Consider the following 57,671-nt stretch of genomic DNA (forward strand, 5'->3'; position numbering starts at 1 on the left):
TTCCGACAAAAATCATGGTCACATATATAATGCCGCCATTAAAATATGCACAGATTCTCCATATATAGAAGGAAACTGGGATAAAGGAAGCGGGTTGATCCCCTTGCCCAACTCTATTGTATAGGCCTCTTTCCTGAATTCTTGAATGAACCAATCTTTATAGCCTGCATGACTGTCAACATATTGAACGGCACGGTACCCGCTTCTCGCTTCAAACTCTTTAGCGATTTCCTCACTTTGCTTAGGCTCCCATCCTTCATACCCCCAGTAAAACTCTTTGCCTTGCGTATGGAGTGCCAAGACTCTGCTAAAGTTCCGCTTCTCTGCCAATTCTTTCATGGCAATTGCTTCCGGCTCCGACAAACACACCTCACCGGGAAAATCCCTCGGTGCAGGTGCCTGTGGTACTTTTCTTTGTTTTTCTATCTCCCACTTGGCAGGGTATTGATTGTTCAAATCAACCCCGCGTATATTTGCCTTCCAGGCATAAAAAGCAGGGTTGCCATTATTCATTTCGAGCACATCTACGCACCCCTCCGCCGCTTCCTCCCCCTTAAGTACAAGGTCTACGCCATCAGGGTTGACCATAGGAACGACCGAAATGGTCACTTCCTGAAAAAAAGGCAAGCATGCTATGCCGCATATGCGATCATCGTTGCTTAGGGCGAGAAGCAAATCATTAAGCCATTTCATTAAAATGGCCGAGGTGATCCATTCATTTGCATGAAATGAACCATTAAAATGGATGACTTTTTCACCTTGGCCGATTCTTACTTCCAACAGCTCTTTGCCTAACACACTCTTTCCAATCGACTCCACCTTGATAAATGGGTAATGTACGGTTAAAGCCTCCAAATCATCCAGAAGTGACTGATAATCATAGAACTTGACCGGATTAAGCAGAGGGCCCATGATTCGAACGGGTACTGAAAAAGGTCCTTGGTTTGACTGATTAACCAGGATCAATGCATCCAGCGGCAAATGATAGTGTTTGGAGATTGTTACCAGATCAAAGTCGTTCCTTGACTCCTTCTGAAGAATAAACCCCGGTATATTCACATAAAGTCCTTCCTGCAGAATGCCTTGGATATCTCTGTTAGCCTCCTCCACCAACACCTGTGGGATTTGAAACAGTTTACTGTAATAGTCCAAACTGTCACCATTCCTACTTATGATTATCATCCACTATCGTCCCCTTTCATTCCTTAATATTTATGAAATGAAAAAGGGAAACATGTAAGAACCTCCCCTTTTAAAGGACCCTTTCTTTTCCATGGACATTGACCGAGCCAAACAATACCTACATTCAGTTCCCGTCACTTCTTTTGCAATATTCCATCTATTCATCATCCACCCATGCCTATATAATCGGTTGAATCATTACAAGTAAGATCATGATGGATTTAACCGATTTTTAATAAGCCAGGAAGCCCCTATGACCCCGGCATCATTTCCAAGGGTTGCTAGATGGATTTTTGTCGATTTGCGAACTCGTTTAAAAGAATAAAGTTCAAATGCCTTACGGACTGGTTCCAGGAGTATATCTCCAGCATTAGAAACCCCTCCGCCGATAACGATTTTTTCAGGATTCATGACATTGCCAACATGAGATAATGCCAGTCCTAAATAATTGCCCACACGGTCCACCACAGATTTAGACAAAGAATCTCCTGCAAGTGCGCATTGAAAAAGCAATTTGGAGGATAGCGGATTTCCCTCTTGTATTCTTTCTTGTAGCAGAGAGGGTTCGTCCGCCATTCCCAATGCTTCTGATGCAAGTCGGACAATTCCAGTTGCCGAAGCAACCGTTTCCAAGCAGCCAACCTTGCCACAGTTACAGGGAGCCCCTCCTTCTGTAACGACGGTCATATGACCAATTTCCCCAGCTGCTCCGCTTATACCATGTACGATTTTGCCATTATGGATGACCCCTCCGCCTACCCCTGTTCCAAGCGTTACACACACAAGGTCTTTAGCTCCTTCTCCAGCGCCTTTCCACATCTCGCCCAATGCCGCCATATTAGCATCATTGTCGATCACGGCCGGAAGAGATGTCTCCACTTCCAATAAATCCTTCAATGGGTAGTCTTTCCAACCGAGATTGACCGCTTCATAAATGGATCCGTTGGTAAAGTTGACGGGGCCCGGGGCACCCATTCCGATACCTAGCATTTTACTTTTCGGTTCATTGAGTTCCTCAAGCTTTGCATCAATCGCCTTTGCAATATTCATGGTGATGTTCTTTCCATTTTCGGAAATGTCAGTCGCAATTTCCCACTTATGAATAATCTCTCCGTAAACATTGATTAAGGCAAGCTTGGTTGTGGTTCCGCCCAAGTCAACCCCTAACAGCACCTTTTCCATCGTATCACCTTTTTTTATCATTTTTTTCTCTTTCAATAGCCAATTGCTGCCTAATCAAGAGTATCGCCATCTGGTAATCCTTCGTGTCCATCATTTGCATTTGGTGGATTTCCCTGATTTCAGATTCCATCATTTCCAACTCAGCCACACGATCACCGAAATAAATGAATGTCCCAAACTTTTTCAAGTATTGTTGTAAATCATAGTATGTTTTCATATTAAACCTCTTTACTATTTTCTCCATACAGCATAATCAATTTGCCATGTGAATCCTCTAATGTTATTTTTCAGTACTTCTTGTCCAGCACCATTCATATGATGAAACAGTGGGTATTTCCATCTAGCATTCCGTTTATTCATTTTTCTTTTTAAATGAACTTGTTTATAGCATACAGCCAAAAACGGAGGCGAAAAATGAAACTACAATTGAAGTATACCGTTTTTTTAATGGTAGCTGCCATCTTTATTATCCTATATTTTTCGGACACACACCAGGTAGAGGAAACGATCATTTATTTCCCAATTGACTCTTCCCTCCAATTTGAACATGCTTCTACTCATTTGGTAGCGAAAGAAACAGGAAAGGACGCCTATTCCCTTACATGGAAAGTTCACTCCTCATTGGATCAGACAGCCTATTTGCGTCAGGACGTTTCACTCCTTTACAAGAATGGGAATCTAGAAGGCACGTTAAAAAACTGGAAACAAAATCGACAAGAGCTCTCACAGTCAGACAAATTCAAGGAAAAAGAAAGTGGGCGTTATGATGCGATAACCTTTCATTATGCCGAATTACACCCTTCTGATACCATTTTCACAAGCGCACAACAATTAAGTAAAGACAAACTATATGCCATATCCACACCTGATTTTCAATCTTTCCATAATCCCCTTTCCGAGGAACAGAAGGAGTGGAAACATGTCCTGGACAGTGTAACCAAGAATATTACCCAAAATAGTTTACAAAAAGCCGAAGAACACTTTGATATTGACCCAAATCAATATAAAGTGATCTCTCTAACCGATTTACCGGCCAGAAAAAATCAGTGGCTTTCAAGCTTTCCTTCATTCCAGCGGGAAGAAATTGTCGGTAAACTTTGGGAAGGCCTTTATAAAAATTATGTAATAAGCATAAAAAAAGAGGACGGTACCACCTTGAGTCCACAAGGCAGCACCATCCCCCTATTGTTAGTAGCCAAAGATAAAAGGGAAGTCCTCGTCTTATTTTCCGGTAAAGACGGCACCCCATATTTGCTAAGGCAAAAATTATAGACTTCCTATTCCAATTCTTCTAGCAATTCCTTATATGATTTTTCCTTTGGAGCAAGCTCAACGGCCTTTTGAGCCTGCTCTTTAGCTTCATCCATCAGGTTGAGCTTGGCATACGCCAAAGCGAGATTGTAATGTGCTTCATGTAACTTAGGGTTTTGTTCAATCGCTTTTTCAAAGTAGTGGCGAGCGTCTTCGAATTCCTCATTATCAAAGGATAGGTTCCCAAGGATGAAATGAGATATCGGTGCATCAGAATTATCCTCCACATAGTCCGCTAACATTTCCTCCGCTTTCGCTTCCTCACCATCTTCAATGTAATCCTGTGCCAACATGGCCATTGTTTCATCATCATTTTTCTGATGAGTATAACCAAATTGCAGCAAAAAGTAAGTCAGTACGGCAGTTCCAACTAAAAAAGCCATCTGACGTAACACCTTTTGCGTCTCTGGTAGGTGGACCACCCCGGCCGCTAGGAAACCACCGATCAAACCACCGATATGTCCTGCATTATCGATTCCCGATACGGTAAAACCATATACCAGGTTAATGACGATGAGAAGAATGACGGTAGAACCCATCGTACGCATAAATAACTTTGGATACACCATTCCAAAATACAACAGGGCCCCAAAACAACCAAAAATAGCTCCGCTGGCTCCTGCTGAAAGGTTTGGAGTCATAATGAAGCTACCTAGAGTTCCTGCAAAACCTGCAAAGATATAGATGAATAGAAACCTAGCATTCCCATATATCCTTTCAACTTCCGCCCCTATCAAGTACAACGAAAATGTATTCATGAGTAAGTGGATAAAACCAATGTGGACAACCATCGGAGTAAAGAACCTCCACCACTCCCCTTGAAGGATGTAAGGCGAGTATTTAGCCCCAAACTCGATTAAAGTCCTGGAATCGGTGCTCCCTCCACTAAACCCCATCAAGATGAATACAGCAACCTGTATCGCTATTAATATATAGGTAAAGAATGGTTTAGCCTGCTGGAATACTTTTTGTTCAGCCTTAGCCTTTTTGACGGAAGCTGAGATGGCTACCTTCTTTAACTCGAGCACTTGCCCTTCATCAATTTCTTCATCCTCCGGTACAGAAATCGAAAGTGGTGTTTTCAGGGTAGCCTCCAAATTTTGTTTGGAAGTCTGAAAAGACTCGCTTGTAAATATAAAGGTGTTCACTTTCGTTTTTTGAAGCATAGCTGGTTGTGCGCTAAATTCAAAATCATCAACAGGAGCAAATTTACTCACATAGATACTTAAAATGCTCATTGGTTTTTTATATAATTTTTTCCTGACTTGTTCGCCGTTTTTCAAGGTCCGGTCTATATCCCTTTTAAGCCAATTTGCCCAATCAAGATCATGACGAATCAATCTTATCACGGGGAAATCCGTGTTTTTTTCGCTTTCTAGCCATATTTCCTCATGATTTTCCGTGACAGTGATCATGCGGTAATCATATTGAACTGACAATAGCCGGACAATCTCCCAAAATAAATACTCCTCTTTATACCCCAAAACATTCCCCACTTTCCAAATCATTTCCTGATAAAATCCTTATATTATCTAATTCAAACTATAGACGAAATGATCAAAAAGGTAAAAAAAAGAAGTGTACCTCCCATAAAAAAAGGAACCCTCTCATTAGGTTCCTTCTACTCACTCATCATTTGGTTTGTGAAAACATACTTTGCATCATTTTATCCCTCAATATCGGCATGTTTAAGGACTTGGTCACTAGATATTTTCTTATCATGCCATTCGATAGGGCTACATTCATCAAACGATACCGATTTTTGAAACCTGCATAAATCACTAAACCAATCAAAAATATTTGTACAATTACTCGTAACATAAAAATCCCTCCTACCATTAGTGTGATACAGGAAAGGATTTTTATGAGTGAAAAATAATAATGGAACCTCTTCTTGCTCTAATGAGCATATGTACGTAAAACTTTCGTGGGAGTAATCAGTTTACCAACGGCGATATCATGCACCTCTATTGGCAAGTCATCCAGTATTTGAACATCGTAGGCAAGCGCTAACGTCTTTCCACTGTAATGAGAAAGGAAACGATCATAATAACCTCCGCCAAATCCTAGACGATATCCTTCATTTGAAAATGCCAAACCCGGGACAACCAAAAGATCCAATTCACGGACGGATGCTTTTTTCGTATCCTCCATTGGTTCAAGAAGACCATAATAAACGGACTCTAACTGATTGAAAGAAGTGATTTTCTTAAAATCCATTGCCTTCTCTTCTGGGTAGCACTTCGGTACGGCAATCGACTTGCCTTCTCTCCATGCTTGTTCAATGATCCTGACCGTTGAAATTTCAGGGTAGATGGAAATGGTAATGCCGATGGTTTTGGCCTGTTTCCACTCGTCAAGTGAAAATAGATTTTCGGCAATCTTATTTGATAGCTCCTCATGCTCTTCATTGCTCATTTCCATTAAATGAGTTCGAATGCGTTGCCTGATTATCTTTTTATTCTCTCTCATCATTTTATACTCCTTTAAGTCTACTACTATCAGTATCTCATAAAATGAACTCATTTACGAAAGCCGAAATAGAAAGTTGTCGAATTTTAGGATTAATGGCTAAAAGGGAAAAAAGCAAAAAAAAAAACAACAGGAAAATCCTGTTGCTTACTTTGTTTCGCGGTGAGTTGTGCTGCGTTTTTCTCTTGAGCAGTATTTTTTAAGCTCAAGACGGTCTGGATTGTTACGTTTATTTTTTTTAGAAATATAGTTACGGTCTCCACATTCAGTGCAAGCTAATGTAATATTTACGCGCATGTGTATTTCCCTCCAAACATATTGACTTTTTCACATAGGACTTTTCTATAATAGCATTATTTATTGTGAAATGCTAGTATGTTTTTCGGGAAAAATTAATTTAACTTTTTTTTTCCTAGTTCTCGCCGTTTTTCATGGTTTGAAGAAGATTGTGATTCAGGAGTTTTGCTTCTTCTTTTGTTTCAGCATGTATGGCCCATGCCACTACTTCCACACATTCCTTTGGCAGGATTTCCGTTTCCAGGGTGAACATACTGGTGACCTCCCCTTTGGCAAGTGGTGAGTAAGCAAGGATCCCTTCTTTCAACGATTTAAAACATCCTTCTTGATAGAGACTCCCTTTACCCTGAATACAGTATTGTGAAATACCTTTCCCCTTCACAACTCCTCCTAATAGGGCAATCGACTGCGTCGCAACATGTAGGATTGCCCGCTCACCCGGACTGTAAAAAGCGACCGCTTGCTTTTCGAAAGCGTTTTCATAATGAAAGAACATCTTTGGATATTTAGGCTCAAAGGACGTATTTCTTATCGTGAACTTTGAAAATGTTATTTTTCCTTGGGTAAACGTTTGTAAAAGCGACCTTATTTCCCCGCCGGGATGACTCATCATATCCTCTTCAGGATACCAATCAAAACTCTCGTCCATCCATAGCCCCGCCTTTAAACCCTTTCGAAATACTTCCCGGTTATCCTGTGGCATATATGCGGATAATGAACTCATAAAAATCATCCCTTTCTCTTTTCGAATTTATATCACACTTAACGATAGGCGCTGGCAGTGACACTCAATCTCTCATGATCCTACACACTAATTTTAAGAAAGGCTTTGCCTTTTTTAAGCAATAAAACTATTTGATTTTTCAGTTTATTTTATTACATTTATGTTAGCATTGAATTCGCCAATGAACAATAAACACATTTTGTCGAAATTTATTTACTTTAGAAATAAAGGGATTTACATCAAAATTATTATCCATATTTATTTTCTTTTTATAAACCGAGTGCAAATTCGACAAATAACGAATGAAAATCCGTCAGATTATGAAAAGAAATGCTATTTTAAAAATATAATAAAAGGAAAATCACCAAATTTTTAATAAATATGTGTAAAATAGATGTAAATGTCGAAAATTTTCTCCCTGAGGTGAAAACATGCAAACCTTAATTATTCTGTTATTCTCATTGGCAATCATCCTTCTTATTATTTCTTTTTTCAAACAAGACAAGGTTGCTAAATTAGAAGAAGATCTAGAACAAATGACTATAACCTATATGCAGGATATCTACCAATTGAAGAAAAAGGTGAAGATTCTTGAAGAGGAATTTGTGATCCAGGACGGGCCAGACCACTCTGAGGCAAACCGTCTCAAAGCAACCACTCCTTCAAATGACAGGGAGTCCATTCATAAAATCTTAAAGAGCCAGGTTCTTTCTTTATACAACCAAGGACTTTCACTGGACCAGATCGCCAAACAATCCTCTTTGACGAAAGAACAAACCCTTTCAGTCATTGAAGAATATGGATTGCGGGGAAAAGAAGATGAATAAAGTGACGCTTCAGGCCTTTTCAGCAGGCCTCATTGTTTCCACAACAATCTTTGCTGGTTTTTATTATATGACGGAGCCCAACGAAGAAACTGGACCGACTGTGGAAGAAGCTAAGAAATTGCTGAATGAAAAAGGCTATCTCGTATCCTTGCAGAAAGACGAAAGGCTAAATTCCGAAAAAGAAGAAAAAAGGATCGACAAGGAGGAGAAGAAACAAGAGAAAGAGGTTCCCAAAAAGAATAATCCTGTTGTTTCCTATACCTTAGAAGTGAAAGCCAATATGACTACACTAGAAATAGCAACGAAACTGGAAAAGGAAAAAATCATCGATGACGCTGCACGTTTTGAGTCATACGTTGAAGATCAGGGCTTCTCCAAGAACATTCAGATTGGCGAATTTGTCGTCACGGATAACATGACCTATCGACAATTGGCCAAGACACTGACACAATAATGATAAAAGAGAGACTTTGAATGGCTGCCGGCCAGGCAAAGTCTCTCTTTTAAAACTGCCTATATTCAATCCCTGCGGCTGATATAACGCCCCCTCACAAGGAAGTATATATTTTCGGCAATATTCGTTGTATGATCAGCCGTTCGTTCTAGATAGCGGGCAATGAAGGAAAGTTGAGTCACCTGTTGTAGGTTCTTTTCATCCGACAATCTTAGGAGACTTCGGATCATATCCCCATAGAAACGATCGACCTCATCATCCATTTCAATGATTTCTCGCGCTAGAGTAATATCTTCCCTCTCAAAGGCATCAATGGAAAGTTCAATCATCTTCAGTGTGATATCATACATCTCTTTCAATGAAGTTATCGGAAGAATGAAAGGCTGATCACCGATTCGTATGGCCGATTTGGCTATATTAACGCCAAAGTCTGCCATTCTCTCCATATCGGATGCAATTTTGATGGCAGCAATGATCCTCCGTAAATCGATGGCAACCGGTTGTTGTTTAGCAATTAGGAGAATGGCGAAGTCGTTAATTTCCTCTTCCAATAAATCTGCTTTCGTATCATCCTCGATGACTCCAAGCGCTTCTTCAAAATTCCTGTTCTCGAGTGCCGTAAATGATTTAGTGATTGCGCCTGATGCCAATTCAGCCAACTCAACGATTTTCCCTTGTAATTCTTTTAACTGAAGTTCGAAATTTTCGCGTACAATCATGCATCTGCCCCCTTTTCTCTCATCCAAACCGACCTGTAATATAATCTTCGGTCCTCTTATCATGCGGGTTCGAGAAGATGGTATCGGTGTCGTCATACTCGATGACTTCTCCATTTAGAAAGAAAGCCGTTTTATCAGAGATTCGGGCCGCTTGCTGCATATTATGGGTAACGATTATAATACTAAAATCTTTTTTTAGCTCTTGGATCAATTCTTCAATTTTTAATGTGGAAATCGGATCGAGCGCTGATGTCGGTTCATCCATTAAAATGACATCAGGTTCAATGGCGAGACACCGAGCGATACAAAGTCGCTGTTGTTGCCCACCTGAGAGTCCATATGCATTTTCTTGAAGACGGTCTTTTACTTCATCCCAGATGGCAGCACCTCTTAAACTTTTTTCCACTATTTCGTCCAAAATCTTTTTATTCTTGATGCCATGAAGTTTCGGTCCATATATCACATTCTCATAGATTGATTTAGGGAAAGGGTTCGGTTTTTGAAAAACCATACCCACCTGCGTTCTCAAATCCTCCACTTTATAAGATTGATCCAGGATATTACGGTTCCGGTATTTAATCTGTCCTGTCGTCCTTACGCCTGGAACAAGTTCGATCATCCGGTTCAACGTTTTGATAAAGGTGGATTTCCCACATCCTGACGGACCGATGATTGCGGTCACCTCATTCTCATGCATATCAAGATCAATATTTTTCAATGCATGGTTTTCCCCATACCATAGATTGAGCCCTGCCGTTTTATATACGGGAGCCCTTGAAGAAACAGGCTTTTTTTCATTTTTAATTAGTGGAACCTCTTGTTTCGCTAAGGTCATGTTCATATTATCTTCTCCCCCCATCAGTATCTTTTCTGAAATTTATTTCGGATTACCACAGCAATTGAATTCATGAAAATGAGCAGAATGAGCAACACGATGATTCCTGCTGCAGCCACCTGTTGAAATTCTTCCTGAGGACGCGATGTCCAGTTATAGATTTGCATAGGGAGCACCGTAAACGTATCCATGACTGATTGCGGTAAAAAGGCAATGAATAATGGAATGCCGACCACCACCAATGGAGCGGTTTCTCCGATTGCCCGGGATAAAGCAAGGATCCCACCTGTTAAAATCCCTGGTATCGCTGCTGGCAGGACGACTTTCCAGATGGTCTGCCATTTGGTGGCACCCATTCCATAAGAAGCATCTCTTAATTCACGAGGTACAGCCCTAATGGCTTCCTGTGCCGCTACAATGATGACTGGCAGGACGAGTAGGCTCATCGTTAGTCCTGCTGCCAAAATGGAGCGATCCAAGGCCAAAGCCCTGACGAAAACCGTCAAACCAAGCAATCCGAATACAATGGAGGGAACTCCCGCCAGGTTAGATATATTAACTTTGATGAATGTGGTGATCCAATTCTTTTTCGCATATTCCTCCAAATAGATGGCCGTCCCAACCCCCAACATAAGAGCAACCGGTGCAACGACGGCCATCAGCCATAATGAACCAATGAGAGCAGCCTTTACCCCAGCTTCTTCAGGTTTTCGGGAAGCGAAGTTCTGGAGGAAATCCCCATTCAAGTGACCAATCCCTTGAGTAAATATCCGATAGAATAAGATGGCTAAGATCAGGAGCCCAAATAAGGTTGCCAAGAAGAATAACCCTTTACAGATTGAGTTAATCGCCAGTCGGACAGGCATTTTCTTTGCTACAAGACCTTTATTTATCAGTTTCATGTCAATATTCCTCCCTGTACCTGCGGGAGATGAACTGCGCCAGCAGATTCATGATTAGCGTAAAAGCGAACAGTGTCATTCCGACCGCATAGATGCTATAGTATATCGTTGTTCCATACCCAGCATCCCCACTACTGACCTGCACGATATAGGCTGTCATCGTTTGAATCGATGAGGTGACGTCCATGCTCACGCTAGGAGTCGAACCACCTGCCACACTCACGATCATCGTCTCTCCTATTGCTCTCGAGATAGCCAGGACGATGGAAGCCACAATGCCGGATACAGCAGCTGGCAGGACCACCTTTATCGTCGTTTCAAGCTTTGTGGCACCTAGAGCATATGCACCCTCACGGATCGACTTCGGTACCGAGATAAGTGCATCTTCCGATAAAGAGGCTATCATCGGCATGATCATGATTCCTACGACGATCCCAGGGCTTAGCGCATTGAACATTTCCAGGAAGGGGAAGAGATCACGCAAAACCGGTGTAACGAAGGTCAAGGCAAAGAATCCGTAAACGATAGTGGGAATCCCCGCTAACACTTCTAGAATCGGCTTTATCACTCTCCGCGTTTTCTCCGATGCATATTCACTCAAGAAAATGGCAGTGGCAAGTCCTACGGGGACCGCAACTAGCGAGGCTATTACCGCTATCTTCAGTGTACCTACAACAAGTGGCATAATTCCATAAGAAGGAGTGGCGGCAAAAGGTAACCACTTACCATTTGTAAAAAATTCAACGATCGATACCTTCTCAAAAAATATAAACGTCTCAAAAATAAGGGTAAAGACAATTCCAATGGTCGTGAAGACCGATATGGCCGCTGTTAGGAACAGCATGACCGGAATCAGCTTTTCCAGATTGAACCTTTTTTTATTTTTTCTCTCCAGGATCATTCGCTGTACAGAATAGGCTTCTGCTTGTTTCAGTTCCAAAATGCATCCTCCATTTCAAACACGCAATATTTGAATGACCATCCGTTCCCCGCTCTGAATTCAGATGAGGAGACGGAAAGGAGTGACATGATTAAACCGTCTATTCCTTTAGTTCTTTCAATTTATCAAGATCCTTTTTATACTCCTCTTCCGGAAGGCTGATGTACCCTACTTCTTCAGATAGTTCTCCCGCATTTTCAATCATGAATTCCGTATAATCCGCTACTTGTTCCTTCTCTGCTACTGATTTGTTCGCTACATAGGTAAATAAGGGACGAGACAAAGGAGCATAGTCCCCACTTTTAATCGTTTCATGGGTTGGCTCAACGGCCCCATTTCCATTATCGATGGAGATGACCTTTAATTTATCCTTATTCTCTGCATAGTACGCGAATCCAAAGAACCCTATGGCATTCTTATCCCCCTCTACTCCTTGAACCAAGACATTATCATCTTCGGAAAGTGTCGCGTTCTCCACCATCGGTTTTTCCTCGAGTATGACTTCATTGAAATAATCGTATGTGCCTGAGTCTGTACCCGGGGAATAAAACTTAATCTCTTCCTTTGGCCATTCCGGACGTATATCAGACCATTTCTTCACGGTTCCATTATCAACCCATAGTTCTTTTAGTTCCTCGACTGTCATGTGTTCAATAAAATCATTATCTTTGTTGACCACTATCGAGATGCCATCAAACGCTAATTTCAATTCTGTATATTCAATACCTTTTTCATCGATCAATTTACTTTCTTCCTCTTTGACAGGTCGGGACGCATTCGTTAAATCCGTTTCACCGGCAATGAATTTTTTAAATCCCCCGCCCGTTCCTGAAGATCCTACAGAAACTTTCACATCCGGTTGTTCAGCCATATATTCTTCCGCAACTGCCTCTACTATGGGAAATACAGTAGAAGAACCATCCATGATGACTTCCCCTGCCAATGAAGATGAGCTAGAGCCTTCCCCTTTTTCACCGCTTGTTTTAGTCGAACCATCCGCACCACAACCAGCCGCAATGGCTATCACTCCACCCATTACTACAGTCATCGCCATCCCCTTGAAATATCTCATGCGTAAGTCCCCCTAATATTTTTTTATGATTAATTTGTCCTACATACAAATCATACGATTACTCTGTAAACCTCGTATAAAGGAATTGTAAATATTCAGTAAATGATTGTTCACCTAGTGTAAAGTTGCTAAGAGAAAAGTGGTTGCACCCTGAACATCCCCATTTGGACATAAAAAAACACGCTTTGGGTTGATCCCAAAAGCGTGTATCTTTTCTTTATTCGTCTTGACTATCTCTTATTTCAGCTTGCTCTTTTTGAATCTCTTTACCGTTCTCAACTTTCAAATCGGTTGATGCATTCGTATCTTTTTTCTCGGTCCGCTCTTTTTTCAGCTTGAAATAAGTATCCATGATTTCCGCACCAATTTCTTTACTCATGGAATGACCTGAATGTCCCTGATATGCCCAAGGAACGACAACAGCAAATGCAACTTCCGGGTTTTCGGCTGGAGCATAACCCACAAGCGTGATATTCATCGTGGCTTGAGGCTCGCTATAATCCAATCTACTCGGACCATCATAGAATGCTTCCGCCGTACCTGTTTTGGCCGCTACTGTATAAGACTTATTTCCAAAGTAAGAATAAGCGGTTCCGCCTACTTCCATCGTTACCTTTTCAAAGCCCTTTTGTACACGGGTAATCCATTCATCCTTCATATCAAGACGATTCAGGACGGTTGGTGAAACTTCTTCGGAAATGGGACCCAATTCATCATTTTCATCAACCGGATCACGTATTTCCTTAACAATGTGGGGTTCCATACGGTTCCCGCCATTGGCAATCGTGGACACATACTGCGCAAGTTGCATAGGGGTGTATGTATCATACTGACCGATAGCAAAATCCAGTAATTTACCCGGAGTTGTTTCGGAACCCTTGAAACCATTCATTTCCATCGGGAGATCGATTCCCGTACGAACCCCTAAACCAAACTGGGCAAACGAATTTCGCATCGTTGAAAATGCACTGGATTTAATGTTTAAAGGCTCATTCGGCACATAATGTGCACCTGCAATATTAATGGCGGTCCTGAACATATAAACGTTGGAAGAGACCTTTAAAGCCGTTAAATCGTTTATGTTCCCGAAATTGCTATAAGATCCTTTTTCCTTTGTACCTTTGATCTTCAACTTTGTATCATAGAAGAATGTTCCGGGCTGAATGGCTCCTTGTTGATAACCAGTCAAAACAGTCGCACCCTTCACAGCAGAACCCATCGTATAAGAAGTCGTGATGTTTCCTAATGCGAAATCATTAATGGACCTTTTTCCCGTCTTTTCATCCTTGTCATATTTTTTACCTGCCATCGTTAAAACTTCTCCCGTTTTCGGATCCATCATCACGACAAACGCTCTATCCAAGAATTTTGTGTTCCCCATCTTTTTCTTGCTGATTAAATGCTTTTCAATGATTTCCTCTGTTGCCAACTGTAAATCCATATCAACCGTCAACACCAGGTCTTTCCCACGCTGTCCTTCAGTAATGACTTCTGAATCCACAACGTTTCCTGATTTATCGGTTACATTCTTCACTTTTGCCTTTTGGCCTTGGAGGACATCTTCATATTGCAACTCAATATAACTTTTACCCACACGGTCATTCCGGCTGTAATCACGTGCTAAATAATAGTCAAGGCTCTCGCTAGGCAATCCTTCTTCTGAAGAAGAAACCTTTCCTAGCACAGACTTAAGCGTTTTATTATAGGTATAGAACCTGTCCCAATCGGTTGAAATATCCACACCTGGAAGCGAATCGAGATTTTCACTCACCCTTGCAAACTCTTCCTTGGTTACTTTCTTGTTTTTCACGATTTGTGGAGTCAGTGCATAACCACTGGCGAACTCCCTATAAATCGCCAGGACTTCCATTTCCTTTTTGGAAAGCTTCATTTCTTCTTCTGTAATACGTTCGAGCTGTAGCTTGTACAAATCAGCTTCTTCAAGCTCTCCCTCTTCTACCTTTTTTCTTTCTTTATCCGTAATCTTTTTCTCTGCAAGCTCTGGATTACGCAGGATCCAAAAATCCTTTTTATCACGATCCGTGACCTTATCGGCTTCTTTATCAATCAACTTAGCTAGCTTCTCGGCCGTTTCAACCATTTCTATTTGTTTCGTACCTTGCTTTCTTGTATATGTAATTGCATCCAGCGGCTGATTGTCGACCATCAATTTCAAATTCCGGTCATACATTTTGCCACGGGGCACCGAATTATTCACGGTTACTTCTTCTGTTCTTTCAATCTCGCGTCGGTAATCATCGCCGTATACGATCTGTACGACACCCAAACGCAAAATCAGACCAGAAAACAAAACAAATACTAAAAAGAAAAGAACATTCAATCTGAAAGGTACATGCGTCTTTTTCTTTTTCTTTGTATTTACCACACCAAGCCACACTTCCTTTATCCATAGTCATGATAGTCCTATACTATTCTATAGAACAATTTTGTTTTTTTCTACCTTCATGTTCTAGAAATATTAGACACATAAAGAAAATCTAGCCCAAAAGCACGTTCAAGCCGTTCATTCGCGTTTTTTTACCACCATCTTACAATAAAAAAAGGCCCTCCAAGGCCTTTTTTCATTCTCGATCATAGATATCGATATTCCTCACAAACCAATAAATGATGAAATGTCCCGCACCAACGATTAACAAATAGAAGGGCAAGCTCTCTTTTAAATCAAAGCTCATGACCATCCAGATAAAACCTACTACAGAAACAATCCTTCCAAGATGAACGAACAGTTCACGGACAACCACGTATTCAATTCGCATTTTAGCTGCATCCTTAGCCCTTCCTATGATGTCATAGGTCAAAGAAATATATGGAACAAGCAACAGCGGATATGCTCCTGCAACGATGGCCCCATAAACGAGAAGCTTACCGAATGTCACATCGAAAGCGATGAGCCAGACTCCCATATAAAGAAAGATGCCTCCGATAAGGATTGCTTTCTTCCGCATGGGTTGTTTTATGTACCGCGAAACAAAAAAATAAGCAATGAAGGACACCGCTGAATTCAATAGTCCATAGCTCCCTATAGCCAGTTCACTTCCCGTTTGTACAAAGATGGTGATGGATATGATGAACATGAACGTTCCTTCCCGAAGCCCCTGAAAAAAATGGGCACGGGTGATCATACGCCAGTTCTTATCATTTTTTCTTTCTTTCCATACTCTCATAAAAAAGTATTTTCCGTGAGCAGGGCGTCTATTCAAGGAAAAGCTCAGAAAAACGGCAATGGTAAACAGTAATAATGATAAACCAAAAATGATTGTATACCCCGTGAACTTTTCGAGCCTTGATATAATAAACCCTGAAAGGATAGGACCAATCATGCCCCCAAAGGAATGTAGAGCCCCTAAAACACCGTTGAAGAAGTCTCTCGTATCCGGTTCAGTAATTTCAAAAGTCAAAACATTAAACGCTAGCCAATAAAACCCATAGCCAATCCCTAGCAAGGCCCCCAATAGAAAAAGAAAATCCGTGGCCCTCGTTCCTACCAAAAGGACTGTCAAATAAAACAAAGCCATGAAACTTACGCCTAACCTTAAAACGATAATTCGGTCGACCTTTTTGGCTAACCGTCCGGCAAATACAAAAGTAATTGGTTGGAAAAGAACCACACTTAAATTGTAAACGGCAATATCAATAATTTGACCGGATTGTTTCCACAGATACACATTAACAAATGTATTGGATAAAGCGACACTCAGGCTATATAATCCGCCAATCAGCAAGAGAAGCTGCAAATCCTTCTTCGCTCCCGCCTCTCCCTTCCATTTTACTAAAATACCCATTGTTTTAACTCCCCTTCAAATTCCACTCTAGTGTTTGAAAAAACAATGGCATTTATGTGAGAAAGGGAAAGAAAACTGATGAATCGGCGTTCCCAATCAGGCCTATCCCTTTAGATTATCCAAGAGGAATAAGTAAGTTGTAAACGATTAGTTCCCATAAAACAAATAAGGCGGAAATCCCCGAAAGGATTTCCGCCTTATTATTAGTGCGTATAATTATTTAGCTGTGCTGTAACGTTTTGCAACTTCATCCCAGTTAACAACATTCCAGAAAGAATTGATGTATTCAGGACGACGGTTTTGGTAGTTCAGGTAATAAGCATGTTCCCAAACATCTAATCCAAGAAGTGGAGTCTTTCCTTCAGATAATGGGTTGTCTTGGTTTGGTGTGCTAGTAACTTCTAATTCACCGTTGTTAACGGCAAGCCATGCCCAACCAGAACCGAAACGAGTAGTTGCCGCTTTAGCGAACTCCTCTTTAAAGCTGTCAAAGCTTCCAAATTTAGAAGTGATAGCGTCTGCTAATTCACCAGTTGGTTGTCCGCCACCGTTTGGTGAAAGGATTTCCCAGAATAATGAGTGGTTAGCATGTCCGCCACCGTTATTGCGTACAGCTGTACGTACAGCTTCTGGTACTGCGTCTAGGTTAGCAACGATTTCTTCAACGCTTTTGCTTTGAAGCTCTTCGTTTCCTTCTAGCGCCTTGTTTAAGTTTGTCACATACGTATTGTGATGTTTAGTGTGGTGAATGTTCATTGTTTCTTTGTCAATGTGTGGTTCTAACGCATCGTATGCGTAAGGTAATTGTGGAAGTTCGAAAGCCATAATAAAATTCCTCCCTATGTAAGCTGTTTTTTGGGGCTCTAGTCATCTTCAGATTCCTAAAGCTCGTTAGCATTAGATTACCAAATTTTCTTATCCGTTTCAAATCTTATGCCTATATTTATTTTCATTTTATAGTTCTTTAGGCGAAGATCACGAATAAAAAGTACCCAATCATCAAAAGTTGGATGATTCCTTTAGTGAAAATGCTGCTTATGAAGCCTACCACGGAACCAAGGCCGATTTTTGATGCCGTAACCACATCTTTTTTATGGAAAAGGATCTCGGCCAGGAATGCTCCAATGAAGGGCCCAATCAATATTCCCACAAATGGAATCACAAAAGGACCGACAATGAGCCCGATTGTACTGCCCCAAACACCCGCATTAGTCCCTCCGTATTTTTTGATGCCGACCATATTCGCAATATAGTCCGCAGAAAATAAAAGAACGACAAACAAAACTTGGACCGTCCAGAAAAACCAACCAAAAGGCTCAAAGGAATAAAAAAGTCCATATAACAAAATCCCTGCGAATATGAATAATACGCTTGGGATGATGGGAAAAATCAAACCGACAAAACCGATGATGAACATCAGGATAATGATGATCCAAAATAGCGTATCCACAAATAAAACATCCCTTCTATTTTATACACCTTACCTCTTCATATTTGCCCGTTTATATGCGGTTGAAACCATTGAATGCTGATACAGGTTGTTTTATTCCATAACTCTAGTTAAAATTGAGGGGAATATCATAAGATAGGTGCTGAAATCATGAACATATTCAAACAACTATGGGTGAGCCTCTATTCACCGAAAGATATCGGTTCCTTTCAAAACCAGGGAATTGGTAAGACAATTTTATATGTATTTTTCTTGAGCCTCATATTCTTCCTTCCTTCCGCATTTTACTTAGGTACAATGATTACGAATGGAATAAACGCGATTTCAGAAACTGTCTCGGAGGAAATGCCTGATTTTGAAATTAAAAATGGAACGCTAACCTCTGCTGACAAAGAGCCATTCGTCTTGAAAAAAGACAACTACCAAATATTCGTGGATGGCACTGGTTCCTTAACTCCAAAAGATGTTTCCGAAAAAACGGATGAAGCAGTGGCCCTTTTAAAATCCGAACTTGTATTTGTATCGAATGGCAATATACAAACTTCTCCTTATTCACTCTTAGAAGGAAATAATGAAGATTTATACAAATGGATCCATTCCGTGGAATCCGTCCTACCGATCATCCTGCCGTTGCTTCTCCTGACTTTATATTTATTCACGGCTGCTGGAACATTCTTGAAAGTGACCATTCTTGCTGCATTCGGGACGATATTCCGGAGCACCATGGGGCGTTCAATATCGTATAGACACCTATGGAGGATTGCCGCATATAGCATCACGCTGTCCACTATTTTCTTCACAATCATGGACGCCTTTCAAGCAGAAGTCCCCTTCGCTTCCTTCATTAGCTGGTTCGTGTCGTTAATTATGCTTCACTTATCCATTAAAGAAACGAATGATAATCCTGAAGAAATAGGATCATAAGAATAAATCAAAACCAGACTTGCTCTTGCCTGTCTGGTTTTTTGTACAGGGCGTTATTCCATATGACACCCCTGCTCCCTAACCATATGTGACTGTAGTCATCATTTTTCCCGTTCACCTAAAATCGACAAACTATTCCCGAACATATGCCTATAATAAGAGTTTAATCAGTATGTAAGGGGTGAAATGGCATGACCAAAGGGATTTTTGAATGAACTTCAAAAAGGACTGCCCAAACAAACTCTATTTAAAAGACACTCAGGAAAACCTGCCCAATTTCAGGCATAATACACCATCCTCCCAAATATATATGTATGAAAGACCATATTGGGGGATGAAATAATGAAAAGGTTACTGATGTTTTTCTCAATTTGTTTCATTCTATTTATCATTTATTTCGACATGACTACAGGAACTTTACCCACCTCCCCATCGTCAGCAACTTCAGTTCAGCCATCCAAGCCCGTAAGTAAACCTTCGGCCCCTTCAATCGCATATAAAGAAGTCCTCATCAAACCTGGAGATACCTTACTCTCCATCATGGAAAATGAAAGGGGAGCATCAAACAAGCCAATTGAAGAAGTCATATCAGATTTCCAAAGTTTGAATGAAGGGTTAAAACCTGAAAATATGCAGATTGGTAAAACGTACAAAGTACCCACATACTAATAAACCGTAATGATATATCTATCTTATCCGATGCTGGGATTGATGTCTTCTAGAAATAGCCGAACTTCAATCGAGAAAATCTCGACTGAAAAGAGTATACTTACTTCATAATAAAAAAGTAATGCGTCCTATTCCTTGTCAAGCGGTATGGACATTGATACAATATTTTAGTGAACTAAATGAAAAATCAAAATTGATTTTTTCCTAAAGGAGAGAATTCCACTTGAGTGAAATCATACATCGTACTAAAACGCGGCCAATTAAAGTTGGAAACTTAACAATCGGCGGCAATAACGAAGTAATCATCCAAAGCATGACAACAACTAAAACACATGATGTTGAAGCAACCGTTGCAGAAATCCTTCGTCTTGAAGAAGCAGGTTGTCAAATTGTACGTGTGGCCTGCCCGGATGAAAGAGCGGCTGATGCCATACCTGAAATTAAAAAACGCATCCATATTCCACTTGTGGTCGATATCCATTTTGACTATAAGCTAGCCTTGAAAGCGATCGAAGGCGGAGCAGACAAAATACGGATTAACCCTGGGAATATCGGACGCCGAGAAAAAGTGGAAGCAGTAGTAACAGCTGCCAAAGCTAAAGGCATTCCGATTCGTATCGGTGTCAATGCAGGTTCTCTTGAAAAGAAAATCCTCGACAAATATGGCTATCCAACAGCAGATGGAATGGTCGAAAGTGCATTGCATCACATCAAGATCCTGGAAGATCTTGATTTCCATGACATCATCGTGTCAATGAAGGCATCCGATGTTACTTTGGCAGTCGAAGCTTATGAAAAAGCTTCAAGAGCTTTTGATTATCCATTACATCTGGGAATTACTGAGTCGGGCACCCTCTTCTCCGGTACGGTTAAAAGTGCGGCTGGACTCGGCGCCATCCTTAGCCAGGGTATAGGTAGCACACTCCGCGTATCGTTGAGCGCAGACCCTGTAGAAGAAGTGAAAGTAGCAAGGGAGCTCCTTAAAGTATTCGGGCTTGCTTCTAATATGGCCACACTAATCTCTTGCCCTACTTGTGGACGAATTGAAATCGACCTTATCTCCATCGCAAATGAGGTCGAGGAGTATATCCAGACGATCAAAGCACCAATCAAGGTATCTGTCCTAGGTTGTGCAGTGAATGGTCCTGGTGAAGCACGTGAGGCTGATATAGGCATTGCCGGAGCACGAGGCGAAGGTTTACTGTTCAGAAAAGGAAAAATCGTCCGTAAAGTACCTGAAGAAACTATGGTTGAGGAATTAAAAATAGAAATCGACAAAATCGCCGAAGAGTATTATGCAAAGCAAAGAGCTGAAGCAGAAGAAGCGGCTAATGCGGTCATTAAATAACAAAAAAGGGGCTGTCCCAAAAGTCAGGAATATGACTTTTAGGGCAACCCCTTTTTTTTATAAATTTATGCACAAAAAAATCGCCCTTTTTAGTAAAATGAAGTTACCAGACAACATTTAGAAAGGACGATTTTTTATGAGCAATCCAAAGATTACTACAGAAAATTATAACATGGAACAAACTTTACTACCACTCTGCATACATGAGGAAACTGTCGTTCCCCAAAAACGAAATGTCACACCTACTTTTATTCCCTATGATAATCAACAAACAACTGTGATTTTTGATATTCAGGATCTGATTCCAGCTTACCACGTCGCGCGTGTAATCGATCAAATGATTGAATCAGTAGAAGATAAAGTCTTTTTCGAGCACTATAATGGTGGCGGACGTAGCTCTTACCATCCCAAAATGATGACGAAAGTCATTTTGTATGCCTATTCTCAAAAAGTCTATTCCTGTCGTGAAATCGCCAAACTGGTTGAAGAAAATATCCCAACAATGTGGCTGGCTGCCTTGCAGAAACCGGATTATCGAACGATTAATCGATTTCGTACACAACAAATGGAAAAGCTCCTTCCGAAGCTATTTGAAGAAATGATCCATCAACTAATAGAAGAAAAGCACATCACAATGGAGAACTATTTCCTAGACGGAACAAAAATTGAAGCAAGTGCAAACAAGTATTCATTTGTGTGGAAAAAGGCGACGACCAAATTTGAGGCGAAGCTACAAGAAAAAATTGAAGAAACGTACCAACAGATTCAGACCATTACAAATGAAGAAGGGCATGAACTGTCTGCTCAAGACGAAACGTCCTTTTTAACGGCAGAGGAAAAACTAACTCAAATAGAAAAAGCATTAGTGAAAAAAGTTGAAAAAGAAACGAATGGTATCCAGCTTGAAGAAGATGTCCAGGTACGAAAAGAAAAACGACGGGAACTCAGTCCGGTTAAGAAACTATTGAAATTAGTGCGTGAAGACTTAGGTCCACGATTAGTAAAATATAAACAACAAAACGCTCTATTTGGCGATCGAAATAGTTATTCTAAAACTGATACGGATGCGACATTTATGCGAATGAAAGATGATCATATGAATAACGGACAACTAAAACCTGGTTATAATATTCAAATGGCAACGGAAAATCAATTCATTCTTTTTTATACGATACATCAACGTCCAACTGATACACGGTGTTTTAAGCCCCATATAGAGGCACTGAAGAATACATCGCTACCATTCCCGAAAAACGTCATCGCAGATGCCGGCTATGGCAGTGAAGAAAACTACCTCTACTCTTTGGAGGAAGAATTTGAAGCTTTGATTCCTTACAATACTTTTTTAACGGAACAAAAACGGAGCTATAAAAAAGATATTCGTCATGCGAGTAACTGGGCATATGATGAACAAAAGGATGAATACACCTGTCCAAATAACCGTAAGGTTTTATTTAAGCGTTACTCGACCCGTACGGATAAAAATGGATTCACACGTGACTTTAAAATTTATGAATGTGAGGATTGTACGGATTGTCCATTAAAATCGCAATGTACAAAGGCGGCAGGAAATCGCCAAGTGCATGTTAATCCAGTTTATGAAGAACTAAAAGCGAAAGCAAAAGTGAACCTTTGGTCTGAATCGAATGCACAAATTTACGCTCGACGAAAAATCGAGGTAGAGAGTGTTTTTGGTCATATCAAGGGCAATAGGTCGTTCCGTCGCTTTTCGCTTCGGGGCTTAACGAAAGTCCAAACGGAGTTTGGCATCGTAGCCATGGCACATAATTTACTGAAGATAGCTGGCTTGCATCAGCTACTTTCAATGAATAATTATAAAAATAGAAAAACAGGTGGAGAAAAACAACTCGTTTTTCTCCACCTGTTTTATTTTAGGGACTTATTAGACAGCCCCTTTTTTGTTTCCACAAAAAAGCTGTCTCCGCTACAAACGGAAACAGCAAAAACATGCTCCTTAAAAGAACGGCAGGATGAATATGCCCACAATGATGGAAACTGCACTTATACCTATAGCCCATGAGCCCATGCTCGATCCCCTTTTACGGGCTGAAAAACCAATAATGATCCCAAGGATCCCCAATATAAAGGGCATCATGAACAACGAGAGAATGGAAATGATTAACGCAATGGCCCCTATACCTGTTCCACCCGATGCTTTACCAGAAGCATCCGACCGTCCATTCATCTTACTTTCATTAGGAATGGTGGAAATCTCGGCAGAAGTTTCTTCCTGATAACGACTATCCTGGACTGAAGTATCGTTTCTTTTTTGATAAGCCCTTTGCTCTACCGCATTTTCTTCTGTATAGTACCGCTCATGATGTTCATCATCCACGACAACCACTGGATCTTTTCCCGCTTCAGTTGAATGATCCTTGTCAATAATGGAGTATTGATCTTCTTCCATTGATCCATCACTCACTTTCGTTTTTAGGAGCATTTATAGTATATGTATAATAGCGAATAACCCTCATGATAAAGGTTGCATGTCTTGGTTTAAATATGTATTGTTTCCAATGGCTTGTTTGAATATGATACACTAAAATAACTGTTGCTGAAAATGAGGAGAGAGTCATCATGAAAAAAAGATTTGGTATCGATATTGACGGGACCATAACAAGACCCGATACCCTAGTTCCCTATTTAAATAAAGCTTTTCAATTAAATTTAGCTTATGAAGACATTAATGAATATGATTTATTCCCTTTCGTCAATGTACCCAAAGAAGACTTCACAAAATGGTTCATCGAAACCGAACCGACCATTTATTCGGAATCCTTAATGGCTGAAGGGGCAAAGGACATTCTCGAGGACTGGATGAAGCACGCTGATTTATATTTCATCAGTGCCAGGAGTGACCGCCTTCTTGATGTAACAAAAGACTGGTTTACGAAGAACCAGGTCCAATACAGTCATCTGGAGTTAGTCGGTTCCCATGATAAAGTCGCCACAGCCAAAAAATACGCCGTGGATCTCTTTCTAGAGGACAAGTATGACAATGCGGTCGCCATTTCTGAAGAATGTAATATCCCTGTCCTTTTATTCAATACACCATATAATCAAGGACCGGTACCAGAAAGGGTTTTCAGGGTGGATAACTGGATGGAAGCTTCTCAGTGGGTCAACCATTGGCTCCCCGATAAGCCGTTAAGCTTAAAATAGGATCGTAAAAAAGGGGCTGTCTAATAAGTCCCTAAAATAAAACAGGTGGAGAAAAACGAGTTGTTTTTCTCCACCTGTTTTTCTATTTTTATAATTATTCATTGAAAGTAGCTGATGCAAGCCAGCTATCTTCAGTAAATTATGTGCCATGGCTACGATGCCAAACTCCGTTTGGACTTTCGTTAAGCCCCGAAGCGAAAAGCGACGGAACGACCTATTGCCCTTGATATGACCAAAAACACTCTCTACCTCGATTTTTCGTCGAGCGTAAATTTGTGCATTCGATTCAGACCAAAGGTTCACTTTTGCTTTCGCTTTTAGTTCTTCATAAACTGGATTAACATGCACTTGGCGATTTCCTGCCGCCTTTGTACATTGCGATTTTAATGGACAATCCGTACAATCCTCACATTCATAAATTTTAAAGTCACGTGTGAATCCATTTTTATCCGTACGGGTCGAGTAACGCTTAAATAAAACCTTACGGTTATTTGGACAGGTGTATTCATCCTTTTGTTCATCATATGCCCAGTTACTCGCATGACGAATATCTTTTTTATAGCTCCGTTTTTGTTCCGTTAAAAAAGTATTGTAAGGAATCAAAGCTTCAAATTCTTCCTCCAAAGAGTAGAGGTAGTTTTCTTCACTGCCATAGCCGGCATCTGCGATGACGTTTTTCGGGAATGGTAGCGATGTATTCTTCAGTGCCTCTATATGGGGCTTAAAACACCGTGTATCAGTTGGACGTTGATGTATCGTATAAAAAAGAATGAATTGATTTTCCGTTGCCATTTGAATATTATAACCAGGTTTTAGTTGTCCGTTATTCATATGATCATCTTTCATTCGCATAAATGTCGCATCCGTATCAGTTTTAGAATAACTATTTCGATCGCCAAATAGAGCGTTTTGTTGTTTATATTTTACTAATCGTGGACCTAAGTCTTCACGCACTAATTTCAATAGTTTCTTAACCGGACTGAGTTCCCGTCGTTTTTCTTTTCGTACCTGGACATCTTCTTCAAGCTGGATACCATTCGTTTCTTTTTCAACTTTTTTCACTAATGCTTTTTCTATTTGAGTTAGTTTTTCCTCTGCCGTTAAAAAGGACGTTTCGTCTTGAGCAGACAGTTCATGCCCTTCTTCATTTGTAATGGTCTGAATCTGTTGGTACGTTTCTTCAATTTTTTCTTGTAGCTTCGCCTCAAATTTGGTCGTCGCCTTTTTCCACACAAATGAATACTTGTTTGCACTTGCTTCAATTTTTGTTCCGTCTAGGAAATAGTTCTCCATTGTGATGTGCTTTTCTTCTATTAGTTGATGGATCATTTCTTCAAATAGCTTCGGAAGGAGCTTTTCCATTTGTTGTGTACGAAATCGATTAATCGTTCGATAATCCGGTTTCTGCAAGGCAGCCAGCCACATTGTTGGGATATTTTCTTCAACCAGTTTGGCGATTTCACGACAGGAATAGACTTTTTGAGAATAGGCATACAAAATGACTTTCGTCATCATTTTGGGATGGTAAGAGCTACGTCCGCCACCATTATAGTGCTCGAAAAAGACTTTATCTTCTACTGATTCAATCATTTGATCGATTACACGCGCGACGTGGTAAGCTGGAATCAGATCCTGAATATCAAAAATCACAGTTGTTTGTTGATTATCATAGGGAATAAAAGTAGGTGTGACATTTCGTTTTTGGGGAACGACAGTTTCCTCATGTATGCAGAGTGGTAGTAAAGTTTGTTCCATGTTATAATTTTCTGTAGTAATCTTTGGATTGCTCATAAAAAATCGTCCTTTCTAAATGTTGTCTGGTAACTTCATTTTACTAAAAAGGGCGATTTTTTTGTGCATAAATTTATAAAAAAAAGGGGTTGCCCTAAAAGTCATATTCCTGACTTTTGGGACAGCCCCTTTTTTTTACGATCCTACCGATATACAGACGGGACAACGACCATAAATTTCGAATTTATGACCTGAAACCTCATAGTCCTTCAAACTTTCCTGAAGCTCCTGCATCGGGCATACTTCGATTTCCTTTGTCTTACCACAATTCAAACAAATGAAATGGTGATGATGGGAAGAATGTCCACAAGTGAAGCGAAAATGCTTTTCACCTTCCAATTCAGTTGTCTCAAAGATTCCAAGCTCGACAAACAAGGAAAGATTTCGATAAATTGTATCGAAGCTTAAGCCAGGATAATCTCGCTTCATATTCTCCAGTACATCTTTAGCGGTTAAATATTTATCACTTGAAGAAAAAAGAGCCAGCATTTCCTCTCTTTTTCCTGTATGTTTAAACCCTTTATCTTTAAGTAATTGCATGGCAGTTGTTACGTTCAAAAAATCACCCCACCTATCGATTTTTCCACTTATCCAATAAAATTGATAAGACAAGTATTAGCACTGCGATGATCACGATCGTTCCTCCTGGAGCAAGATCCATATTATAGGATATGAATAGTCCTCCCACGACAGAAATTTCCCCGAATATGACGGAAAAGGCAATCATCTGCTTAAAGCCTTTTGCAAAGCGAAGGCTTGCTGCCACAGGCAATGTCATAAGTGAAGATACCAGTAATATCCCGATAATCTTCATCGATGCAGCAATCACCAATGCCACCATCACGATAAAAATAAAATGAATGGCTTGATATGGGATACCTGAAGCCTTGGCATGTTCTTCATCAAAGGATAGTAAAAATAATTCTTTATATAACAAGGCTAACATCAAAGCGACTGCAATGCCCACTCCCATGATGAGATACAAGTCTGTACGGCTTACTGCACTGACACTTCCGAATAAATAACTGTATAAGTCCGTATTAAAACCATCTGCAACGGAAATGAAAATGACGCTAAGCCCCATGCCGCCAGCCATGATGATGGGTATGGCAAGCTCTTGATAATGCTTGTACACCCCTCTTAACTTTTCAATGAATAACGATCCTCCAACAGAAAAGGCCATCCCTATATAAAGCGGATTCAATCCGGCAAGAGAAAGAAAACTTTTCTGAAGCAATAAACTGAATGCAATTCCTGCTAGCGCTACATGACTAAGTGCATCGGAAATCATCGACATCCGTCTTACCACGACAAAAACGCCTACAAGTGGCGCAATCGCTCCGATGATGATCCCAGTCAAAAAAGCGTTCTGCAGAAATTCAAATTGCAATATCCCCGATATCATTGGGCTATCCTCCAAAACTTATTAATGATTATGGTTTAAAAACTGAACGCCATGTCCGTAAATGGAAGACAATTCTTCCTCATTCAGGCCATTGTATTCGACGGCATCGCCATGAAAATGAAGCACCTTGTTCAAACAGGCAACATGTGTGACTTTATCGGTCACAGTACCGACATCATGTGTAACCAATATTAGGGTAATCCCCAATTTTTTATTTAGCATCTCAAGCATTTCGTAAAACTGATGGACATTTTTTGAATCAACACCTACAGTTGGTTCGTCCAAAATCAACAATTCAGGCTCACTGACAATTGACCGCGCAATAAACACCCTCTGCTGTTGACCTCCGGATAATTCACCGATGTTTCGGTTTTGATACTCGAGCATATCCACTGATTCCAGAGCATCCTTCACCTTTTTCTTGTCTTCTTTGCTTGCAAATTTGAACAGGCCGATTTTTTTTGTCAAACCGCTTTGAACCACTTCAAAAACGGTAGCAGGAAAACCGGAATTGAAGGAATTTGCCTTTTGAGAAACAAACCCTATCTTTTGCCAATCCCTAAAGCGTCGGATATCTTCCCCAAATAAATTAATTTTTCCTTTTTGGAGTTTAAATACACCAAGTAACAACTTCAACAGAGTGGATTTACCGGATCCATTCGGACCGACGATAGCTAAAAAGGCCCCTTTAGGTATTTCAAGTGATACATGCTCCAGCACTAAATCTTTTGTATATTTGTAAGATATATCTTCTAATTTAACGATGGGGTTGATTACATTGTCCAAAACTATCACCTTTTTTTTAAGAATCATTACGATTAACAAAGGTTAGTATAAATCAAAGATGTTCAGAAGTAAAGAATTCGCTCCAGACTTCACATGGTCTAACTGTTTAACAAAAACCATACATCCGTAAATTTCCAACAATCCGTGAACTTTCGAGTTCACATACCCTATCTTTCTTCATATGTTTTAAAGGAGGAGGAGATCGTATGAAATTATTCGAAATGATGGTCAACCATAAAATAAATCAGATACGCCCGGATGAACTACTTTCCCTTGCTAAACAACATCAGATTAGTCTAACACAAAAACAGGCAAGTGATATTACTGCACTGCTGGCCGGTAGAAACATCAATATATTCGATATTCGCCAAAGGCAAAACGTTCTTGGTCAAATCACCCAAGTGGCAGGAGCGAATACGGCCCGGGCAATCGAAACCCTTTTCAACAACCTTACAGCCAATATGTAAACAAGGGTAGCCGGTATCATCTAATTTCCTATGTAAAATAAGGGACGATTCATCGACATGCCGATGGATCGTCCCTTCTACTTACATTTGCAACATGATTTTTTCCAGTACACCCTCGTCGAATTGCTGGTTCTTAAGCATATCGATTTCGAATTTATACGGAGCCTTTTTATCCTTCTTGTCTTCTCCTACATAAGGAGTTTCCAGGATTTTTGGAACTTCGCTTAACTGAGGATGATGGACAATGTAATTCAATGCTTTAAAGCCGATATGTCCAAAACCAATATTCTCATGACGGTCCTTATGCGCACCACGGACATTTTTGCTGTCGTTGATATGGAGCACCTTGATTCGTTCAACGCCGATCAACTTATCAAATTCATTCAGGACTCCATCGAAATCTTCGACGATATTGTATCCAGCATCATGTGTATGACACGTATCGAAACATACAGATAGCTTATCGTTATGGATTACACCATCCATGATCATTGCCAATTCTTCGAAAGAACGGCCACATTCCGTACCTTTCCCTGCCATCGTTTCAAGGGCAATTTGCACTTTGTCATCTGCAGAAAGAACCTCATTTAAACCTTCAATGATTCTTTTAATTCCGATTTCAGTGCCTGCACCGACATGGGCACCAGGATGAAGGACGATCTGACCCGAACCGATTGCTTCCGTCCGATCGATTTCACTGCGCAAAAAATTGATTCCCAAGTCGAAAGTAGCTGGATTTGTGGTATTGGCAATATTGATTATATATGGAGCATGTACAACAATATCCGTTATCCCATTCTCCTCCATATGCAGTCTACCTGCTTCAATATTCAAATCCTCTATTTTCTTGCGTCTTGTATTTTGCGGGGCTCCTGTATAAACCATGAATGTATTGGAACCATATAAAGCCGCTTCCTGACTCGCAGCAAGTAGCATATTTTTCCCGCTCATTGAAACATGCGACCCAATCTTCAGCATCTAATTACTCCCTTTTATTTCTTTCTTTGTATGCGGCGTTCGCGTTTTTTAAAGTTTTCCACGTCACGTTGAATTTTCTTCTTGTAACCAGGTTTAACTTTAGACGGCTTCTTAACATGCCTGCTTGCCTTTACATCTATCTCTGATTTTTGTTTCTTACGATTTTTCCGTTTGTTACGTTCGTCTATATCTACCCAATCGCCATTTTGAATATCGGCATCATGGAATTCAATCCCCATCTTTTCAAGGCGGTTCAATGCATCTTCATCAGATGTACCATATATCGTTGCTGCAATTCCTGAGTATCCGGCGCGGGCAGTTCTTCCCGTTCTATGAATGTAGAAGTCCAGGTCCGTCGGTAATTCATAGTTAATGATATGACTGACACCTTCAATATCAATTCCGCGAGAAGCCAAATCAGTAGCGACAATGAATTGATACTCCAGATCATTGATTTGCTTCATCATTTTCTTACGATCACGAGGCGATAAATCTCCATGGATCCGGCCCACTTTCAATCCCTTTTCAATCAGGGAGTTGGCTACATGATCCGCCATTTTTTTCGTATTGGTGAAAACGATAGCCAAATACGGATTATAACGAACGATGATATCATGTAATAACTGCTCCCTGTTACGGTGACGAAGAGGTATCAGAACATGTTCAATCTTTGCGGCTGTCGCCTGTTTCGGATTAACTTGAACATATTTCGGGTTTTCCATATATTTATTCAAGAATGGCTTTAACTTTTCCGGAATGGTTGCCGAGAAAACAAGCATTTGAATTTTTTCCGCCATACGGGAAGCAAATTGGTCAACATCTTCAAGGAAGCCCATATCGAGCATAAGGTCCGCTTCATCAACAACAAGCATCGTAGCCGTATATACCTGAAGGGCTTGAGCCTCAACCAAATCCTTGATTCTTCCTGGAGTCCCAATGACCAACTGTGGCTGGGTCTTCAATTTATCGATCATACGCTGTTTATCGGTACCACCGATATAGCAACGTACTTGAATTTGCTCATCTTCAGGGAAATGGTCCGCAATTTTCAAAGCTTCTTTGTAGATTTGATTCGCTAACTCACGGGTTGGTGCGGAAATAATCGCTTGAACTTCATTTTTCCCAGCATCAAGCTTGTTCATAATCGGCAGCAAATAGGAATGAGTCTTCCCTGTACCTGTCTGCGACTGTCCAATTAAGCTACTTCCCTTTAAAAGCGACGGGAGCACGCGTTCCTGTATTTCCGTCGGCTTATCGAACCCTAAAGTACGAACTGCATCTAGAATGTAGCTTTTCAAATTAAATCGTTCAAATTGGTTTTGTTTCATCAAATATCTCCTTTATTCTTGTCTTTCATTAGACACGTCTTATTATTATAATAAATTTTATACAAAAAGCGCAAGCGTCTTGGTAGCTCGTGAAGAAAATAGGGATTGGCCCATAAGGCGCTTTTTGCCTTATGTGGTCCATCATCTTTTTCACAGCGAGCTAGACGCTGGAGCTGGATTATACAAAAAGCGCAAGCGCTTTGGTCAGTTCTCTTAATGGACTCTTGCAAAAGAAAAGCACCTGTCCTGGTCATAGCGTATCCCCCGCAGACATGGAGCAAAAAGACTACCGTTACCATCTTACCTTCTTTCCGACCACTTCACAACATTCCATCTATCCTTTCCTCAAACCTTTTTTACCATGCTGCATAATTTATAGGGAAGAACACATCAATACCTAAACCATAAAGAGGTGAAACCTATGTTCCAAGATAGAAACCGTTCCCCCGGTCCTGGATTCCAGCAACCTAATAATGGCCCAAGGATGCAGCAACCTAGACCCTTCAGGGGACCACAGTACCCAAACAGCAACCCTTTTCAGCCAATGAGGCCGCCTCAAGGAAGACCACAAGGACCACCGGGACCCCAACAAGGCTTCCGGGGAGGAGCCCCCTTCAATCAACAACAAAGACCAGAACAGCAACTTCCTAAGAAAGAAGGGATTTTAGCCAAGCTTCTAGGTAGGTCCAAACAACAAAATGCCGCTCCCCCAAACTTATTCGCACCAGCCAATTCCACTACCACTAGTTCTTCAAGAAGTAGTGGCGGCGGCATCCTGGAGAACTTAACCAAACCCGATTCACTCAACAATATGCTAAACAACACCCAAAAGGTATTGCAAGCGGCCGAGCAATTCACGCCAATGGTGCAGCAGTATGGGCCAGTAATTAAAAACCTCCCCTCCATGTGGAAGGTGTTCCGCAGCATATCATCAAGTGAAGAAACGGAAAAACCAGCAGAAGAAAACACCAATTTAACCACTTCTCCCAAGATTCAGGAATCCGAACCCGCTGTGAATAGCGATAAGCCAAAAATCGAATTAAACGTAGAACCGGCTGCCGAGGCTCTCCCCAAAAAGACAAGGAATCGATCATCCGGACCTAAACTTTATATTTAAACCATTATAAATTTGCGCCCGTGGCATCATTCATGAAATACGATATTTTGTAAAATCATCTATGGTCTTATATAATAGAAGGGAATACGCGTAAGTTTCTTGCCTTTGAAGGAGGACACATAGATGAAAGTAAATAAAATCTCCCCGCGGGGCTATTGCTATGGAGTAGTTGATGCCATGGTTATTGCCAGGAATGCGGCTTTAGATAAAACCTTGCCACGCCCTATTTACATTTTAGGAATGATCGTTCATAACAAGCACGTTACCGATGCTTTTGAAGAAGAGGGGATCATAACGCTAGATGGCAGTAACCGAAATGAAATCATCAATCAGGTGGAAACGGGAACTGTCATCTTTACCGCTCACGGCGTTTCCCCTGAGATTCGGAAGATTGCGAAGGAAAAAGGCCTTGTCACCCTTGATGCTACTTGTCCTGACGTTACCGCTACACATGACTTGATCAGGGAAAAAGAATCGGAAGGGTATCAAATCATCTATATCGGCAAAAAAGGACATCCTGAGCCAGAGGGAGCAGTTGGGGTAGCCCCTGATGTCGTTCACCTCGTGCAAAATGCTGAAGATGTCGAAGCCTTATCATTGAATAGTGAAAAGATCATTGTGACCAATCAAACGACAATGAGTCAATGGGATGTCCTGGACATCATGGAGAAGGTGAAGGAAAAGTTCCCCCATTCTGAGGTCCATAAAGAAATCTGTTTAGCCACACAGGTCCGTCAAGAGGCCGTAGCACAACAAGCTGGAGAAGCGGATGTCCTTATCGTCGTCGGTGACCCAAAAAGCAATAACTCCAATCGGCTTGCACAAGTATCCGAAGAAATTGCAGGAACCACGGCTTATCGCATAGCCGATATTTCCGAACTGAACCTCGAATGGTTAAAAGATGCCAAAACGGTGGCTGTCACTTCGGGAGCTTCGACGCCTACTCCTATAACGAAAGAGGTCATTAGATTCCTTGAACAATATGAACCTACTGACGAATCGACATGGGATACGGAAAAGAAAACACCCTTGCATAAAATATTACCTAAAATCAAAGTAAAGAAAGCCTGAAAAAAAGGCAGCCACAAATGGTAGTGGCTGCCTTTTTCTATCCTTTTATATAAATGTAAAAGGATCTGTATTGAGCTCAGAAGGTATGAATTCTACATCCAAATTTTTATTGACGCACATCTCATTCAAGATTCGAGCTACACCTTTTTTCATCACTTTCTCAACATTATGGCCCGGATCCACGATATTCAATCCAATCATCATGGCGTCGTGAGCCGTATGATAATACATATCACCCGTTACATACACATCGGCACCTTTAAACTTAGCGGTCGTGAAGTATTTATTTCCATCACCGCCAAGAACGGCAACTTTTTTTATGGTACTGTTCAGGTCTCCAACTACACGGACATTCTCCACTTCGAGAGTCTCTTTAACATGCTCGGCAAATTGTCCAAGGGACATTTCTTCTGCAAGAACCCCGATTTTGCCTAGCCCCAAGGATTCGCCTTTGTTTTCCAACTTATAAATATCATAAGCCACTTCTTCATATGGATGGGCTTTGATCATCGCAGAAAGTATTTTTTTTTCAATGGGTTCAGAGAATATGGTTTCAATTCGCACTTCTGAAACCCTTTCAATCTTGCCTCGTGTACCAATCGACGGTTCACTGCCTTCCCCGGGTAAAAACCTGCCTGTACCCTCAACTGTAAACGAACAGTAGCTGTAATTTCCTAGCGAACCGGCTCCTGCCTTACCCAAGGCATCCCTTACCTTTTGTTCGTCCTCTTTTGGTACATACACCACTAATTTTCTTAGAGGGATTTCATGGGTAGGGACAAGGACCTCTGTATTTTGTAATTGCAATGCATCAGCAAGTAAATCATTTACACCGCCCTTGGCTACGTCCAAGTTAGTATGTGCGGCATAAACGGCAATATCATGCTTGATCAATTTCTCGATGATTCGGCCACTAGCCTGAGCTGTATCTATTTTCTTCAACGGCCGATAAATCAAGGGATGATGGGCAATGATCAGTTCGACACCTTTTTCTATCGCTTCATCCACCACTTCTTCCAGGACATCAAGTGCAATCATCACTTTTGAAACGGGCTTATTCAATTCCCCGACATGTAGTCCAATTGGATCCCCCTCCATTGCATATCGTTTCGGAGAGAACTGTTCGAACATTTCAATAATCTGCATACCATTAGCTGTTTTCATCGTTTAAGCACCTCCTCAATGAATGCAATTTGCACTTCCATTTCCTTGCGCTTCGTTTCTAAGCCACTTCGGCCACTCGCATCCAATTGCTCAATGATTCTTTCGAAGTGCGCCTTCTCATGTTGCCATTTCTTTATGAAAGTATCACTGAATTTCTTTAACAGGAATGGCCCGAACATAAGCCCAACTTGCTTATTTTCATGATAGGGCTGAAGAGGATCCCCTTTTTTCGCAATCAAGATTTCATAGATCTTTCCATCTTCCTCCAGAATATCTTCATCGATTAATTCCCAACCGTTATCAATTAGCCAATTACGAACGTTTAGGGCTCCTACATTGGGCTGAAGAATGAGTCTCTCCACCTTCCCCAACTTTTTTTTCCCATTTTCCAATATACTAGCGATTAATGTACCGCCCATTCCTGCGATAGTAACACATGTAGCTTCATCCGGTTTTAATACCTCAAGCCCATCGCCTTTACGGACTTCTATGAGGTCCTCTAATCCCGTTCCCTTCACTTGTTTAAGGGCAGACTGATAGGGACCTTCCACAACTTCACCCGCTATCGCACGGTCACAGAGCCCATTGGATACAGCATAGCAAGGCAGGTAAGCATGATCGGAACCGATATCGGCCAGAATGCTCCCTTTCGGTATATGTAACGCGACATTTTCTAATCTCTTTGATAATTTTTCGTGATTCATTATACTATCAACTCTCTTATTTCAAATTCATATTTATATCATTTCATTTCCCATTCGATTATAACAAGTTCCAAGGAAAAATTACAGAACGAGGACAACATGGGGGGATCCATCAGGGAAAAGGAGGAGAATACCGAAGATAAAAGAAAAGCTGATTCAAAAACGAATGTACGTTTTGAATCAGCTTCCTGCTTATTTTAATCCGTGAATATACTTTGCCATGGCATCGAGATTCGATTCGTCAACTAAACCAGCAGGCATAGCTCCTCGTCCATTAGCGATGACTTCTTTGACTTCATCTTCGGATAAACGGTCGGCAACACCCTTAAGGGCAGGTCCGACTCCACCTTGATAGGCATCACCATGACATGAAATGCAATTCTGTTTATAAATGTCTTCAGGTGAGGATGAGGCACTTTCCGTTTCCTCTGTTTTTTCTCCGCCTTCTTTTTCTTTAGCAAGATCTTTGGCATCTCCTAAACCTTTGAATGAAAGTAAAAACATAAGTCCAATACCAAAAACCATGATAATAATAAAAGGCATAACTGGATTGCGATTCATAGTATTTCCTCCTCTATGTAGAACCTAAACTTACCATATTTAATATTATATACAAATTACTATATATTATTTTACTTGAAAAGAGTTTCAAGTAAAACCCCAAAAATAGAAGATATTATATTTTTTCTCAAATTTGTCAAAAATTTATGTATATTTACGAACAATTTTGACTTTTCTTGGATTATTTCCATAATACCCCTATTCATGATAAAACAAACAAGCATCTGTTTTTAATTATATCAATAAAAAGTAAGCTATTACAACTAATCCCAAAATTCCAGATATCGAAAAATAGAGCAGCTTATATTTTTGGCCAATCCATAACCATAACCCACAGTTGAAAAATAAGCCTATATACAGGATACTCCTCTTTCCAGCAGCGATTAGCTCGGTTACTTGCACTGTTTCCACTAACACTAACAATAACAATCCTATTAAAGATAATAGTAAAAGGAGTTTCGTGTTCTTGAAGCGTCGAAGAAAGAAAAGAAAAGCAAGGATGGAGAAAGTTGTCACGACCATTTGCATTGTGTTGGATATTTCAGTAAAATAATTCAAAAATATATTAATTAAAAAAAGAGCACCCATTGCAATCCCATTAATCCATTCTTTTTTACGGCTTTTGCTTTTCTGAGGGGTAACAGGTTGTGCCTCCCCCTGGCTATATAAGGCTAGTAAGTAATTGCAATATTGTTCTGGGAGCATGCGACTTTGCTTCCAAGAGTTAATTTCTTGAATGATGATTTTCTTTCTTGTTTCATCCATGAATACACTTCCTCATGCGTACTGTGCTTTTTTATTTTTCGGTTAATCCTGCCTGTCGGATTTGGTGTTGATTTCCTTTAAAGGATTATTCTCCACACCAATGGCTGAAAAAAAGAGCCACTCCCGAACGCTGGGCATTCAAAGAGGGCTCTGTAAAGGGCGTTATTCTATTCTAGGAAATCTTTCAAGCGTTTACTGCGGCTTGGATGTCTAAGCTTTCGTAGTGCCTTAGCTTCGATTTGACGGATACGTTCGCGGGTTACGCCAAACACCTTACCTACCTCTTCAAGAGTGCGTGTACGACCATCATCAAGTCCGAAGCGAAGTCTCAAGACATTCTCTTCACGATCAGTCAGTGTATCTAACACATCTTCAAGTTGTTCTTTCAACAATTCGTATGCAGCATGTTCAGATGGAGAAGTCGCATCTTGGTCTTCAATGAAATCACCTAAGTGTGAATCATCTTCTTCACCAATTGGGGTTTCCAATGAAACAGGCTCCTGAGCAATCTTCAAGATTTCACGAACCTTTTCCGGAGTTAAATCCATATCCTCTGCAATTTCCTCTGGAGATGGTTCACGTCCAAGATCTTGAAGAAGCTGTCTTTGTACCCTGATTAATTTATTGATGGTCTCAACCATATGCACCGGTATCCTGATCGTTCTTGCTTGGTCAGCAATCGCACGAGTGATGGCCTGACGAATCCACCAAGTTGCATAGGTACTGAACTTGTACCCTTTGCGGTAATCGAATTTCTCTACCGCTTTGATAAGACCCATATTTCCTTCTTGAATCAAGTCAAGGAAAAGCATACCGCGTCCCACGTAACGTTTGGCTATGCTGACTACCAGACGTAGATTGGCTTCGGCTAGACGGCGTTTTGCCTCTTCGTCCCCTTCCTCGATTCGCATCGCTAAAGAGATTTCCTCTTCTGCAGATAAAAGGTCGACCCGACCGATCTCTTTCAAGTACATCCGGACAGGATCATTAATCTTAACACCAGGAGGAACACTTAAGTCATTTAAGTCAAACTCTTCTTCTTTAGCAAGTTTTTTGGAATCTGGATCATCTTCATCCTCTTCTTCCTCACCATCCGTGAGAATCTCGATTCCATTTTCAGCTAGCACCTCATAGAACTCATCCATTTGATCGGAATCTAATTCGAAACCGCCAATTTTTTCGGCAATTTTTTCTAAGGTCAAAGAGCCTCTTTTCTTACCTAGCTCTATTAATTTTTCTTTAACCTGCTCAAGGCTAAATTCATTATCAACTTGTTTGGAACGTGCTGGTTTTTCAGCCATTAGTTCCCCTCCTTCCAGGTCTTACACCTAAACAACTACAACATTTTGCGCAACTTAATGATTTCCATTGCAATTCTGGCGGCAGCTTTAGGATCGCTGCGTCTCACTGCATCTTTTTCTTCAGCCTGTTTTTCCTTTATCTTTAACATCTTTTCATATTTCAACACTTGATTTATACAATCAGTCAGTTCTTTATCGGAAACTTCCTCATTAACTGACATCATTTCTATTTCCGAAACGATCCTTCTCAAGTTTGGATCCGGCAAATAAGTAAGGAAAAAGCTTGGATCAGGCTCGTGTCCATCTTCATAGAAAGCATATAAATAGGTGATGATGGCCTGATGTTCATCTACATGAAAGAGTGTTTGTCCAAGCAACTGTTGAATCTTATAAGTCATTTCCCTGCTTTTCAGCATATGGGCCATCAACTTAATTTCAGCATTGTGATGAGCAGGTTTTAATTTATGCTCATACTGAAGGGTCATTTTCTTTTGAGTAGCAGGTTGTGGCAGTGTACCCTTTTTACGTTCCGCAAAAAATACCTGTCGTTGCTGCTGTTCAAGCGCATCCAACGAAAGTGTAAACTCGGAGGATAGCTGCCTAAGATAATGATCCCGCTCCACTGCACTTGGCAAACGAGAAATTTCTTTAAGGACTTCTTCGATATATTGAATTCGATCTCCTTCATTATTTACATTTTTTCCTCGACGTAAATAATGCATCTTGAATGCCATGTAGGTTAAACTGGCCCCTATTACCTCAGAAACAAAGCTTTTCTCACCAAATTCCTTTATGTAGTCATCGGGGTCCATATTATCAGGCATAAGTGCTACCTTAACGGTAAAATCCGTTTCCTGTAGCATGTTAACTGCGCGGTTAGCTGCATTCAAACCAGCCGAATCCGAATCATAACAGATTAAAACCTGGTCCGTATTTCTTTTTAAAAGCTGAATGTGCTGATCGGTTAGAGCGGTCCCCATCGTAGCAACCGAATTCTCCACTCCGGCACGGACTGCGGAAATACAGTCGGCAAAACCTTCGAAAATTACAACTTGTTCCTTCTTGCGAATGTGCGGTCTTGCTTGATGGAAATTATATAAAGTTTTACTTTTATTAAAGATTGGGGTCTCGGGGCTATTCAAGTATTTGGGCTCATCGTCCCCCATTGCTCTACCCGAAAACGCAATCGTATTCCCTTGATGATCCATAATCGGAAACATGACTCTATTTCTAAAACGGTCAAAGTATGACTCATCTTTTTCCCTGTAAATAATCAACCCAGCCTGTTCCATAAATTCTGGCGGGAAACCCCTTTTTAAAAGAAACTTGGAAACAAAATCCCAAGAATCCAGTGAGTAACCAATTTGGAACTTTTCAATCGTTTCTTCGGTAAATCCTCTATTAAGGAGATACTCCAAAGCTTCTTGGCCTTCCTTGGTATTTACAAGAAGATGATGGTAAAACTTTCGAAGCAAGTCATGGGCTTCAAGCATCTGTTGAGAACCAGCCGGCATATTAGACCGTTGGGAGTCCTTATTTATTTCAACGTCCAAAGGTATATTCCCTTTTTCAGCCAGGACCTTTGCAGATTCCACAAAATTATATCCTTCGATATCCATTAAGAAAGTGAAAATATTCCCACCTGCACCACAGCCAAAACAATGGAAAATCTGTTTTTCCGTGGAAACAGAAAATGATGGTGAGTTTTCACCATGGAAAGGACAAAGCCCAAAATAATTCCGTCCTTGCTTCTTCAGCTGGACATATTCTCCAATTAAGTCGACGATGTCCACTGCTTCTCGGATCTGATTTATCTTTTCATCTTCTATACGACCATTTGTCATTTTTTCACCTTGCGATTTTGGTGATAGTTTTTTAATTCGATATTGAATCCTGATTCCCTGCAAAATTCGACAAAATTTTCAAAAGTTTATTTGTAAAACATATTTTGTCATCCTTTGTAAAGGCTTTCGGTCCTTTCGTATGCTTCCCCTGCCTGCGAAGTTTCGCTGACTGGTAGCGCATATCGAGAAGCATGAAAATATTTTCATTTGTATATTCTTTTCCCCTCGGAGATAGAACATAAACGCTTTTAGGAAGCAGGGTACCAGCTAATCCAATATCAGCAGTAATAACAATATCACCCTTTTTTACAGAATTCACTATATAAAGATCTGCTGCTTCTTTATCTGCATCGACGTATACCCATTTGCCTTCAGGGTTGTTCATCATATTTTTATATGATGCAACAAAACAGACATCGATATCGTATTGTCTTGCACAATGAAGAATCTCATCTTTCACCGGACATGCATCGGCGTCAACATGTATTATTGGTTTATTTATCATACCTTTTAATTCTACATCATTCTGCATAATCCTTTTTTCTCCCCTAAACTTTATCGAGATATAATGAAACTTCCAAACACTTATCCTGAAGTCATTCGCAAGAATCTACAAACGGTATCCTCTAAACAAGTGTTACACCCTATTTTGCCTCATCAATTATACTGAATGTGTCGAATTTTCTTATGATAAAAAACTTGACTTCTTATAATCCTTAGTTTATTCCTTAATAACCAAGTCTAAACCTCAAGATTACTTTTTTCTCACAATTTTTTATTATAATCTATTTTTTAAAAAGATGCTACCAATTAGATTCTGAATTTCAAACATCTAAAAAGTGGGTTGTGAATTGTTTAACAAAAGAGGAATTATGTAAGTGTCATCCATGTTTTACATTTAAAACCCAATAAACCTTGAGCATGAAAATGTGAGCCGACACTAAAAGTGTCCAGCTCACATTTTGATTAATCTCAATTTTAAGAATAAGAGAAATCTACCGATTTTTATTTTGAAGAATATTCATAATTAAGTTGGCCGTTTCTTCGACAGCTTTATTCGTAACATCAATGATTGGGCAGTCGAGCCTTGAAATAATTTTATCAAAGTATGTCAACTCTTCTTTGATTCGTTCCACATTCGCATATATAGCATGATCATTGAGTCCAAGTGACTTCAATCGCTCTTTTCGAATATGATTTAACTTTTCAGGACTTATTTTCAACCCAATGCATTTTTCAGGCGGGACCAGGAACAGTTCTTCTGGCGGCTCTACCTCTGGTACTAAAGGAACATTGGCCACTTTATAGCGTTTATGAGCTAAATATTGGGACAAAGGTGTTTTGGACGTGCGAGAAACACCAACCAACACGATATCCGCACGTAAAATCCCACGTGGATCCCGTCCATCGTCGTATTTTACAGCAAATTCAATGGCTTCCACACGTTTGAAATAATCATCGTCAAGTTTTCTTACGAGCCCCGGCTCATTAAGAGGTCCTTTAGATGTTCTTTCCTGAAGGATATCCATGAGCGGTCCTAAAATGTCATAAGCAGACAGGTTTTCTTTTTCCACCTGTGCTTTCATGTAGTCTCTAATAGCAGGCTTCACAAGAGTGTAGGCGATGATCGCCCCATCTAATTTGGCCAGTGAAATTACTTCATCCACGTTATGTTCATCTTCAATATACGGAATTCGTTTAATAGTAAAAGCGGAACTAGAAAACTGACTAGCCGCAGCTTTAGTAACTAACTCCGCTGTTTCCCCAACTGAATCCGATACAACATATATAATAGAACCGTTCATATTCTCCGTCATTCCTTTGCAAGCCCCCCTAATAGCCTTCATCAGCTAAAGCTACGAATGCTTTTGTTATATTGGTTTTCGTCACTCTTCCAATTACCTCATAGCCTTTTTCTGTTTCTTTGACGACAGGTAATGAATCAATTTGTTTCTCAATCAATTTTTTGGCAACATCGATCAATAAATCTTCTTTAGTACACATTGTAATGTTAGGCATCCTTGTCATGATGATATTGACCGGGATGGAATTCAGTTCTTGTTTCCCAATACTTGCACGGAGCAAGTCTTTCCTGGACAGTACCCCAACGAGTAATGCATGCTTATCCACTACGAACATAGTGCCGACATCTTCTAAAAACATCATGACAATCGCATCGTAAACAGATATACCCTCATCCACAACGACAGGGATCGATTGATGGTCACGAACATACAGATGGTTCAGACTATCCGTCAATAGCTGTGTACCCGAGCGACCTGTATAGAAATACCCGACACGTGGACGTGCATCTAGAAAACCGGCCATCGTTAAGATAGCCAAATCCGGACGAAGCGTCGCCCTCGTTAAGCTTAACCTATCTGCAATATGCTCTCCAGTAATCGGTCCATTCTCTTTAACAATTTGTAAAATCTGTTCCTGACGTTTATTCAATTGAATTGTAATCACCACCCTACTGCTTTTCGCAGAGTAAAGTAACAAAGGATCTTCATATAACGATTATATACTATATCATTTGATAAAAGCAGTTTTCATCTCTATTAGTTGTAATAATCGGAAACCCTTCATAAAAAGGGTCCCGATCATTTTCATTGGATTAAGAAAGGATTATTTTGTTCACAGCCCCAAAGCTGGAAACTAAATCACTAATTTCTTTCATAAGGGATAAACGATTATTACGTACGGCTTCATCTTCCGCCATGACCATTGTATGCTCGAAATAAGCCTCGATTTCGCTTTGAAGCGATATTAGCTGTTCGAAATGCTCCATCTCATCATTCGTTTCGGCATAGGCTGAAGCAACCGTTCCAAATTTCTCATACAACGCTTTTTCTTCTTCATTTTCAAAAGCACTCGGGTTCACTGTCACCTTATTATCGCATTTCCCAGCGATATTCATGACACGGCTTAACGCCTCAAGACTTTCTTTAAAGCCAGCTTCCTCTTTCTTCGCTTCTAATACCTGGGAGCGTTCAACAACAGAATGGATATAACCAATTTCATTAGCCAAAACAGCATCGATTAAATCATAGCGAATGTGTAGTTCCTGAAGCAAATGCTTCACACGGGCTTTAAAGAATGTATGCATATCCGCTTTTACATCATCCATGTCACGTTTCAAGAGGCCTTTTGCTTCAAGTCCTTTAAGACCCAAAGTGATAAGTTCCTCCAGTGTGATATCCCACTTTTTCTCCGCTAGAATTTGAACGACTCCACTTGCTTGTCTTCTTAAAGCATATGGATCTTGAGAACCGGTAGGGATCACTCCGATGGCGAAGAATGATGCCAGTGTATCAATTTTTTCCGCTACGCTCACAAGTGCCCCGATTAAGGATGGAGGTACATCGTCATCTGCATGCCGTGGCATATAATGTTCATTGATCGCTGTTGCCACTTCTTTCGCTTCACCTTTTAGAAGGGCATACTTTTCACCCATGTACCCTTGTAATTCAGGGAACTCATAAACCATATGACTCACTAAATCAAACTTGGCTATTTTTGCAGCACGTAGCGCCAATTCTTTATCCACTTTCAGTTTCAAGGCATCCACCAATGCTCCGGTTACCTCTGTTACACGTTCAGTTTTCTCGGCTAGAGTACCGATTTCTTCATGGTAAACGATGCTATCCAGCTTTTTCAAAGCATCAGCAATCTCTTTTTTCTGATCTTCTTTGTAGAAGAAAGCTGCATCCGATAAACGGGCACGCAATACTTTTTCGTTCCCTTTCGATACCATATCCAGGTGACGGTCATCCCCATTTCGAACGGTCACGAAGAAAGGAAGCAACTTTCCATCTTGATCTTTTACAGGGAAATACCGTTGATGTTCCTTCATCGATGTAATCAGCACCTGAGAAGGCAATTCAAGGAATTCTTCTTCAAAACGGCCAAATAACACCGTTGGATATTCAACCAAGTTATTTACCTCTTCCAGAAGATTTTCATCGACCGGGATGATCCAGCCATTCTCCTGTTCCAGGTTTTTGATTTGATCTAAGATCACGGTACGGCGTTTGTCTGGATTGACCATGACAAATTGTTCGTTAAGTGACTTTTCATACTGGTCAGGAGTTTCGATAACTGTACTTTCACCTAAAAAGCGATGACCTTTCGTTTCTCGGCCTGTTTCTACTTCAGCTATGGTAAAAGGTACTACTTCTTTACCAAACAAAGCAATTAACCATTTAATCGGACGGACGAAGCGAAGGTCCTGATTGGCCCAACGCATATTTTTCGGGAAGGTCATGCCAGTTATGATTTCTTGTAGTTCCGCCAATAACTGAGCCGTCGGTTGCCCCTTGATGAATTTATTCACATGGACATATTCCACACCTTTAAGTTCTTTGAAATAAATATCCTCAGCCGTCATGCCTTGTCCTCTTACAAAACCTAACGCTGCTTTAGACCAGTTGCCTTCGGCGTCCAAAGCGATCTTCTTAGCCGGTCCTTTTGCTTCTTCTTCAATGTCCTTTTGTGATTCCGCAACATCTTTTACCAATATCGCCAAACGTCTTGGTGTTGAAAATGCTTCGACTTCACCAAATTCAATCGCTTTTTGTGTCAACCACTTTTGTACTTTGTCGGATAACTGTTTCATAGAAGCTGTAACAAATCGAGCCGGTAGCTCCTCCAACCCAATTTCCAATAACAAATCACGCTTGCTCATTTGTTTTCTCCCCTTTCACTTTCAGGATCGGGAAGCCTAATTTTTCCCGCTCTTCATAAAAAGTTTTGGCAACCTTACGCGCTAAATTACGACAACGGGCAATATAACCCGTTCTTTCCGTTACTGAAATGGCACCTCTGGCATCCAGCAGATTAAACGTATGGGAACACTTCAATACATAGTCATAAGCCGGATGTACAAGACCTTCCTCCATTTGACGATGAGCTTCCTTTTCATACATCGTGAAAAGCTCGAACAGCATATCAAGGTTGGATGTCTCGAATGTATATTTCGAATGCTCGTATTCCGGTTGACCAAAGATGTCACGAACAGTAAATCCATCCGTCCATTCAAGTTCAAAGACATTTTCTTTGTCTTGGATGTAAGAAGCCAAACGTTCAATTCCGTATGTAATTTCGACGGAGACTGGTTTACACTCTAGTCCACCAACTTGCTGGAAATAGGTGAATTGGGTAATCTCCATTCCATCCAACCATACTTCCCATCCTAGACCCGCACAGCCAAGGGATGGATTTTCCCAGTTATCCTCAACAAAGCGAATGTCGTGCTCCAATGGATTGATGCCTAGCTTCCGTAATGACTCCAAATAAAGTTCTTGAATATTATCCGGAGAAGGCTTCATGATCACTTGAAATTGATGATGTTGATAAAGACGGTTAGGATTCTCTCCATACCGGCCGTCTGCAGGACGTCTTGAAGGCTCCACGTAAGCAACACTCCAAGGTTCTGGCCCAATTGCTCTAAGGAAGGTATAAGGACTCATCGTCCCGGCACCTTTTTCGACATCATAAGCATTCATTAAGATACAGCCTTGCTCAGACCAATGCTTTTGCAAAGTTAAAATCATATTTTGAATATTCATCGTACACCTCCAGATTATTTAAAGCGGCTTACTAAATTTCAGATTCAGGGGCGGGAAGTATCTTTTGCCTAGGATTCCTCAAGGCAAACAAAAAACTCCCGTCCCTATGCGTAATGCATAGGGACGAGAGTTTACCCGCGGTTCCACCCTAATTGCCGTTATGAAACGGCCTCTTTTCAAACCTAATCATGCTCCGGAACGCCCTTCCCTGTGTCTTCATATCCCGGCTTGCACCATCCCGGGTTCGCTTTTATGAATTAAAACAGGTACTCTCTTCCATCGACGCATTCTTCTTATTTTGATGATTAAAATTTTATACAAACAAAACCGGAATGTCAATAGTTCGAACCTAAAACATATCTTTCATCGAATCAATCTGTTTGAGAAACTTTTTGGACTTCAGATGTAACCCTGAATATTCCTCATAATAGGCATCAATGATTTTTGACAATTCCCTTTTAGTTTCCGGTTTAACAGATATGTTACCAAGCCTGGATAAATCAAAATAATAAAAGATCCTCAGAAGTTTCACCGCAGAAGGAGAAATTTTATAATGATAAGGGTCCTTGTCCAAACATCGGTGACAAATAAACCCGGCTTCCCTTAGGGAGAAAGCAAATTCCCCTTCGGTCTCCCCACAAACGGCACATTGGTTCAAAACCGGGTTGATTCCATTTACAGGAAGCATTTTCATTTCAAAAATGAATTTCAAAACCTCAGTGTCGTATTCTTCATTTATGTAATGTAAAGTTTGTGAAAGCAATTCAAACAGATATGGATTTGGTTTTTTATCGTCCACACTCTTATCGAGCAATTCGACGATATAGGAAGCATAGGCAGTGGCGAAAAGATCCTCCCTGATAAAACGAAGCGAGTCAACCATTTCCCCCTGCTGAAGGCTTCCAAGTCCACTAGATGTCGAAACAAGGAAATACCCGGAGCAAAAAAGCTGGGTCACGGCGGCAAGCCTGCTATTTGGCTTGCTCGCACCTCTAGCCATGACCCCTATTTTCCCTAGCTCTCGGGTATAAATCGTTATAATTTTATTGTTTTCTCCATATGCCGTCCTTCTAATGACAATGCCTTCACATTTCTGAAGCATAAAAGACACCACCCATACTCGCCTTAGCTAATCCTTAAGAAACAGGAAAATCAATATCAGCTAGCTCTTCATTCGATACTAATGGTCTTTCCTGCCTTTCGACTTCTATCTCCTTATAAAGTAAATAGGTGTCCACATTACCTGTCTCACTAAATAACTCCCAGGTAAAATCCAACATATAAAGCCCACCCTTCATTATGACTAGCAATATCAGATAAATATCCGTCCTTAATGATTAGCTTGACCGTTTTTCACACTTTCATGAAGCGTAAAATTTGTTAATTAATATTCTTTCTCATCAAATCCAAAATCACGAAGCTGACTTGCTTTATTACGCCAATCTTTCTGGACTTTGACCCATAGCTCAAGGAAAACCTTAGAGCCCAATAGGTTCTCAATGTCGACTCTCGCGCGGCTACCGACTTCTTTCAGCATTTTCCCTTGCTTACCGATGACAATTCCTTTTTGGGAATCCCTCTCGACAATGATGGTCGCCATAACATTGATTGTGTCACTGTTATCCATTTTTTTGATTGAGTCAATCACAACAGCCACGGAATGTGGAATCTCTTCACGAGTTAAGTGCAGAACCTTTTCGCGGACCAATTCAGAAATGATGAAACGCTCCGGATGATCCGTTACTTGATCGGCTGGGTAAAACTGCGGCCCTTCAGGAAGATGTTCCTTGATTTGGGCGAGCAATGTATCGACATTATTACCTTCAAGAGCTGAAATAGGCACCACTGCTGCAAAAGGATACAGCTTTTGGTACTTTTCAATGATGGGCAGAAGGTCATCAGGATGCATCGTATCAATTTTATTGACTACAAGGAAAACGGGTGTTTTAACCGATTGTAGCTTTTCAATGATAAACTCATCTCCACGACCGTAGCCCTCTTCAGCATTAATCATGAATAGAATCAGATCGACCTCTTTCAAGGTATTCGTCGCAACCTTCATCATAAAGTCCCCAAGCTTATGCTTAGGTTTATGAATGCCCGGTGTATCAATGAAGATCATTTGTGAATCATTTTGTGTAAGTACACCTTGAACTTTATTTCTTGTCGTTTGAGGCTTGTCGCTCATGATTGCGATTTTTTGACCGATTACACGGTTCAAAAACGTGCTCTTGCCGACATTTGGACGGCCGATGATGGATATAAATCCTGATTTATATCCTTTTACCTGTGTATCGCTAACTAATTTATTCATTTAAATCCTCCGGTGAAAAAGCTCCTGGAAGCAATTCCTGTACTGTTAATTCTTTAGTATCACCATTCAAGTTGGTTAAAACAACCATCATATCCGGTTCACATAGTTCTGAAATGACTTGTCTGCAGGCTCCGCATGGGGATACCGGTCGGTCCGTGTCCGCTACGACCGCAAGTTTGCTAAACTGCTTGTCATTATGCGCATAGGCACTGAATAATGCAGTTCTTTCCGCGCAGTTGCACATGCTGTATGCTGCATTTTCAATATTACAGCCATGATATACCTTACCATCGGCAGTCAATAAAGCAGCTCCCACTTTAAACTTTGAATAAGGGACATAAGCCTTTTCTCTAGCTTTTTTAGCTTCTTCAATCAATTCATTCGTATTCATTATACAATTCCCCCTCTACATTGGATGAATAAAAGAACCTACATACCCAACTTTGGCAAAAAAATAATCAATCCAACTATTATAGAAAATATAGCATATATGAATACAGCCCCGGCTGCAATATCTTTTGCCTGCTTGGCAAGAGGATGGATTTGGTCTGTCACTAAATCAACAACCCGTTCAATGGCCGAATTCACTAGTTCTAATGCAATCGTACCAGCAATTGCCGTCAAAATAAACAACCATTCCATTCCGTTCAATGAAAAATACCAACCAAAGAACACGACGGCTGCCATCACCACGAAATGGATCTGTATGTTTCGCTCGGTCCGTACCGCTTCCAAAATCCCTTGACAAGCAAATGAAAAGCTTTTTACGAGTGGATACCTTGGCTTACCCTTCTCTCGAGAGCCCATATTCCCCCAATATCTCCTTTTGTCTAGAAAACATCACTTTTTCATCTTCTTCAGTCATATGGTCATAGCCTAGCAAATGAAGAAAACCATGTAGGGCTAAAAAGCCAAGTTCGCGGTCAAAAGAGTGTCCATACTCCTCGGCCTGCTCTTTTGTGCGTTCAATTGAAATGATGATATCACCAAGCATACGAGGCATTTCCGCCCCGATAATCTCGACTTCTTCCTCCCCCATCTCTTCCAGTGCAAAAGAAATGACATCGGTAGCCGAATCCTTATTACGGTATTCTTTATTAATCTCCTGAATCCTTTTGTTGTCGACAAAAGTGACGGATAGTTCCGTACCTTCTTCGATATTCTCTTTATTGGCGGCAAATTGCAAAATGCTTTCAACAAGCTGCTGCCCTTTTTCCGTCACTTCGTTCGTTTCATCGATTAAATCCATTGTTAAAATCATTTTTTCACCTTCTGTCCTAATTTATCCATGTCAGGATACTCGATCCTTGAGTGGAAGATACCATTCAGCGATTCACAAAGCGAATGCTTTACGATACTTAATTCTCTCATAGTAATGTCACATTCATCAAATTGACCGTCTTGAATCCGGTCACTGATTATGAAACTTACCAGTTCCTCGATCTTCTCGGGTGTAGGATGCTTCATCGACCTGACTGCAGCCTCAACACTATCTGCAATTCCAATGACGGCCACTTCCTTCATTTTCGCCATAGGCCCCGGATACCGGTAGTCGACTTCGCGTGTCGCTTCATCTTCCTTACATGCCTTATGATAGAAAAATTTCAATAAAGTCGTCCCATGATGTTGTTCCGCTATATCCACAATTTCCTTCGGGAACTTATGGCTGCGAAGCATTTCTCCGCCATCCACGGCATGCGCAATGATAATGTCCTTGCTCGTTTCCGGTTGTAGCCTATCATGCGGATTTTCCTCATTTAACTGGTTCTCGATGAAAAAGTGCGGCCGCTTTGTCTTGCCTATATCGTGGTAATAAGATCCGACTCTTGCAAGCAACCCATTCGAGCCAATTGCTTCACATGCAGATTCAGCCAAATTGGCAACCATTACACTATGGTGGTAGGTACCAGGTGCCTCAATCAAGATTTTTCGTAATAGGGGGTGATTGGGATTGGAAAGCTCGATCAACTTCATTGAAGATAAAATCCCGAACCCCGCCTCGAAAAATGGAAGCAGCCCCATTGTCAACACAGCGGAACCAAGCCCAGATCCTATAGCCGCTGCCGCATAATATAGATACTCCACTTTTGTGTAATGGCCATCCATAATGAAAATGAGCGAATAGACGAAAGCGATATTGATCACTGACATCATGAGACCCGCTACCAGTACTCTTGATTTGAAATTGGAACGCGATAATATTATGATGGCCATCAATCCGCTAAAAATAATATAAAGCCCCATAGAGAAGTCAAGATTTCCTGGCGTATCGCCATTAAATATTATCGTACCATAAGATCCTAATAAAATTGTCATGGCAACAGCCAATTTATCATTTAATAATATCTTAATAAGCATCGCTGCCATGGCAGCAGGGAAAATATATTCTAAATTCGAATCTTTCAGTTCAGCGAATATGCTGACTGTTTTCATCGTTGCCATTGCAAAAATGAAAACAAGGCTGAAAACCAACAACTGATTGTACTTATTATCCCGTTTCGTTATGGAATAGTAAAAAAAGTAATAAAAAGCCGTAAAAGTTAAAAAAATATAAAGCAGGAGCCCTACATATGGAAAGATAGTGGACTCGGTACTTAAAAACCCAGCCAATTCAAGCTGCCTGTACACGTCCCGGTCCACTAATTGATTTTCTTCGACGATAATCTGCCCCTGGAGAATCCTGACTGGTTCCACACTTTCCACTGCTTTTCGGCGTTGTTCCTCCGTTTTATCTTTATCAAAAAAAACATTTTGAATAATCGCCGAACGGGCAAGTGATATGGAGACCTTCTTCATATCACTATTTATACTCATATAGCTCAGTTCATCTACCACTTTTTTCTTTGCATTTTCAACATCGCTGGCCGAGATCCGCTCACTCATCACATTATTTACAGCGGTTATCGTAGAGTCCCTCGCTATCTCCAGTTCATCTTCATCCGCCTGTACCAATGCCATGAAAACAGATTCTTCTATATCTTTATTGACCTCCTCCGTCAATTTTTCTTTCAAGATGGAAACCTTTTGGCCATCCGTCTTTTTAATTCCTTTTTTACCGCCCTTATTAGGATCTGTTTCTTTGTTCACTTCAATCGCAGAATCAAAAATTGAAGAGATCAAATCGACTTTATTTTTGGCATATTCCTTTTTTAATGTATAAACATCCGCCACCTGTTTTGAAATTTCTTCTTTTTCTTTCGTAGTCTTATATGTATCTTCTATAGTCTTGGTGGATCGTATCGTTTGTTCCGCTGGCTTAAAAAGCTCCACTTGGATCTTTTCAGGCTTAACGTTGGATAGCATTAACCCATATGCAAACAAACCAAGTACGACGAACAAGAGTACTTGAAAAAAGCGATGGACCAGCAGGCCTTTTATTTTGGTGAAAAATTTTTGGATACGGTTCAAAGAAGGTCCTCCTAAAAAAAGATGGTTAATATGCTAGATATGTAAAATGATAACAGTTTTCCCTCTACTTTTCATCATGTTATGATAAAACCCTTGCTTTTCACCACAATTTCACATTCCATTCATGATGGGCAAGCGAATCACCATGAAAAAATCCGCCATTTCATTGGCGGATTCCCTCTATTCTTTTGCCTGTTCATATGCGCTGATAATTTTGGCGACGAGCGGATGCCTGACTACATCACTCTGTTCAAAATACACAAATGAAAGGCCTTTGACATTCTTGAGAATCTCCTCAACCCGAATCAAACCTGACTTCATCCCTTTTGGAAGGTCGATTTGGGTACGATCTCCCGTAATGACCATTTTCGATCCAAAACCGAGCCTCGTTAAAAACATCTTCATTTGGGCTTCGGTAGTATTCTGTGCCTCATCCAAGATTACAAAGGCATCCTCGAGCGTACGTCCCCTCATATAGGCCAAGGGAGCGATTTCAATCGTCCCGCGTTCAATCATCCTTTGGGTCTGTTCCATCCCCAGTAGGTCATGAAGAGCGTCATATAACGGACGTAGATACGGGTCTACCTTTTCTTTTAAGTCCCCAGGAAGGAATCCCAAACTTTCGCCGGCTTCTACGGCAGGTCTCGTCAAGATAATTCGTTTAACCTGTCCGTTTTTCAAGGCATTGATTGCCATCACAACAGCTAGATAGGTCTTCCCGGTCCCAGCAGGACCAATCCCGAATACTAAATCGAGCTTCTTTATGGCCTGAATATAATATCGCTGGCCAATTGTCTTGACCTTAATCGATTTACCTTTAGCCGTTTTAGCAATTTCTTCTTCATATAATTCTCCGAAATATTCCAATGTTCCCTTGCGAGCCAATTCTATAGCATACATTACATCCCTAGAACTTATCGTAATCCCTTTTCTGATCACAGATAACAGCGCCTTCAGGATATCCTGTCCCATCGTCACCCGCTCTAATTCACCGGCAACGCTAATACCTTCCCCGCGGGTGATGACCGAAATGCCCAGCTCGTCTTCAAGCACTTTTACATTAGAATCTCCATTGCCCAATAAAGCGACCGCTTCATTAGGTGATTCAATTTCCAACTTGATTACCTTCACTTCATCTGCCATTCGCTAGTCTCCTTGAATGATTGGTTGTCCTACAGCAATATCTTCAATAACTTGGTAATGTATAGATAATTTCACTTTACCATTCTCCATGCTTTCGTGCAAAACTTTTTCCCCTATAATTTGGTCTTCTTCTTCAAGAAGCTTCCGTAAGTCGGCCTGGGCCATCTTCTTACCTTCCTTTATCGCTTCTTCCTTCGTATAACTCCGGACGATATCGTCTTTACTCCTTAATGTGTCGACTTTATAGGAAATGGGAAGTTCCCATTGCAGAAAATGAAACGGCCGATCAGTCGATTCTTTTTCCTGCTTTTTATAGCCCGGATCCTTAAATCCCCATATAGGTATAGATAAGCTGCTCACTTTTATATAATGCTTACTGGTTTCATTACCATTGTAAACGGAAAAATTGGTTTTCAGAGGCACTTCCACATTCGCCTTGTACCAAGTTTGCCCCATTACTTTCCCCTGTGCCGAGACAATTTCTGGTTTATCTTCTTTCCCAATTAACCCTGAAACAAGAAGTTGTCCTTTACTTACATAATCATGCACATTCACTTTAGGTTGTCCTTTTTCAATGAACATATTGGTGATGACCGCCTTTTTTGAAGCAACCAAATTTTGTGAGGAGGTTTTCTCTATTTCCTTCGGCTGCCGTTTTTCCACCACCTGAAAATGGTAGGTTGTCCCCTTAAGCTCCACACCAACCCAGGTTAGGGCACCGATGCGATCAGAGAGCTTTCGCTGAATCGTATCCACATCGTCCACTAGAAATTGCACCTTTCCAATTTTCACGCCCATTTTGTCCAATTCTTTACGGATGGCATGTTCCGTTTCCGGTTTTGCCCCTTTCACTTCTATCCCCCACACCATATTGGAGAGTACAAAAATGCAAATAAGGAAAGCAATCAAACCCGCCAAGAATCCACTATTTTTCATCACTCGCTTCATGAGAAACGGAAACCCCCTGCCTTGGAGGAACTTCACTTTACAGTCGCTTTTTCGCAGGACCTGACGCAATTTTGAAATTTCCCTGAAATCCATATGGAAAATCAGGGATTCACTTCCTACACGCTTCACATCCCAGATATGAAGCCCTCTCCTTGTCAACATATTGATTAGCCTTTCGGTTCCTCTTCCATATGCCTTCACTTTTACATAGCCTGTATAATAGTTTGTCCATTGGTTTTTCATGGAAACCTCCCGGGATCATTCATTGATAAAATATACTTTGTCAATTTTGCCCTCTAACATGATTTCCTCCGGCAAGATGGTCTTGATGACAAAGCCAGTTCCCTTTATTAGCAGCTGGCCATTTTTAAGCATTAACCTCACTTCACTGTCAGTAAAGGCCAACAAGCCACGATGATTTTCAATATATATATGTAATTGTCCGATCATGGTAATTCGCGGCAGGTCCATCATGACATCTTGCGGAAGGTCCATTGTTTTAGTCATAAGCTGTTTCACTTTTTTTCCCCAATTGCGAGCCATAAAAAAGAACCCCCTTTCATCTCAATGTATGAGATGAAAGAGGGTTCTAGCACAAAATTATAAAGGTTCAATTTCTATTTTTTCATGTTGAACGAATGAACGCGGGATACAAGTTCTTCCGAATTATCTCCTTGACCTTTGCAAACTACGCTTAGCCCTTGGAGGTCCGAGCACCTCAGACATAATGATTCCATCAATCAACTGTTTCTTAGTGAAGGAAGGACCTTTATGATAGACGGAACTGCTATCGTCAGAAATGGCTGTAGTAATTCGATCTGCCTTATCTTTTTGTTCCACACGCTCTTGCTCATATTTCTGCTGCAGCCTTCTTAGTTCAGCAATCCTTTTTTCAGCCTGTGCTTTCGTTTCATCCACAGGCCCAGCAGAGTGTACGACACGCTTCTCTGCTTTTTGGCCAGTTGCCGGAACAGGGGTTTGCCGTTGTTCCTTTTGTGGCATCTCGCCTTGAAGCTCCTGCATGATTTCCTGCCATTTCTTTTTCGGCGGGTTGTTTGGATTGTTTGGTTGCGGCTGTTTTTTCCTGCCGAACATGGATGTTGCAACAGCTATCAAGATAATCAGAAGGAATGGATTACTGAGAAAGAATTGAATGAGATCTCCCATTTAAAGGCCTCCCTTCTGGGAATTAATTGTTATCCTTGTCCTTTGGGTTATCCGATATCTTACTGATGGAATCCCGCATATCCGTATCCGCCGTGATATTTTGGATATTCATGTAATCCATTACCCCTAGATTTCCGCTCTTCAACGCTTCAGCCATAGCCAATGGCACTTCTGCCTCGGATTCTACAACCTTCGCTCTCATTTCTTGGACACGGGCTACCATTTCCTGTTCCAAGGCAACAGCCATCGCGCGACGTTCTTCCGCTTTTGCTTGGGCGATTTTCTTATCCGCTTCAGCCTGGTCAGTCTGTAGGATAGCCCCGATATTCTTCCCGATATCCACATCAGCGATATCAATCGATAGAATTTCAAATGCTGTACCTGAATCGAGACCTTTCGATAAAACGGTTCTAGAAATTAAATCCGGGTTTTCAAGGACATCCGTATGCTTTTTTGAAGCACCGATTGTCGAAACAATCCCTTCACCTACACGCGCGATGATCGTTTCTTCCCCAGCACCACCGACTAATCGTTCGATATTGGCACGAACGGTGATTCTTGCCTTTGCCTGCACTTCAATCCCATTCATCGCTACACCGGAGATGAATGGCGTTTCGATCACTTTAGGGTTAACGCTCATTTGAACCGCTTCCAGTACATCACGTCCTGCAAGATCGATGGCTGCCCCTCTTTCAAATGGCAATGCGATATTCGCACGTTCTGCTGCAATCAGTGCATTGACGACACGGTCAACATTCCCTCCTGCAAGGTAATGGCTCTCCAATTGATTCGTCGATACATTGATTCCCGCTTTGTGGGCTTTAATGAGCGGGTTAACTACCCTGCTTGGTATAACACGACGAAGCCTCATTCCCACTAATGTAAAGATACTGATTTTGACTCCAGCCGCTAAAGCTGAGATCCATAACATAACTGGTACAAATGTGAAAAATACCGATAAGATGATGATGGCCGCAATTACAGCCAACACGATAAATATTGTTCCTGAAGTTATCACCTAAACATTCACCCTTCCTATTTTCATTGATTTGATTCCGGAATTTGCCGAACGACTACTCTCGACCCTTCAGCTTTCACGACTTTGATGGATGTCCCTTTGGAAATAAAGCTTCCTTCTGTCACAACATCGACCCGTTCATCATTAATTAAAGCCGTTCCAGATGGCCTTAAGTCTGTCATTGCCTTACCTTCAACACCTAATAATTCCAAGCGATTCGGAGAACTGACATACCCTTGCTCTGTTTTTGTTGCATCGGTTAATATCATTTTTCTAAAAAAGTTCATTTTTTTACCAAGCACCTTTACAAATAGGATAGAAACCAAAATGGATGCGGTAATCGCAATTAACAAAGAAATGGTCATATGGACCGGATCTTCTGAAGCGAGAAATAAACTGCCTATAATTGCACTAAAGCCAAGCACCCCGATAATTCCTCCAGGGAGGAAAAACTCCAAGAGCACAAGGATGACTCCTAAGATGAATAGCGCTAACGACTCATAGCCCGTGATGCCTGCGACCAAATGTCCATAAAAGAACAATACGAGGCCAGTGATTCCAATAAAACCAGGAATGCCAAAACCAGGCGAAAACAACTCTACCACAATCCCGATGCCTGCTATCGTCAATAAGATGGGAATCACAAAAGGATTGGTCAAAAAGCGAGCTAACTTTTCTGGAAAGCTTTCCTCTATGGTTCGAATATCCGCATCTTCCACCCCGAGTATACTATATAACTCAGCTTTCCCCGAAACGGTCCCTTCACTGTAGCCGGCCTTTTTTGCCTGATCAGCAGTGAATGTCAGTAATTTTCCTTTTTCGGCTCCGTATTTTGGAAGGTCGATATCCTCATCAGCCATCGCTTGTGCATAAATGGGATCGCGTCCATTCTGTTCGGCTGCCGTTTTCATTGCAGCCAACCAATAAGATTCCGCTTTTTTTCCCGCTGCATTTCCCGAAGAGTCAATCACCGCAGCTGAACCCATTGTAGCACTGGGGACCATATAAATTTCATCGGCACTGAGCGAAATATAGGCACCCGCAGATAAAGCACGATTATTGACGTAAGCCACTGTTTTTACTGAGGAATTAGACAGTAACTTGGCTATCTCCCCTGCCGCATCTACGGCACCACCTGGGGTATTCACCTCGAAAATTACAAGATCTGCGTTATTCTCTTCTGCAATCGATAGTGCCCGTTGCAAAAAGGCGGCCAAACCCTTTTCCACCGTTTCTTGAATGGGAACCTGGTAAACAATCTCCTTTGCAGAAGCACCGGGCACCAAGAAAGACACCAAAAGCAGCAATCCGAATAAGAGAACAGATAGACCACGCCATATTTTCAATGGAACGCCTCCTTTCCCGTATTAAGCGCCTGTAAGCCGGTCTTTCCATTACCTAAAAGGCATATTTCACCCTTGCTAATCGAATCCACTTATTATCGTCACTTACTTAGTTAATACGTATGTATATGAAAAAGGTTTCATTTAAAAAGCAATTAATTTATATAAAACCAGTCGGCTGCCCTTTCACTAGTTACTATACGTCTAAAAGAGGCGAAATAATCACGTAAACACACAAAAACCACAGGCTAATGCCTGCGGTTAGGTTTCGAGTTTAAGATAGATGTTGTTGTACTAACTTGTTTACTAGAGAACCATCTGCTTTACCTTTAACTTTAGGCATTAAAGCTCCCATAACTCTCCCCATATCTGCTTTGGATGTTGCATTGACTTCCTCAATTGTTGATTTAACAATCTCAGAAATCTCTTCTTCTGATAGTTGCTCAGGCATATATGCCTCTACGTATCCCAATTCGGTGCGGACTTTATCCACGAGATCGGAACGACCTGCGTTTTCAAACTCCTGGAGGGAGTCTTTGCGTTGTTTTAATTCGCGAGAGAGCACTGTCAATTCTTCATCATCTGTTAAATCTTGTCTCTGTTTTAGAGCTTCGTTTTGAAGCGAAGCTTTCAACATACGAATAACAGATAGTTTGTCCTTTTCCTTGTTCTTCATCGCTTGTTTCATATCATTATTTAAACGCTCGAGAAGACTCATCTTTCCACCCTCTCTTAGAATTTACGTTTTCTTGCAGCTTCAGACTTTTTCTTACGTTTTACGCTTGGCTTTTCATAAAATTCACGCTTCCTAGCTTCCTGAAGCGATCCTGCTTTAGATACAGTACGTTTGAAACGACGAAGAGCATCTTCAAGCGATTCGTTTTTACGAACGACGGTTTTAGACATCTCTTTCCCTCCCTCCGAAAACAACACACTAACTCAAGTTGTCAACATGTTATACATGTACTAAACAATTATAATATATCATCTTTGACAGGTCAACCAATAAAACGAAACTTATTTCAAATATTATCATGTTGTTACCATATTTTTTTCTAATTGCAACTTTGAAGCTTTTTATAGCATGTCTATCCCCTATGGGCCATAGACTGTTCAAGAGGTGTTGGTCATGTACGAGTTACTTTTATTCCTTTTATTCATCACTTTATTTTTAGTGGGTATGG

61 protein-coding genes, 1 pseudogene and 1 other annotated feature (1 of these 63 cut by a window edge) are annotated in these 57,671 nt (G+C 40.9%); of the genes and pseudogenes, 12 read left to right on the top strand and 50 right to left on the bottom strand.

Features of this window, described 5'->3' with window-relative positions; translation table 11 throughout:
- Positions 1 to 18: 18 nt before the first annotated feature.
- The 3 genes from AC503W_RS12925 to AC503W_RS12935 form a co-directional block, all read right to left on the bottom strand.
- Positions 19 to 1,182: a M14 family metallopeptidase gene (locus AC503W_RS12925; RefSeq protein WP_494914382.1), complete on the bottom strand. Its 1,164-nt coding sequence runs from the start codon at positions 1,180 to 1,182 to the stop codon at positions 19 to 21.
- A gap of 210 nt (positions 1,183 to 1,392) precedes the next feature.
- Positions 1,393 to 2,364, bottom strand: coding sequence for an ROK family glucokinase (locus AC503W_RS12930; RefSeq protein WP_494917349.1), 972 nt, complete (start codon positions 2,362 to 2,364; stop codon positions 1,393 to 1,395).
- A gap of 4 nt (positions 2,365 to 2,368) precedes the next feature.
- Positions 2,369 to 2,581: a YqgQ family protein gene (locus tag AC503W_RS12935; protein WP_402869501.1), complete on the bottom strand. Its 213-nt coding sequence runs from the start codon at positions 2,579 to 2,581 to the stop codon at positions 2,369 to 2,371.
- A gap of 197 nt (positions 2,582 to 2,778) precedes the next feature.
- On the opposite strand from AC503W_RS12935, the gene AC503W_RS12940 reads away from it, so the two are divergent.
- Positions 2,779 to 3,636 (top strand): hypothetical protein, encoded by an 858-nt coding sequence (locus AC503W_RS12940; RefSeq protein ID WP_427651468.1) that lies wholly within the window; start codon positions 2,779 to 2,781, stop codon positions 3,634 to 3,636.
- A gap of 5 nt (positions 3,637 to 3,641) precedes the next feature.
- Here AC503W_RS12940 and AC503W_RS12945 read toward each other — a convergent pair whose 3' ends face one another.
- From AC503W_RS12945 to AC503W_RS12965, 5 genes are all read right to left on the bottom strand, one after another.
- Positions 3,642 to 5,183 carry a rhomboid family intramembrane serine protease gene (locus AC503W_RS12945; RefSeq protein ID WP_494914384.1) on the bottom strand — a complete coding sequence of 514 codons (1,542 nt, stop codon included), beginning with the start codon at positions 5,181 to 5,183 and terminating at the stop codon, positions 3,642 to 3,644.
- Between the two features lie 124 nt (positions 5,184 to 5,307).
- Entirely contained in the window at positions 5,308 to 5,496 is a 189-nt protein-coding gene (gene yqgO, locus AC503W_RS12950) for a protein YqgO (RefSeq protein WP_427590509.1), read from the bottom strand.
- 78 nt (positions 5,497 to 5,574) lie between these two features.
- Entirely contained in the window at positions 5,575 to 6,150 is a 576-nt protein-coding gene (locus AC503W_RS12955) for a 5-formyltetrahydrofolate cyclo-ligase (RefSeq protein ID WP_494914386.1), read from the bottom strand.
- Positions 6,151 to 6,294: 144 nt separating this feature from the next.
- On the bottom strand, positions 6,295 to 6,444 hold the full coding sequence (gene rpmG, locus AC503W_RS12960; protein ID WP_028391797.1) for a 50S ribosomal protein L33: 150 nt from the start codon (positions 6,442 to 6,444) through the stop codon (positions 6,295 to 6,297).
- A gap of 115 nt (positions 6,445 to 6,559) precedes the next feature.
- Positions 6,560 to 7,168: a hypothetical protein gene (locus AC503W_RS12965; protein ID WP_402869511.1), complete on the bottom strand. Its 609-nt coding sequence runs from the start codon at positions 7,166 to 7,168 to the stop codon at positions 6,560 to 6,562.
- Between the two features lie 431 nt (positions 7,169 to 7,599).
- Here AC503W_RS12965 and AC503W_RS12970 point away from each other — a divergent pair, with 431 nt between their 5' ends.
- Positions 7,600 to 7,995: a hypothetical protein gene (locus AC503W_RS12970; RefSeq protein WP_494914389.1), complete on the top strand. Its 396-nt coding sequence runs from the start codon at positions 7,600 to 7,602 to the stop codon at positions 7,993 to 7,995.
- Positions 7,988 to 8,449 (top strand): hypothetical protein, encoded by a 462-nt coding sequence (locus tag AC503W_RS12975; protein ID WP_402869515.1) that lies wholly within the window; start codon positions 7,988 to 7,990, stop codon positions 8,447 to 8,449. The genes AC503W_RS12970 and AC503W_RS12975 overlap by 8 nt, the downstream gene beginning before the upstream one ends.
- Positions 8,450 to 8,514: 65 nt before the next feature.
- Here the strand turns inward: AC503W_RS12975 and phoU are convergent, their stop codons facing one another.
- From phoU to AC503W_RS13020, 9 genes are all read right to left on the bottom strand, one after another.
- Positions 8,515 to 9,168 carry a phosphate signaling complex protein PhoU gene (phoU, locus tag AC503W_RS12980; protein ID WP_402986259.1) on the bottom strand — a complete coding sequence of 218 codons (654 nt, stop codon included), beginning with the start codon at positions 9,166 to 9,168 and terminating at the stop codon, positions 8,515 to 8,517.
- A 19-nt stretch (positions 9,169 to 9,187) separates the two neighbouring features.
- The gene (pstB, locus tag AC503W_RS12985; protein ID WP_402956959.1) at positions 9,188 to 10,003 is read right to left on the bottom strand and encodes a phosphate ABC transporter ATP-binding protein PstB; all 816 of its coding nucleotides are present in this window, start codon (positions 10,001 to 10,003) and stop codon (positions 9,188 to 9,190) included.
- 23 nt (positions 10,004 to 10,026) lie between these two features.
- Positions 10,027 to 10,905 carry a phosphate ABC transporter permease PstA gene (gene pstA, locus AC503W_RS12990; protein ID WP_403121943.1) on the bottom strand — a complete coding sequence of 293 codons (879 nt, stop codon included), beginning with the start codon at positions 10,903 to 10,905 and terminating at the stop codon, positions 10,027 to 10,029.
- Position 10,906: 1 nt separating this feature from the next.
- Positions 10,907 to 11,806 (bottom strand): phosphate ABC transporter permease subunit PstC, encoded by a 900-nt coding sequence (gene pstC / locus AC503W_RS12995; RefSeq protein ID WP_402869889.1) that lies wholly within the window; start codon positions 11,804 to 11,806, stop codon positions 10,907 to 10,909.
- A 139-nt stretch (positions 11,807 to 11,945) separates the two neighbouring features.
- Positions 11,946 to 12,917: a PstS family phosphate ABC transporter substrate-binding protein gene (locus AC503W_RS13000; RefSeq protein ID WP_494914392.1), complete on the bottom strand. Its 972-nt coding sequence runs from the start codon at positions 12,915 to 12,917 to the stop codon at positions 11,946 to 11,948.
- Positions 12,918 to 13,134: 217 nt separating this feature from the next.
- Positions 13,135 to 15,303, bottom strand: a complete 2,169-nt coding sequence (locus tag AC503W_RS13005; protein ID WP_402869523.1) for a peptidoglycan D,D-transpeptidase FtsI family protein — start codon at positions 15,301 to 15,303, stop codon at positions 13,135 to 13,137.
- A 196-nt stretch (positions 15,304 to 15,499) separates the two neighbouring features.
- Positions 15,500 to 16,720, bottom strand: a complete 1,221-nt coding sequence (locus AC503W_RS13010; RefSeq protein ID WP_402986265.1) for an MFS transporter — start codon at positions 16,718 to 16,720, stop codon at positions 15,500 to 15,502.
- Positions 16,721 to 16,936: 216 nt separating this feature from the next.
- Entirely contained in the window at positions 16,937 to 17,545 is a 609-nt protein-coding gene (gene sodA, locus AC503W_RS13015) for a superoxide dismutase SodA (RefSeq protein WP_494914394.1), read from the bottom strand.
- A gap of 139 nt (positions 17,546 to 17,684) precedes the next feature.
- Entirely contained in the window at positions 17,685 to 18,170 is a 486-nt protein-coding gene (locus tag AC503W_RS13020) for a DUF456 domain-containing protein (protein ID WP_494914396.1), read from the bottom strand.
- A 150-nt stretch (positions 18,171 to 18,320) separates the two neighbouring features.
- Here AC503W_RS13020 and AC503W_RS13025 point away from each other — a divergent pair, with 150 nt between their 5' ends.
- From AC503W_RS13025 to AC503W_RS13040, 4 genes and pseudogenes are all read left to right on the top strand, one after another.
- A complete protein-coding gene (locus tag AC503W_RS13025; RefSeq protein ID WP_402869530.1) occupies positions 18,321 to 19,094 on the top strand; it encodes a DUF1189 domain-containing protein in 774 nt (257 codons plus the stop codon).
- A 342-nt stretch (positions 19,095 to 19,436) separates the two neighbouring features.
- Entirely contained in the window at positions 19,437 to 19,763 is a 327-nt protein-coding gene (locus AC503W_RS13030) for a protein YqfZ (RefSeq protein WP_402869532.1), read from the top strand.
- Between the two features lie 232 nt (positions 19,764 to 19,995).
- Positions 19,996 to 21,111, top strand: coding sequence for a flavodoxin-dependent (E)-4-hydroxy-3-methylbut-2-enyl-diphosphate synthase (ispG, locus tag AC503W_RS13035; RefSeq protein WP_402869891.1), 1,116 nt, complete (start codon positions 19,996 to 19,998; stop codon positions 21,109 to 21,111).
- Between the two features lie 172 nt (positions 21,112 to 21,283).
- Positions 21,284 to 23,026 (top strand): annotated as a pseudogene (locus tag AC503W_RS13040) (IS1182 family transposase); the annotation flags it as partial.
- Between the two features lie 60 nt (positions 23,027 to 23,086).
- Here the strand turns inward: AC503W_RS13040 and AC503W_RS13045 are convergent.
- Entirely contained in the window at positions 23,087 to 23,539 is a 453-nt protein-coding gene (locus tag AC503W_RS13045) for a DUF4190 domain-containing protein (RefSeq protein WP_402986271.1), read from the bottom strand.
- Between the two features lie 170 nt (positions 23,540 to 23,709).
- Between AC503W_RS13045 and AC503W_RS13050 the strand changes: the two genes are divergently transcribed.
- Positions 23,710 to 24,294 carry a 5' nucleotidase, NT5C type gene (locus tag AC503W_RS13050; RefSeq protein ID WP_402869536.1) on the top strand — a complete coding sequence of 195 codons (585 nt, stop codon included), beginning with the start codon at positions 23,710 to 23,712 and terminating at the stop codon, positions 24,292 to 24,294.
- Here AC503W_RS13050 and AC503W_RS13055 read toward each other — a convergent pair.
- From AC503W_RS13055 to AC503W_RS13070, 4 genes are all read right to left on the bottom strand, one after another.
- A complete protein-coding gene (locus tag AC503W_RS13055) occupies positions 24,286 to 26,049 on the bottom strand; it encodes an IS1182 family transposase (RefSeq protein ID WP_494917352.1) in 1,764 nt (587 codons plus the stop codon). The two genes, AC503W_RS13050 and AC503W_RS13055, sit on opposite strands and share 9 nt — an antisense overlap.
- A gap of 171 nt (positions 26,050 to 26,220) precedes the next feature.
- Positions 26,221 to 26,643 carry a Fur family transcriptional regulator gene (locus AC503W_RS13060; RefSeq protein WP_402869538.1) on the bottom strand — a complete coding sequence of 141 codons (423 nt, stop codon included), beginning with the start codon at positions 26,641 to 26,643 and terminating at the stop codon, positions 26,221 to 26,223.
- A gap of 13 nt (positions 26,644 to 26,656) precedes the next feature.
- Positions 26,657 to 27,490: a metal ABC transporter permease gene (locus tag AC503W_RS13065; RefSeq protein WP_402869540.1), complete on the bottom strand. Its 834-nt coding sequence runs from the start codon at positions 27,488 to 27,490 to the stop codon at positions 26,657 to 26,659.
- Between the two features lie 21 nt (positions 27,491 to 27,511).
- Positions 27,512 to 28,276, bottom strand: coding sequence for a metal ABC transporter ATP-binding protein (locus AC503W_RS13070; protein ID WP_402869541.1), 765 nt, complete (start codon positions 28,274 to 28,276; stop codon positions 27,512 to 27,514).
- A gap of 206 nt (positions 28,277 to 28,482) precedes the next feature.
- Between AC503W_RS13070 and AC503W_RS13075 the strand changes: the two genes are divergently transcribed.
- The gene (locus tag AC503W_RS13075; RefSeq protein ID WP_402869544.1) at positions 28,483 to 28,743 is read left to right on the top strand and encodes a DUF2624 family protein; all 261 of its coding nucleotides are present in this window, start codon (positions 28,483 to 28,485) and stop codon (positions 28,741 to 28,743) included.
- An 81-nt stretch (positions 28,744 to 28,824) separates the two neighbouring features.
- Here AC503W_RS13075 and AC503W_RS13080 read toward each other — a convergent pair whose 3' ends face one another.
- Positions 28,825 to 29,721 carry a deoxyribonuclease IV gene (locus AC503W_RS13080; protein WP_402869547.1) on the bottom strand — a complete coding sequence of 299 codons (897 nt, stop codon included), beginning with the start codon at positions 29,719 to 29,721 and terminating at the stop codon, positions 28,825 to 28,827.
- Between the two features lie 14 nt (positions 29,722 to 29,735).
- On the bottom strand, positions 29,736 to 31,049 hold the full coding sequence (locus tag AC503W_RS13085; RefSeq protein WP_402869550.1) for a DEAD/DEAH box helicase: 1,314 nt from the start codon (positions 31,047 to 31,049) through the stop codon (positions 29,736 to 29,738).
- A gap of 421 nt (positions 31,050 to 31,470) precedes the next feature.
- Here AC503W_RS13085 and vrrA point away from each other — a divergent pair, with 421 nt between their 5' ends.
- Positions 31,471 to 32,166, top strand: coding sequence for a VrrA/YqfQ family protein (gene vrrA, locus AC503W_RS13090; RefSeq protein WP_494914399.1), 696 nt, complete (start codon positions 31,471 to 31,473; stop codon positions 32,164 to 32,166).
- Positions 32,167 to 32,289: 123 nt separating this feature from the next.
- Positions 32,290 to 33,237 carry a 4-hydroxy-3-methylbut-2-enyl diphosphate reductase gene (locus AC503W_RS13095; RefSeq protein WP_402869554.1) on the top strand — a complete coding sequence of 316 codons (948 nt, stop codon included), beginning with the start codon at positions 32,290 to 32,292 and terminating at the stop codon, positions 33,235 to 33,237.
- A 45-nt stretch (positions 33,238 to 33,282) separates the two neighbouring features.
- Here the strand turns inward: AC503W_RS13095 and AC503W_RS13100 are convergent, their stop codons facing one another.
- The 26 genes from AC503W_RS13100 to rpsU all read right to left on the bottom strand — a co-directional run bounded on the left by AC503W_RS13100 (position 33,283) and on the right by rpsU (position 57,393).
- Positions 33,283 to 34,401, bottom strand: a complete 1,119-nt coding sequence (locus AC503W_RS13100; RefSeq protein ID WP_494914401.1) for a Nif3-like dinuclear metal center hexameric protein — start codon at positions 34,399 to 34,401, stop codon at positions 33,283 to 33,285.
- Positions 34,398 to 35,105, bottom strand: coding sequence for a tRNA (adenine(22)-N(1))-methyltransferase (locus tag AC503W_RS13105; protein ID WP_494914402.1), 708 nt, complete (start codon positions 35,103 to 35,105; stop codon positions 34,398 to 34,400). The genes AC503W_RS13100 and AC503W_RS13105 overlap by 4 nt, the downstream gene beginning before the upstream one ends.
- Positions 35,106 to 35,297: 192 nt before the next feature.
- Entirely contained in the window at positions 35,298 to 35,666 is a 369-nt protein-coding gene (gene cccA / locus AC503W_RS13110; RefSeq protein ID WP_402869559.1) for a cytochrome c550, read from the bottom strand.
- 234 nt (positions 35,667 to 35,900) lie between these two features.
- Complete coding sequence (locus AC503W_RS13115) at positions 35,901 to 36,431, bottom strand: hypothetical protein (protein ID WP_494914404.1); 531 nt, start codon at positions 36,429 to 36,431, stop codon at positions 35,901 to 35,903.
- A 167-nt stretch (positions 36,432 to 36,598) separates the two neighbouring features.
- Entirely contained in the window at positions 36,599 to 37,732 is a 1,134-nt protein-coding gene (gene rpoD, locus AC503W_RS13120) for an RNA polymerase sigma factor RpoD (RefSeq protein WP_402869563.1), read from the bottom strand.
- Between the two features lie 35 nt (positions 37,733 to 37,767).
- On the bottom strand, positions 37,768 to 39,576 hold the full coding sequence (dnaG, locus tag AC503W_RS13125) for a DNA primase (protein WP_494914406.1): 1,809 nt from the start codon (positions 39,574 to 39,576) through the stop codon (positions 37,768 to 37,770).
- Positions 39,577 to 39,607: 31 nt separating this feature from the next.
- A complete protein-coding gene (locus tag AC503W_RS13130) occupies positions 39,608 to 40,081 on the bottom strand; it encodes a YaiI/YqxD family protein (RefSeq protein WP_494917354.1) in 474 nt (157 codons plus the stop codon).
- A gap of 490 nt (positions 40,082 to 40,571) precedes the next feature.
- Positions 40,572 to 41,393 (bottom strand): pyruvate, water dikinase regulatory protein, encoded by an 822-nt coding sequence (locus AC503W_RS13135; protein ID WP_402869568.1) that lies wholly within the window; start codon positions 41,391 to 41,393, stop codon positions 40,572 to 40,574.
- Positions 41,394 to 41,409: 16 nt separating this feature from the next.
- A complete protein-coding gene (gene ccpN / locus AC503W_RS13140; RefSeq protein ID WP_402869892.1) occupies positions 41,410 to 42,048 on the bottom strand; it encodes a transcriptional regulator CcpN in 639 nt (212 codons plus the stop codon).
- A 145-nt stretch (positions 42,049 to 42,193) separates the two neighbouring features.
- Entirely contained in the window at positions 42,194 to 44,263 is a 2,070-nt protein-coding gene (gene glyS / locus AC503W_RS13145) for a glycine--tRNA ligase subunit beta (protein ID WP_427686543.1), read from the bottom strand.
- Positions 44,250 to 45,146, bottom strand: coding sequence for a glycine--tRNA ligase subunit alpha (glyQ, locus tag AC503W_RS13150; RefSeq protein WP_402869572.1), 897 nt, complete (start codon positions 45,144 to 45,146; stop codon positions 44,250 to 44,252). The genes glyS and glyQ overlap by 14 nt, the downstream gene beginning before the upstream one ends.
- 116 nt (positions 45,147 to 45,262) lie before the next feature.
- Positions 45,263 to 45,438 (bottom strand) — a binding site (T-box leader).
- Positions 45,439 to 45,495: 57 nt separating this feature from the next.
- Complete coding sequence (gene recO, locus AC503W_RS13155) at positions 45,496 to 46,248, bottom strand: DNA repair protein RecO (RefSeq protein ID WP_402958417.1); 753 nt, start codon at positions 46,246 to 46,248, stop codon at positions 45,496 to 45,498.
- Positions 46,249 to 46,282: 34 nt separating this feature from the next.
- Entirely contained in the window at positions 46,283 to 46,426 is a 144-nt protein-coding gene (locus AC503W_RS13160) for a YqzL family protein (protein ID WP_402869576.1), read from the bottom strand.
- A 104-nt stretch (positions 46,427 to 46,530) separates the two neighbouring features.
- Positions 46,531 to 47,460, bottom strand: a complete 930-nt coding sequence (gene era / locus AC503W_RS13165; RefSeq protein WP_402958415.1) for a GTPase Era — start codon at positions 47,458 to 47,460, stop codon at positions 46,531 to 46,533.
- Positions 47,453 to 47,851 carry a cytidine deaminase gene (locus tag AC503W_RS13170; protein ID WP_402958413.1) on the bottom strand — a complete coding sequence of 133 codons (399 nt, stop codon included), beginning with the start codon at positions 47,849 to 47,851 and terminating at the stop codon, positions 47,453 to 47,455. Before AC503W_RS13170 ends, era begins: the two co-directional genes overlap by 8 nt.
- Before the next feature lie 38 nt (positions 47,852 to 47,889).
- The gene (locus AC503W_RS13175) at positions 47,890 to 48,267 is read right to left on the bottom strand and encodes a diacylglycerol kinase family protein (RefSeq protein WP_402958411.1); all 378 of its coding nucleotides are present in this window, start codon (positions 48,265 to 48,267) and stop codon (positions 47,890 to 47,892) included.
- On the bottom strand, positions 48,245 to 48,721 hold the full coding sequence (ybeY, locus tag AC503W_RS13180) for an rRNA maturation RNase YbeY (RefSeq protein WP_402958409.1): 477 nt from the start codon (positions 48,719 to 48,721) through the stop codon (positions 48,245 to 48,247). Before ybeY ends, AC503W_RS13175 begins: the two co-directional genes overlap by 23 nt.
- Positions 48,718 to 50,868 (bottom strand): HD family phosphohydrolase, encoded by a 2,151-nt coding sequence (locus AC503W_RS13185; RefSeq protein WP_402958407.1) that lies wholly within the window; start codon positions 50,866 to 50,868, stop codon positions 48,718 to 48,720. Before AC503W_RS13185 ends, ybeY begins: the two co-directional genes overlap by 4 nt.
- A 180-nt stretch (positions 50,869 to 51,048) precedes the next feature.
- Complete coding sequence (locus AC503W_RS13190) at positions 51,049 to 52,011, bottom strand: PhoH family protein (protein ID WP_402869587.1); 963 nt, start codon at positions 52,009 to 52,011, stop codon at positions 51,049 to 51,051.
- A gap of 3 nt (positions 52,012 to 52,014) precedes the next feature.
- Positions 52,015 to 53,202: a sporulation protein YqfD gene (yqfD, locus tag AC503W_RS13195; RefSeq protein WP_427686546.1), complete on the bottom strand. Its 1,188-nt coding sequence runs from the start codon at positions 53,200 to 53,202 to the stop codon at positions 52,015 to 52,017.
- 15 nt (positions 53,203 to 53,217) lie between these two features.
- On the bottom strand, positions 53,218 to 53,502 hold the full coding sequence (gene yqfC, locus AC503W_RS13200; RefSeq protein WP_402869591.1) for a sporulation protein YqfC: 285 nt from the start codon (positions 53,500 to 53,502) through the stop codon (positions 53,218 to 53,220).
- A gap of 123 nt (positions 53,503 to 53,625) precedes the next feature.
- A complete protein-coding gene (locus AC503W_RS13205) occupies positions 53,626 to 54,126 on the bottom strand; it encodes a YqfB family membrane protein (protein WP_427686548.1) in 501 nt (166 codons plus the stop codon).
- 22 nt (positions 54,127 to 54,148) lie between these two features.
- Positions 54,149 to 55,126, bottom strand: coding sequence for a flotillin-like protein FloA (gene floA, locus AC503W_RS13210; RefSeq protein WP_402958446.1), 978 nt, complete (start codon positions 55,124 to 55,126; stop codon positions 54,149 to 54,151).
- 41 nt (positions 55,127 to 55,167) lie between these two features.
- Positions 55,168 to 56,490 (bottom strand): NfeD family protein, encoded by a 1,323-nt coding sequence (locus tag AC503W_RS13215; protein WP_427686550.1) that lies wholly within the window; start codon positions 56,488 to 56,490, stop codon positions 55,168 to 55,170.
- Positions 56,491 to 56,761: 271 nt separating this feature from the next.
- On the bottom strand, positions 56,762 to 57,205 hold the full coding sequence (locus tag AC503W_RS13220) for a GatB/YqeY domain-containing protein (protein ID WP_402869597.1): 444 nt from the start codon (positions 57,203 to 57,205) through the stop codon (positions 56,762 to 56,764).
- A gap of 14 nt (positions 57,206 to 57,219) precedes the next feature.
- A complete protein-coding gene (rpsU, locus tag AC503W_RS13225; RefSeq protein ID WP_028391853.1) occupies positions 57,220 to 57,393 on the bottom strand; it encodes a 30S ribosomal protein S21 in 174 nt (57 codons plus the stop codon).
- A 223-nt stretch (positions 57,394 to 57,616) separates the two neighbouring features.
- Here rpsU and AC503W_RS13230 point away from each other — a divergent pair, with 223 nt between their 5' ends.
- Positions 57,617 to 57,671, top strand: the 5' end (the start) of a protein-coding gene (locus tag AC503W_RS13230) for a Na/Pi symporter (protein ID WP_403079296.1). It continues 887 nt past the right edge of the window; 55 of the gene's 942 nt are visible here — the first part of the coding sequence; the start codon lies at positions 57,617 to 57,619; the stop codon falls past the right edge of the window.

This window comes from Peribacillus suis (assembly GCF_059384845.1).

What these genes read in the sequence shown, in the direction of transcription:
- pstA (WP_403121943.1), bottom strand. Translation starts at nt 10,905, where the DNA reads ATGAAACTGATAAATAAAGGTCTTGTAGCAAAGAAAATGCCTGTCCGA.
- glyS (WP_427686543.1), bottom strand. Translation starts at nt 44,263, where the DNA reads ATGAGCAAGCGTGATTTGTTATTGGAAATTGGGTTGGAGGAGCTACCG.
- AC503W_RS13025 (WP_402869530.1), top strand. Translation starts at nt 18,321, where the DNA reads ATGAACATATTCAAACAACTATGGGTGAGCCTCTATTCACCGAAAGAT.
- AC503W_RS13045 (WP_402986271.1), bottom strand. Translation starts at nt 23,539, where the DNA reads ATGGAAGAAGATCAATACTCCATTATTGACAAGGATCATTCAACTGAA.
- era (WP_402958415.1), bottom strand. Translation starts at nt 47,460, where the DNA reads ATGAATAAATTAGTTAGCGATACACAGGTAAAAGGATATAAATCAGGA.
- AC503W_RS13000 (WP_494914392.1), bottom strand. Translation starts at nt 12,917, where the DNA reads ATGAGATATTTCAAGGGGATGGCGATGACTGTAGTAATGGGTGGAGTG.
- AC503W_RS13075 (WP_402869544.1), top strand. Translation starts at nt 28,483, where the DNA reads ATGAAATTATTCGAAATGATGGTCAACCATAAAATAAATCAGATACGC.
- AC503W_RS12940 (WP_427651468.1), top strand. Translation starts at nt 2,779, where the DNA reads ATGAAACTACAATTGAAGTATACCGTTTTTTTAATGGTAGCTGCCATC.
- AC503W_RS12925 (WP_494914382.1), bottom strand. Translation starts at nt 1,182, where the DNA reads ATGATAATCATAAGTAGGAATGGTGACAGTTTGGACTATTACAGTAAA.
- AC503W_RS12935 (WP_402869501.1), bottom strand. Translation starts at nt 2,581, where the DNA reads ATGAAAACATACTATGATTTACAACAATACTTGAAAAAGTTTGGGACA.
- cccA (WP_402869559.1), bottom strand. Translation starts at nt 35,666, where the DNA reads ATGAATCGCAATCCAGTTATGCCTTTTATTATTATCATGGTTTTTGGT.
- AC503W_RS13135 (WP_402869568.1), bottom strand. Translation starts at nt 41,393, where the DNA reads ATGACGGAGAATATGAACGGTTCTATTATATATGTTGTATCGGATTCA.
- glyQ (WP_402869572.1), bottom strand. Translation starts at nt 45,146, where the DNA reads ATGAATATTCAAAATATGATTTTAACTTTGCAAAAGCATTGGTCTGAG.
- AC503W_RS13175 (WP_402958411.1), bottom strand. Translation starts at nt 48,267, where the DNA reads ATGGGCTCTCGAGAGAAGGGTAAGCCAAGGTATCCACTCGTAAAAAGC.
- AC503W_RS13010 (WP_402986265.1), bottom strand. Translation starts at nt 16,720, where the DNA reads ATGGGTATTTTAGTAAAATGGAAGGGAGAGGCGGGAGCGAAGAAGGAT.
- AC503W_RS13085 (WP_402869550.1), bottom strand. Translation starts at nt 31,049, where the DNA reads ATGAAACAAAACCAATTTGAACGATTTAATTTGAAAAGCTACATTCTA.
- AC503W_RS13170 (WP_402958413.1), bottom strand. Translation starts at nt 47,851, where the DNA reads ATGAATACGAATGAATTGATTGAAGAAGCTAAAAAAGCTAGAGAAAAG.
- rpmG (WP_028391797.1), bottom strand. Translation starts at nt 6,444, where the DNA reads ATGCGCGTAAATATTACATTAGCTTGCACTGAATGTGGAGACCGTAAC.
- AC503W_RS13050 (WP_402869536.1), top strand. Translation starts at nt 23,710, where the DNA reads ATGAAAAAAAGATTTGGTATCGATATTGACGGGACCATAACAAGACCC.
- AC503W_RS12945 (WP_494914384.1), bottom strand. Translation starts at nt 5,183, where the DNA reads ATGATTTGGAAAGTGGGGAATGTTTTGGGGTATAAAGAGGAGTATTTA.
- AC503W_RS12965 (WP_402869511.1), bottom strand. Translation starts at nt 7,168, where the DNA reads ATGAGTTCATTATCCGCATATATGCCACAGGATAACCGGGAAGTATTT.
- AC503W_RS13095 (WP_402869554.1), top strand. Translation starts at nt 32,290, where the DNA reads ATGAAAGTAAATAAAATCTCCCCGCGGGGCTATTGCTATGGAGTAGTT.
- pstC (WP_402869889.1), bottom strand. Translation starts at nt 11,806, where the DNA reads ATGATCCTGGAGAGAAAAAATAAAAAAAGGTTCAATCTGGAAAAGCTG.
- vrrA (WP_494914399.1), top strand. Translation starts at nt 31,471, where the DNA reads ATGTTCCAAGATAGAAACCGTTCCCCCGGTCCTGGATTCCAGCAACCT.
- AC503W_RS13100 (WP_494914401.1), bottom strand. Translation starts at nt 34,401, where the DNA reads ATGAAAACAGCTAATGGTATGCAGATTATTGAAATGTTCGAACAGTTC.
- sodA (WP_494914394.1), bottom strand. Translation starts at nt 17,545, where the DNA reads ATGGCTTTCGAACTTCCACAATTACCTTACGCATACGATGCGTTAGAA.
- AC503W_RS13220 (WP_402869597.1), bottom strand. Translation starts at nt 57,205, where the DNA reads ATGAGTCTTCTCGAGCGTTTAAATAATGATATGAAACAAGCGATGAAG.
- pstB (WP_402956959.1), bottom strand. Translation starts at nt 10,003, where the DNA reads ATGACCTTAGCGAAACAAGAGGTTCCACTAATTAAAAATGAAAAAAAG.
- recO (WP_402958417.1), bottom strand. Translation starts at nt 46,248, where the DNA reads ATGCTTCAGAAATGTGAAGGCATTGTCATTAGAAGGACGGCATATGGA.
- AC503W_RS13080 (WP_402869547.1), bottom strand. Translation starts at nt 29,721, where the DNA reads ATGCTGAAGATTGGGTCGCATGTTTCAATGAGCGGGAAAAATATGCTA.
- rpsU (WP_028391853.1), bottom strand. Translation starts at nt 57,393, where the DNA reads ATGTCTAAAACCGTCGTTCGTAAAAACGAATCGCTTGAAGATGCTCTT.
- yqfC (WP_402869591.1), bottom strand. Translation starts at nt 53,502, where the DNA reads ATGGCTCGCAATTGGGGAAAAAAAGTGAAACAGCTTATGACTAAAACA.
- dnaG (WP_494914406.1), bottom strand. Translation starts at nt 39,576, where the DNA reads ATGACAAATGGTCGTATAGAAGATGAAAAGATAAATCAGATCCGAGAA.
- AC503W_RS13065 (WP_402869540.1), bottom strand. Translation starts at nt 27,490, where the DNA reads ATGATATCGGGGATATTGCAATTTGAATTTCTGCAGAACGCTTTTTTG.
- AC503W_RS12955 (WP_494914386.1), bottom strand. Translation starts at nt 6,150, where the DNA reads ATGATGAGAGAGAATAAAAAGATAATCAGGCAACGCATTCGAACTCAT.
- AC503W_RS13205 (WP_427686548.1), bottom strand. Translation starts at nt 54,126, where the DNA reads ATGGGAGATCTCATTCAATTCTTTCTCAGTAATCCATTCCTTCTGATT.
- AC503W_RS12975 (WP_402869515.1), top strand. Translation starts at nt 7,988, where the DNA reads ATGAATAAAGTGACGCTTCAGGCCTTTTCAGCAGGCCTCATTGTTTCC.
- AC503W_RS13115 (WP_494914404.1), bottom strand. Translation starts at nt 36,431, where the DNA reads ATGGATGAAACAAGAAAGAAAATCATCATTCAAGAAATTAACTCTTGG.
- yqfD (WP_427686546.1), bottom strand. Translation starts at nt 53,202, where the DNA reads ATGAAAAACCAATGGACAAACTATTATACAGGCTATGTAAAAGTGAAG.
- AC503W_RS13030 (WP_402869532.1), top strand. Translation starts at nt 19,437, where the DNA reads ATGAAAAGGTTACTGATGTTTTTCTCAATTTGTTTCATTCTATTTATC.
- AC503W_RS13160 (WP_402869576.1), bottom strand. Translation starts at nt 46,426, where the DNA reads ATGTTGGATTTTACCTGGGAGTTATTTAGTGAGACAGGTAATGTGGAC.
- phoU (WP_402986259.1), bottom strand. Translation starts at nt 9,168, where the DNA reads ATGATTGTACGCGAAAATTTCGAACTTCAGTTAAAAGAATTACAAGGG.
- yqgO (WP_427590509.1), bottom strand. Translation starts at nt 5,496, where the DNA reads ATGTTACGAGTAATTGTACAAATATTTTTGATTGGTTTAGTGATTTAT.
- AC503W_RS13105 (WP_494914402.1), bottom strand. Translation starts at nt 35,105, where the DNA reads ATGAATCACGAAAAATTATCAAAGAGATTAGAAAATGTCGCGTTACAT.
- AC503W_RS12970 (WP_494914389.1), top strand. Translation starts at nt 7,600, where the DNA reads ATGCAAACCTTAATTATTCTGTTATTCTCATTGGCAATCATCCTTCTT.
- ybeY (WP_402958409.1), bottom strand. Translation starts at nt 48,721, where the DNA reads ATGATTTTAACAATGGATTTAATCGATGAAACGAACGAAGTGACGGAA.
- AC503W_RS13190 (WP_402869587.1), bottom strand. Translation starts at nt 52,011, where the DNA reads ATGGCAGATGAAGTGAAGGTAATCAAGTTGGAAATTGAATCACCTAAT.
- AC503W_RS12930 (WP_494917349.1), bottom strand. Translation starts at nt 2,364, where the DNA reads ATGGAAAAGGTGCTGTTAGGGGTTGACTTGGGCGGAACCACAACCAAG.
- AC503W_RS13055 (WP_494917352.1), bottom strand. Translation starts at nt 26,049, where the DNA reads ATGGAACAAACTTTACTACCACTCTGCATACATGAGGAAACTGTCGTT.
- AC503W_RS13130 (WP_494917354.1), bottom strand. Translation starts at nt 40,081, where the DNA reads ATGATAAATAAACCAATAATACATGTTGACGCCGATGCATGTCCGGTG.
- rpoD (WP_402869563.1), bottom strand. Translation starts at nt 37,732, where the DNA reads ATGGCTGAAAAACCAGCACGTTCCAAACAAGTTGATAATGAATTTAGC.